General features: G+C 60.2%; 54 protein-coding genes (1 of these 54 only partly in view). 20 read left to right on the top strand and 34 right to left on the bottom strand.

The window, feature by feature from the left end:
- Window positions 1–93: 93 nt before the first annotated feature.
- The 3 genes from Q0936_RS05100 to Q0936_RS05090 all read left to right on the top strand — a co-directional run bounded on the left by Q0936_RS05100 (window position 94) and on the right by Q0936_RS05090 (window position 3,860).
- Window positions 94–1,797 (top strand): peptide ABC transporter substrate-binding protein, encoded by a 1,704-nt coding sequence (locus Q0936_RS05100; RefSeq protein ID WP_299296611.1) that lies wholly within the window; start codon window positions 94–96, stop codon window positions 1,795–1,797.
- A gap of 88 nt (window positions 1,798–1,885) precedes the next feature.
- Window positions 1,886–2,893: an ABC transporter permease gene (locus Q0936_RS05095; RefSeq protein WP_299140488.1), complete on the top strand. Its 1,008-nt coding sequence runs from the start codon at window positions 1,886–1,888 to the stop codon at window positions 2,891–2,893.
- On the top strand, window positions 2,886–3,860 hold the full coding sequence (locus tag Q0936_RS05090) for an ABC transporter permease (RefSeq protein WP_299296609.1): 975 nt from the start codon (window positions 2,886–2,888) through the stop codon (window positions 3,858–3,860). The genes Q0936_RS05095 and Q0936_RS05090 overlap by 8 nt, the downstream gene beginning before the upstream one ends.
- A gap of 125 nt (window positions 3,861–3,985) precedes the next feature.
- On the opposite strand, the gene Q0936_RS05085 is transcribed toward Q0936_RS05090, so the two are convergent.
- The 5 genes from Q0936_RS05085 to Q0936_RS05065 all read right to left on the bottom strand — a co-directional run bounded on the left by Q0936_RS05085 (window position 3,986) and on the right by Q0936_RS05065 (window position 10,080).
- Window positions 3,986–5,269 carry a DUF3422 family protein gene (locus Q0936_RS05085; RefSeq protein WP_299296607.1) on the bottom strand — a complete coding sequence of 428 codons (1,284 nt, stop codon included), beginning with the start codon at window positions 5,267–5,269 and terminating at the stop codon, window positions 3,986–3,988.
- Between the two features lie 110 nt (window positions 5,270–5,379).
- A complete protein-coding gene (locus tag Q0936_RS05080; protein ID WP_299296604.1) occupies window positions 5,380–6,174 on the bottom strand; it encodes a hypothetical protein in 795 nt (264 codons plus the stop codon).
- A 223-nt stretch (window positions 6,175–6,397) separates the two neighbouring features.
- Window positions 6,398–7,894 carry an NAD(P)(+) transhydrogenase (Re/Si-specific) subunit beta gene (locus tag Q0936_RS05075; RefSeq protein ID WP_299377934.1) on the bottom strand — a complete coding sequence of 499 codons (1,497 nt, stop codon included), beginning with the start codon at window positions 7,892–7,894 and terminating at the stop codon, window positions 6,398–6,400.
- Window positions 7,895–7,906: 12 nt separating this feature from the next.
- Entirely contained in the window at window positions 7,907–9,481 is a 1,575-nt protein-coding gene (locus Q0936_RS05070; RefSeq protein ID WP_299377932.1) for a Re/Si-specific NAD(P)(+) transhydrogenase subunit alpha, read from the bottom strand.
- Window positions 9,482–9,627: 146 nt separating this feature from the next.
- The gene (locus Q0936_RS05065) at window positions 9,628–10,080 is read right to left on the bottom strand and encodes an isoprenylcysteine carboxylmethyltransferase family protein (protein WP_299377930.1); all 453 of its coding nucleotides are present in this window, start codon (window positions 10,078–10,080) and stop codon (window positions 9,628–9,630) included.
- Window positions 10,081–10,237: 157 nt separating this feature from the next.
- Between Q0936_RS05065 and Q0936_RS05060 the strand changes: the two genes are divergently transcribed.
- The gene (locus tag Q0936_RS05060; protein ID WP_299293426.1) at window positions 10,238–10,999 is read left to right on the top strand and encodes an SDR family oxidoreductase; all 762 of its coding nucleotides are present in this window, start codon (window positions 10,238–10,240) and stop codon (window positions 10,997–10,999) included.
- Window positions 11,000–11,036: 37 nt separating this feature from the next.
- On the opposite strand, the gene Q0936_RS05055 is transcribed toward Q0936_RS05060, so the two are convergent.
- The 6 genes from Q0936_RS05055 to Q0936_RS05030 all read right to left on the bottom strand — a co-directional run bounded on the left by Q0936_RS05055 (window position 11,037) and on the right by Q0936_RS05030 (window position 16,977).
- On the bottom strand, window positions 11,037–11,549 hold the full coding sequence (locus Q0936_RS05055; protein ID WP_299293424.1) for a transposase: 513 nt from the start codon (window positions 11,547–11,549) through the stop codon (window positions 11,037–11,039).
- 35 nt (window positions 11,550–11,584) lie between these two features.
- On the bottom strand, window positions 11,585–12,364 hold the full coding sequence (locus tag Q0936_RS05050; protein ID WP_299293421.1) for a gamma-glutamyl-gamma-aminobutyrate hydrolase family protein: 780 nt from the start codon (window positions 12,362–12,364) through the stop codon (window positions 11,585–11,587).
- 106 nt (window positions 12,365–12,470) lie between these two features.
- Window positions 12,471–12,896 (bottom strand): heme-binding protein, encoded by a 426-nt coding sequence (locus Q0936_RS05045; protein WP_299140469.1) that lies wholly within the window; start codon window positions 12,894–12,896, stop codon window positions 12,471–12,473.
- Window positions 12,897–13,006: 110 nt separating this feature from the next.
- Entirely contained in the window at window positions 13,007–15,160 is a 2,154-nt protein-coding gene (locus Q0936_RS05040; protein ID WP_299293418.1) for a malate synthase G, read from the bottom strand.
- Window positions 15,161–15,304: 144 nt separating this feature from the next.
- Window positions 15,305–15,454, bottom strand: coding sequence for a DUF2256 domain-containing protein (locus Q0936_RS05035; RefSeq protein WP_299293415.1), 150 nt, complete (start codon window positions 15,452–15,454; stop codon window positions 15,305–15,307).
- The gene (locus tag Q0936_RS05030; protein WP_299293412.1) at window positions 15,454–16,977 is read right to left on the bottom strand and encodes an FAD-binding domain-containing protein; all 1,524 of its coding nucleotides are present in this window, start codon (window positions 16,975–16,977) and stop codon (window positions 15,454–15,456) included. The genes Q0936_RS05035 and Q0936_RS05030 overlap by 1 nt, the downstream gene beginning before the upstream one ends.
- A 173-nt stretch (window positions 16,978–17,150) precedes the next feature.
- Here Q0936_RS05030 and pepN point away from each other — a divergent pair, with 173 nt between their 5' ends.
- Genes pepN through Q0936_RS05005 form a run of 5 tightly spaced genes read left to right on the top strand, consistent with a single transcriptional unit; the run spans window position 17,151 to window position 22,372 of the window.
- On the top strand, window positions 17,151–19,697 hold the full coding sequence (gene pepN / locus Q0936_RS05025) for an aminopeptidase N (RefSeq protein WP_299293409.1): 2,547 nt from the start codon (window positions 17,151–17,153) through the stop codon (window positions 19,695–19,697).
- Between the two features lie 49 nt (window positions 19,698–19,746).
- Window positions 19,747–20,262, top strand: a complete 516-nt coding sequence (locus Q0936_RS05020; RefSeq protein ID WP_299293406.1) for a DUF1993 family protein — start codon at window positions 19,747–19,749, stop codon at window positions 20,260–20,262.
- A gap of 22 nt (window positions 20,263–20,284) precedes the next feature.
- Window positions 20,285–21,028 (top strand): SDR family oxidoreductase, encoded by a 744-nt coding sequence (locus Q0936_RS05015; RefSeq protein ID WP_299293404.1) that lies wholly within the window; start codon window positions 20,285–20,287, stop codon window positions 21,026–21,028.
- Window positions 21,029–21,033: 5 nt separating this feature from the next.
- The gene (locus Q0936_RS05010) at window positions 21,034–21,465 is read left to right on the top strand and encodes a hypothetical protein (RefSeq protein WP_299293401.1); all 432 of its coding nucleotides are present in this window, start codon (window positions 21,034–21,036) and stop codon (window positions 21,463–21,465) included.
- A 4-nt stretch (window positions 21,466–21,469) separates the two neighbouring features.
- Window positions 21,470–22,372, top strand: coding sequence for an alpha/beta hydrolase (locus tag Q0936_RS05005; protein ID WP_299293398.1), 903 nt, complete (start codon window positions 21,470–21,472; stop codon window positions 22,370–22,372).
- Window positions 22,373–22,379: 7 nt separating this feature from the next.
- Here the strand turns inward: Q0936_RS05005 and Q0936_RS05000 are convergent, their stop codons facing one another.
- The gene (locus Q0936_RS05000) at window positions 22,380–23,027 is read right to left on the bottom strand and encodes a transglycosylase SLT domain-containing protein (protein WP_366864467.1); all 648 of its coding nucleotides are present in this window, start codon (window positions 23,025–23,027) and stop codon (window positions 22,380–22,382) included.
- A 392-nt stretch (window positions 23,028–23,419) separates the two neighbouring features.
- On the opposite strand from Q0936_RS05000, the gene Q0936_RS04995 reads away from it, so the two are divergent.
- A complete protein-coding gene (locus Q0936_RS04995) occupies window positions 23,420–24,586 on the top strand; it encodes a hypothetical protein (protein ID WP_299293392.1) in 1,167 nt (388 codons plus the stop codon).
- Between the two features lie 11 nt (window positions 24,587–24,597).
- Here the strand turns inward: Q0936_RS04995 and Q0936_RS04990 are convergent, their stop codons facing one another.
- A complete protein-coding gene (locus tag Q0936_RS04990) occupies window positions 24,598–25,080 on the bottom strand; it encodes a hypothetical protein (protein ID WP_299293389.1) in 483 nt (160 codons plus the stop codon).
- Window positions 25,081–25,202: 122 nt separating this feature from the next.
- Between Q0936_RS04990 and gatB the strand changes: the two genes are divergently transcribed.
- Window positions 25,203–26,714: an Asp-tRNA(Asn)/Glu-tRNA(Gln) amidotransferase subunit GatB gene (gatB, locus tag Q0936_RS04985; RefSeq protein WP_299293386.1), complete on the top strand. Its 1,512-nt coding sequence runs from the start codon at window positions 25,203–25,205 to the stop codon at window positions 26,712–26,714.
- A gap of 55 nt (window positions 26,715–26,769) precedes the next feature.
- Here gatB and Q0936_RS04980 read toward each other — a convergent pair whose 3' ends face one another.
- Window positions 26,770–27,954 (bottom strand): class I SAM-dependent methyltransferase, encoded by a 1,185-nt coding sequence (locus Q0936_RS04980; protein ID WP_299293383.1) that lies wholly within the window; start codon window positions 27,952–27,954, stop codon window positions 26,770–26,772.
- Between the two features lie 79 nt (window positions 27,955–28,033).
- Here Q0936_RS04980 and Q0936_RS04975 point away from each other — a divergent pair, with 79 nt between their 5' ends.
- Entirely contained in the window at window positions 28,034–28,507 is a 474-nt protein-coding gene (locus Q0936_RS04975) for a thioesterase family protein (RefSeq protein WP_299293380.1), read from the top strand.
- A 69-nt stretch (window positions 28,508–28,576) separates the two neighbouring features.
- A complete protein-coding gene (locus Q0936_RS04970) occupies window positions 28,577–29,089 on the top strand; it encodes a DUF4177 domain-containing protein (protein WP_299293377.1) in 513 nt (170 codons plus the stop codon).
- Window positions 29,090–29,094: 5 nt separating this feature from the next.
- Here the strand turns inward: Q0936_RS04970 and Q0936_RS04965 are convergent, their stop codons facing one another.
- Window positions 29,095–29,352, bottom strand: coding sequence for a BolA family protein (locus Q0936_RS04965; RefSeq protein ID WP_299293429.1), 258 nt, complete (start codon window positions 29,350–29,352; stop codon window positions 29,095–29,097).
- Between the two features lie 73 nt (window positions 29,353–29,425).
- On the opposite strand from Q0936_RS04965, the gene Q0936_RS04960 reads away from it, so the two are divergent.
- The 6 genes from Q0936_RS04960 (at window position 29,426) to Q0936_RS04935 (ending at window position 36,156) form a co-directional block, all read left to right on the top strand.
- Window positions 29,426–30,052: a J domain-containing protein gene (locus tag Q0936_RS04960; RefSeq protein ID WP_299140451.1), complete on the top strand. Its 627-nt coding sequence runs from the start codon at window positions 29,426–29,428 to the stop codon at window positions 30,050–30,052.
- 269 nt (window positions 30,053–30,321) lie between these two features.
- Window positions 30,322–31,308: a cobaltochelatase subunit CobS gene (gene cobS, locus Q0936_RS04955; RefSeq protein WP_299140450.1), complete on the top strand. Its 987-nt coding sequence runs from the start codon at window positions 30,322–30,324 to the stop codon at window positions 31,306–31,308.
- Window positions 31,309–31,323: 15 nt separating this feature from the next.
- The gene (locus Q0936_RS04950; protein ID WP_299293373.1) at window positions 31,324–32,025 is read left to right on the top strand and encodes an aspartate/glutamate racemase family protein; all 702 of its coding nucleotides are present in this window, start codon (window positions 31,324–31,326) and stop codon (window positions 32,023–32,025) included.
- Window positions 32,022–33,899: a cobaltochelatase subunit CobT gene (cobT, locus tag Q0936_RS04945; protein WP_299293370.1), complete on the top strand. Its 1,878-nt coding sequence runs from the start codon at window positions 32,022–32,024 to the stop codon at window positions 33,897–33,899. Before Q0936_RS04950 ends, cobT begins: the two co-directional genes overlap by 4 nt.
- A gap of 48 nt (window positions 33,900–33,947) precedes the next feature.
- Window positions 33,948–35,738, top strand: a complete 1,791-nt coding sequence (locus Q0936_RS04940; protein WP_299293367.1) for an aminopeptidase P family protein — start codon at window positions 33,948–33,950, stop codon at window positions 35,736–35,738.
- A 73-nt stretch (window positions 35,739–35,811) separates the two neighbouring features.
- On the top strand, window positions 35,812–36,156 hold the full coding sequence (locus tag Q0936_RS04935) for a DUF427 domain-containing protein (RefSeq protein ID WP_299293364.1): 345 nt from the start codon (window positions 35,812–35,814) through the stop codon (window positions 36,154–36,156).
- A gap of 66 nt (window positions 36,157–36,222) precedes the next feature.
- Here the strand turns inward: Q0936_RS04935 and Q0936_RS04930 are convergent, their stop codons facing one another.
- The 16 genes from Q0936_RS04930 to ftsW form a co-directional block, all read right to left on the bottom strand.
- Window positions 36,223–37,911: a chloride channel protein gene (locus tag Q0936_RS04930; RefSeq protein ID WP_299293361.1), complete on the bottom strand. Its 1,689-nt coding sequence runs from the start codon at window positions 37,909–37,911 to the stop codon at window positions 36,223–36,225.
- Window positions 37,912–38,005: 94 nt separating this feature from the next.
- The gene (recN, locus tag Q0936_RS04925) at window positions 38,006–39,655 is read right to left on the bottom strand and encodes a DNA repair protein RecN (RefSeq protein ID WP_299293358.1); all 1,650 of its coding nucleotides are present in this window, start codon (window positions 39,653–39,655) and stop codon (window positions 38,006–38,008) included.
- Window positions 39,656–39,695: 40 nt separating this feature from the next.
- Window positions 39,696–40,565, bottom strand: coding sequence for an outer membrane protein assembly factor BamD (locus Q0936_RS04920; protein WP_299140435.1), 870 nt, complete (start codon window positions 40,563–40,565; stop codon window positions 39,696–39,698).
- A gap of 103 nt (window positions 40,566–40,668) precedes the next feature.
- Entirely contained in the window at window positions 40,669–41,592 is a 924-nt protein-coding gene (lpxC, locus tag Q0936_RS04915; protein ID WP_299293355.1) for a UDP-3-O-acyl-N-acetylglucosamine deacetylase, read from the bottom strand.
- 198 nt (window positions 41,593–41,790) lie between these two features.
- Window positions 41,791–43,407, bottom strand: coding sequence for a cell division protein FtsZ (gene ftsZ, locus Q0936_RS04910; RefSeq protein ID WP_299293352.1), 1,617 nt, complete (start codon window positions 43,405–43,407; stop codon window positions 41,791–41,793).
- A gap of 175 nt (window positions 43,408–43,582) precedes the next feature.
- Window positions 43,583–44,917, bottom strand: a complete 1,335-nt coding sequence (ftsA, locus tag Q0936_RS04905) for a cell division protein FtsA (RefSeq protein WP_299293349.1) — start codon at window positions 44,915–44,917, stop codon at window positions 43,583–43,585.
- A 5-nt stretch (window positions 44,918–44,922) separates the two neighbouring features.
- Window positions 44,923–45,801 (bottom strand): cell division protein FtsQ/DivIB, encoded by an 879-nt coding sequence (locus Q0936_RS04900; RefSeq protein WP_299293346.1) that lies wholly within the window; start codon window positions 45,799–45,801, stop codon window positions 44,923–44,925.
- Entirely contained in the window at window positions 45,789–46,712 is a 924-nt protein-coding gene (locus tag Q0936_RS04895; RefSeq protein ID WP_299293343.1) for a D-alanine--D-alanine ligase, read from the bottom strand. The genes Q0936_RS04900 and Q0936_RS04895 overlap by 13 nt, the downstream gene beginning before the upstream one ends.
- 88 nt (window positions 46,713–46,800) lie before the next feature.
- The gene (gene murB / locus Q0936_RS04890) at window positions 46,801–47,724 is read right to left on the bottom strand and encodes a UDP-N-acetylmuramate dehydrogenase (RefSeq protein WP_299293340.1); all 924 of its coding nucleotides are present in this window, start codon (window positions 47,722–47,724) and stop codon (window positions 46,801–46,803) included.
- Between the two features lie 31 nt (window positions 47,725–47,755).
- The gene (locus tag Q0936_RS04885) at window positions 47,756–48,025 is read right to left on the bottom strand and encodes a hypothetical protein (protein ID WP_299293336.1); all 270 of its coding nucleotides are present in this window, start codon (window positions 48,023–48,025) and stop codon (window positions 47,756–47,758) included.
- Window positions 48,022–48,270 (bottom strand): DUF2484 family protein, encoded by a 249-nt coding sequence (locus Q0936_RS04880; RefSeq protein ID WP_299140411.1) that lies wholly within the window; start codon window positions 48,268–48,270, stop codon window positions 48,022–48,024. The genes Q0936_RS04885 and Q0936_RS04880 overlap by 4 nt, the downstream gene beginning before the upstream one ends.
- Window positions 48,267–48,530, bottom strand: a complete 264-nt coding sequence (locus Q0936_RS04875; protein ID WP_299140409.1) for a DUF2484 family protein — start codon at window positions 48,528–48,530, stop codon at window positions 48,267–48,269. Before Q0936_RS04875 ends, Q0936_RS04880 begins: the two co-directional genes overlap by 4 nt.
- A complete protein-coding gene (locus Q0936_RS04870) occupies window positions 48,527–48,772 on the bottom strand; it encodes a hypothetical protein (RefSeq protein WP_299293333.1) in 246 nt (81 codons plus the stop codon). The genes Q0936_RS04875 and Q0936_RS04870 overlap by 4 nt, the downstream gene beginning before the upstream one ends.
- On the bottom strand, window positions 48,769–50,175 hold the full coding sequence (gene murC / locus Q0936_RS04865) for a UDP-N-acetylmuramate--L-alanine ligase (RefSeq protein WP_299140404.1): 1,407 nt from the start codon (window positions 50,173–50,175) through the stop codon (window positions 48,769–48,771). Before murC ends, Q0936_RS04870 begins: the two co-directional genes overlap by 4 nt.
- Before the next feature lie 3 nt (window positions 50,176–50,178).
- Entirely contained in the window at window positions 50,179–51,273 is a 1,095-nt protein-coding gene (locus tag Q0936_RS04860; protein WP_299294031.1) for a UDP-N-acetylglucosamine--N-acetylmuramyl-(pentapeptide) pyrophosphoryl-undecaprenol N-acetylglucosamine transferase, read from the bottom strand.
- Entirely contained in the window at window positions 51,270–52,436 is a 1,167-nt protein-coding gene (gene ftsW, locus Q0936_RS04855) for a putative lipid II flippase FtsW (protein ID WP_299140400.1), read from the bottom strand. The genes Q0936_RS04860 and ftsW overlap by 4 nt, the downstream gene beginning before the upstream one ends.
- 255 nt (window positions 52,437–52,691) lie before the next feature.
- On the opposite strand from ftsW, the gene Q0936_RS04850 reads away from it, so the two are divergent.
- Window positions 52,692–53,858, top strand: a complete 1,167-nt coding sequence (locus tag Q0936_RS04850; protein ID WP_299294029.1) for an NAD(P)/FAD-dependent oxidoreductase — start codon at window positions 52,692–52,694, stop codon at window positions 53,856–53,858.
- Between the two features lie 69 nt (window positions 53,859–53,927).
- On the opposite strand, the gene murD is transcribed toward Q0936_RS04850, so the two are convergent.
- The 3 genes in view from murD to mraY are tightly spaced (at most 25 nt apart) and all read right to left on the bottom strand, a layout consistent with a single transcriptional unit that may run on beyond the window.
- Window positions 53,928–55,322, bottom strand: coding sequence for a UDP-N-acetylmuramoyl-L-alanine--D-glutamate ligase (gene murD / locus Q0936_RS04845; RefSeq protein WP_299294028.1), 1,395 nt, complete (start codon window positions 55,320–55,322; stop codon window positions 53,928–53,930).
- Window positions 55,323–55,347: 25 nt separating this feature from the next.
- Window positions 55,348–56,004, bottom strand: coding sequence for an SDR family NAD(P)-dependent oxidoreductase (locus tag Q0936_RS04840; RefSeq protein ID WP_299294026.1), 657 nt, complete (start codon window positions 56,002–56,004; stop codon window positions 55,348–55,350).
- Window positions 56,004–56,798: the 3' portion of a phospho-N-acetylmuramoyl-pentapeptide-transferase gene (gene mraY / locus Q0936_RS04835; RefSeq protein ID WP_299140388.1), read on the bottom strand. 288 nt of this gene lie beyond the right edge of the window; 795 of the gene's 1,083 nt are visible here — the last part of the coding sequence; its start codon lies beyond the right edge, outside the window; the stop codon is at window positions 56,004–56,006. Before mraY ends, Q0936_RS04840 begins: the two co-directional genes overlap by 1 nt.

Below are 56,798 nucleotides of genomic sequence, written 5' to 3'. Positions count from 1 at the left end.
AGTGCCAAACCCTGCCAAGACTGAAATGTATCACGCCAAACGTGATGCGCGATTGATGCATGGGGCAACCCTGCGTCCAACAAGGAGTATGACATGACAATGAAAACCCTACTTATGGGTGCTGTGGCCACGGCCGCGCTTGCGCCGGCAGCCTTTGCCGAGCGTGGAGCCGACGGCGAAGTGAGCATCATCTATTGGCAGGCGCCCTCGATCCTGAACCCGTACCTTTCGGGCGGGACCAAGGACGTGGAATCGGCCAGCCTGGTGGTTGAGCCGCTGGCCCGTTACAACGAAGTTGGCGTCATGGTGCCGTTTCTGGCTGCTGAAATCCCCACCGTTGAAAACGGTGGTGTGAGCGCGGACCTGACGACCATCACATGGAAAATTGCCGACGGCATGGTGTGGTCTGATGGCACGCCAGTGACTTCGGCTGACGTCAAATTCACAGCCGAATACTGCATGCACCCCGAAGGTGGCTGCGCGCAGGCTGCGTTCTTTGATGGCGTTGAAAACGTCGAGGCCATTGACGATCTGACGGTCAAGGTCACGTTCAACCAGCCCAAACCAAACCCCTACGGGCCATTTGTCGGTGGTCAATCGCCGATCATTCAAGCGGCGCAGTTTGCGGATTGCCTCGGTGCCAAAGCACCTGAGTGTACCGAAGCAAACTTCAACCCCATCGGCACCGGCCCGTTCGTGGTTGACGATTTCCGTCCCAACGACGTGATCCAGTTCTCGGCCAACCAAAACTATCGCGACCCGGCCAAACCTGCCTTTGCCAAGGTGACATTCAAGGGTGGCGGCGACGCGACAGCCGCGGGTCGTGCGGTTCTGGAAACCGGCGAATTTGACTATGCTTGGAACCTCCAGCTTGCACCCGACGTGATTGCCCGCATGGAAGAAGGCGGCAAGGGCAAGGCCATCGCAGGCTTTGGTCCGCTGGTCGAGCGCCTTGAGATGAACATGACGAACCCGTCGCCCGATCTGCCGCCAGAAACGCGGTCTACAGTGGCGGAACCCCACCCCTTCCTGAGCGACATCAACGTGCGCAAAGCGCTGTCGATGGCCATCGACCGCCCGCTGCTGGTCGAAGTTGGCTATGGTAAGGCTGGTAAGGTCACCTGTGACCTCGTGCCTGCGCCCGCCATGTTCGCCTCGGGCGATCAGCACTGTGCAACACAAGACATCGACGGTGCCAAGGCGCTGCTGGATGAGGCGGGTTGGACCGACAGCGACGGTGACGGCATCCGCGACAAGGACGGCGTCAAGCTGAGCATCCTCTACCAGACCTCGACCAACGCCGTCCGTCAGGATTTCCAGGCGCTGATCAAGCAGTGGTGGAGCGAAATCGGTGTTGAAACCGAACTCCGCAACCTTGATGCTTCCGTGTTCTTTGGTGGTGACCCCGGTTCGCCCGACACGTTCCAGAAGTTCTATGCAGACGTGGAAATGTACGCCAACACCTTCAACGGCACAGACCCCCAGCAATATCTGGCGGCCTATCGTTGCGGCGGCGAGCCCAAGCCATCGAGCCAGTGGCAGGGTGAAAACATCAACCGTTTCTGTGATCCCGCATATGACGAGCTGATCGACGAGCTGGCACGCACCGGCGAAATCGAAAAGCGCGCCGAGATTGCGATCAAGATGAACAACATGCTGACCAAAGACACGTTCACCATCGTGCCACTTGTGCACCGTGGCCGCGTGTCGGCCCATGCAAATTCGCTGGGCGGCGTCATCCTGAACGTCTGGGACAGTGAATTGTGGAACGTGGCCGACTGGCACCGCGTGAAGTGATCCTGACCATGGGGTGGGCAGCATTGCCCACCCTACCCCGGTCTCAGACCAAGAAATAAAAAGACCTCCGCAAAAGGACTGGCCCTTTATGCTGACTTTCACAATCCGCCGGTTGATCCTGTCGATCCCGACGCTTTTGTTCATCAGCCTTGTGATTTTTCTCCTGCTCCAACTCGCCCCCGGCGACCCGATGGCGCAGGTCCCGCTGACTGTTCCCCCCGAAGTCAAAGAGAAGATGCGCGAGGCACTGGGCCTCGGCCAGCCGATCCATGTGCAATACTGGAAATGGATCGTGCAATTCTTTTGGATCGAACCACAGGTCCTCTTTGACCACTGGTTCGGCACGTCCTTTGCCGAAGGCAAACAGCGCGTGATCTCATGGCAGACGCGCAGCCCCGTCATGGACATCGTGGTGCAGCGCATCCCGCAGACGCTCTGGGTTGTGGGCCTGTCTTACGTGGTGGGTATCCTGATCGCCCTGCCCATCGGCATCTATTCGGCTTACCGGCAATACTCGGTGTTCGACCAGACCGGTACATTCATCACAATGATCGGGTTTTCTATCCCGCCCTTTTTCACCGGACCACTGCTGATCGTTGTGTTTTCGGTTCAGCTGGGGTGGTTTCCGTCGATCTATGACACCACACATGTCGTCACCGACTGGGCCAGTTTCAAAATCCAGTTCATGCAGATGATCATGCCCGTTATGGTGCTGGCGCTGCAAACGACCGCACAGCTCAGCCGCTATATGCGCTCTTCGATGCTCGACAACCTGGGACAGGACTATGTCCGCACAGCCCGCGCCAAGGGCCTCAAGGAGGGCGCTGTGGTCATGGTGCACGTGCTACGCAATTCGATGATCCCGGTGATCACCGTGATTGCACTGGGTGTGCCGTCGATCTTTGGTGGCGCGATTATCACTGAGAACGTGTTCAAGGTGAACGGCATCGGACAACTTCTGCTGACTGCGCTTTTCGCCAATGACATCCCAATGGTGATGACGCTGACCTTTATCTTCGCGATCCTGATCGTGCTCTTCAACCTCATTGCCGACGTACTCTACGGCGTGCTCGACCCGAGGATCCGCTATGACTGATCAATCCGCAGCAGACCCATATGCCGCCCTCCAGGACAAGGAGCCGCCAAAGGCGCCGCGCAGCCAGTGGAAGGACGTCTGGGACCAGTTCAAGCACCACAAGGGGGCCCTATTCGGTGGCGGGTTCCTGGTGTTCATCACATTGGCGGTGATCCTTGGCCCCTACATCTGGCAGGTCGATCCGCAAAAGCTGGACATCCGCAACAAGGACATGCGTCCGATCTACGTGGCGCTGTGGGACGGCAGCGCCAAGACCGGGTGGTTCCGCCCCTTGGGTACGGACAACCTTGGCCGTGACATTCTGGCAAACCTGATCGCTGGCGGCCGTGCCTCCATGGCGGTGGGATGGGCCGCGATGGTGCTTGCCCTGCTGATCGGCACCTCAGTGGGCGTGGTCTCTGGCTACTTCAAAAAAGCCGATTTCTGGCTCATGCGCTTTACCGACCTTGTGCTGTCGCTGCCGATCTTGCCCCTGCTTCTGGTGGCTGTGACCCTGTTCCGCGAGCCCTTGCGCGCCAATTTCGGACCCGAAGGTGGTATGTTCATCCTGATCGTATCCGTTGTCGGTCTGACCTCATGGATGCAAACTGCGCGGATCGTTCGCGGCGACATCCTCGCCCTCAAGGAACGCGAATTCATCCTCGCCGCCCGCTCCATCGGCACAACTTCCGGTGCAATCATCCGCAGGCACCTGCTGCCCAACGTGATCTCTCCGATCATGGTGTCCGCCACACTTGGGCTGGCCACCGCGATCATCACCGAAAGCGCGCTCAGTTTCCTCGGCGTCGGCTTCCCGTCGGATTTCCCAACATGGGGCAAACTGCTGGCCGACAGTGTTCAACGGATGGAACAGTACCCCGAACGCGTGATCCTGCCCGGTATTCTTATCTCACTGACAGTGCTTGGCGTGAACTACCTGGGCGACGGTCTGCGAGATGCTTTGGACCCCCGGATACGGGGCCGCTAAGAACGTCGCTCGCCGCTTCCAAATTTCACAATTGCAGACAAACGTCTGCAAAGACACGTGCGCGTTAAATGGGTCGGCGGGTGGGCGCCTTTCGGCGCAAGCCGAAACAGTCCACCCCGACGCCTCTACTTGTCGACTTCCTTGCGCAAACGCCGCACCAACCCCCACACGGCCAGAACAACGGGCAATGTCACTATCGCCGTCAACAGACCCTTCGACAGCCCTGTGCTCTCAGCCAGCGGATAAAGCAAGTAGGACACCAGCGACACGGCATAGTAACTGATCGCCACCACCGACAGACCTTCAACGGTGCGCTGAAGGCGCAATTGCAGATCCGACCGTTTGTCCATGCTTTCCAAAAGCGCCTGGTTTTGCGCGGACCGTTCCACATCCACACGCGTCCGCAAGAGATTGGCGGCCCGCACACCGCGCGCTGACATCGCATCCAACCGCTCCTGGGCGGACCGCACAGTGCGCATCGCAGGCTGATACCGCCGCACCATAAACTCGCCAAAGGTCTGACGCCCCTCATGGCGGTCCTCACGTAGGGCCGCGATGCGTTCGTTGACGATCGCCTCATAGGCCCATGTGGCACCAAACCGGAAGGACGACTGCGCTGAAAGCGTCTCCAGCTCTGCCGATATTGCCAGCAATGCCTGCAAGGTTTCTTCGGCTTTCGAGCCTTCGACCGACATCGCCTCAACCAGTTCGGTCAGCCGCGTATCCAGAACACCCAACTGTGCCCCCATGGCTCGGACCCGGGCAAAGCCGAGCATCGACATGGACTTGTACGTCTCGATCTCGCACAGACGCTGTACGATACGCCCAATCCGGCGCTGGCCCGTTCCCTCGCTTGCAAAGACCGCAAACCGCATGTGACCGTTCTGATCAATGCGGAAATCGCCCCCCATGATCGCCGCCCCTTCGAGGACACTGCTCACGGCCAGGCTTTCGGGCACAAACCAGTCCCGGAAATCCGCACGCATCTCTTCGGCGTTACGGCGCGGCTCAACCCGGATCAGAATAGACGTCACACGCTGCCCCGGCGCATCCTCCAGCCAATCCTGCGGGAATGGGTCAAAGGCACGCGCATCAAACGCGCGGTCCTCAACACCCTCCGAAAAGATCGTGTAAGTGACGAACTCGGTATGTTGTTCCCACTTGAGCCAATGGCGACCCAATTGCCCATAGTAATGCGTGGCCCCCGGCTGAGGATGTGGCGCACCATGGCGGTCCAAGAGCGCCATCAGGTGTGCAACGTCGCGCGCACGGTCCCGGTTGGCCGCCATTTCCGGCTGTTTGAACGCCACATACGCCGCCGAACACGGCGCCTGCATGGATGGAAACGGACGCGCATGCAGTTCGTTGGCCAACCGGTAACGTAGCGGGTGATCTTCGATGGGGGCCATGGCTGCTCCGAAAGTGTTTTGGGACAAATAGACCAGATAACCCACAAAGCAAAACGAATTTTACCATATTTTCAATATGTTAATAGAATGCAATGGTATGCAGCCACCACCTATTGCCGCAAAGCGTTCTTCTGTGCATCAGAAAGCGGCAGCGCGCCGCCATCCAACAGGCGGGTAACAAGACCTCCATGCCCTGCGCGCTGCGCACGTTTCAAGAGCGCTGTCACATAGCCTGCATCGCGATGACGCTTGCGCAACAGGGATCGGAACTTGGTCGGGTGCAACCCGCCTTTGATGGCGCGGCTGGCCACCGTCGACATCAATCCCATAGACTTGAGGTGTTGCGGCACCCGGTGGCCCATGAACGGTGCCACATAGCGATCTACGCGGTGACCGGTAAACCGTGCGGCATGTGCGGCGTCCGGTCCCCACCACGGGTCATAGATGATTTTGACGCTGGATGCGCTGCGCGCTGTCTCGGCCGCATCGACCCAAGGGCCGGACCACTGCCCAAGTTTGCGCCCCTCGGGGAACCGCGTTTCAAAAGGCACAATGGATTTGCGCAACGTCGTTTGCGGGGAAATCGCAACCACACGCGCACCGGGCCGCACCACGGAAAAGGCGCAGGCCGCATAGCCGCCCATGGACGCGCCATAAAACACGACATCTTCAAAGTCGGCAAAGAACGCATCATCCCGCAGTTTGCGATAGAGCGCGAACATATCCTTGTGTCGGAACCAGTCGTTCTGTTTGGTCATGTTGCCAAGGTGTGACCACCCCATCTCTGCCGCCAATGCGTGCCCCCAAGGCAACCTTGGAGGGGCGGAGTGGATGGAGCCGAAATGGTCAAATGTCACCAGCAGTTTTGCGCTGCGCGGCATGAACACGGCGCAGTGGCGCGGCATGTTGCGTATGAATCCCTGGCGCCCTGACTTCGCAGATGCCTCTAGTATGGAATTCAACAAACTCACCACAACACTCCAACGGGCGCAACGACCCCGACATAGCCCGTTTGCAAACCGCTGTCAGGTCACGACATGGTGCATCGTTTATCTCACACGCAGCTTTTCAAACGAAAAAGGCGGGCCTGTGAGCCCGCCTTTTCAACTGTTTTTCAGATCTACCGACTTAGTCGATCATCGGCAGCAGCTTGTCGATGGACGCCTTGGCGTCACCGTAGAACATGCGTGTGTTGTCCTTGAAGAACAGCGGGTTCTCGATCCCGGAATAGCCCGTACCCTGCCCGCGTTTGGACACGAACACCTGCTTGGCCTTCCAGCATTCCAACACCGGCATGCCAGCGATGGGGCTGTTTGGATCGTCCTGTGCAGCGGGGTTCACGATGTCGTTCGAACCGATGACAATGGCGACATCCGTGTCGGGGAAGTCGTCGTTGATCTCGTCCATTTCCAAAACGATGTCGTAAGGCACCTTGGCCTCGGCCAACAGCACGTTCATGTGCCCCGGCAGACGCCCGGCAACGGGGTGGATCGCAAAGCGCACCTCTTTACCAGCAGCGCGCAGTTTGCGCGTCAGCTCGGCCACGCCCTGCTGGGCCTGCGCCACGGCCATGCCGTAACCGGGGATGATGATGACGCTGTCGGCTTCGTTCAGGGCTGTGGCAACGCCATCCGCCTCAATCGCAATCTGCTCGCCTTCAACCGCCATCTGCTCACCCGCCGGGCCGCCAAAGCCGCCCAGAATGACCGACACAAACGACCGGTTCATCGCCTTACACATGATGTAGGACAGGATCGCACCGGACGAGCCGACCAGCGCACCAACCACGATCAACAGATCGTTGCCCAGCGAGAAGCCGATGGCCGCAGCCGCCCAGCCGGAATAGCTGTTCAACATGGAGACCACGACCGGCATGTCTGCGCCGCCAATGCCCATGATCAGGTGCCAGCCAATGAAGAGCGCCAGAAGTGTCAACAGGATCAGCGACAACAGGCTGCCGCTGCTGAAGTAGATGATGGCCAGAACCACCGATGCGCCAGCCGCAGCCGCGTTCAGGATGTGTCCACCGGGCAGTTTGGTGGCGGAGCTGTCGACCTTGCCGGACAGCTTGCCCCAAGCCACATAGGACCCTGTGAATGTCACCGCACCGATCCAGATGCCCAGAACCAGTTCGATCTGCAGAATGGTAATCTCGACCGCCGTCTTTTTGGCAATCAACTGACCAAAGGCAGACAGCGGTTCCAACACGGCCTTGTCGACCGACTGCACCCATTGACCGTCTACAATGGCACCACCCAAGGCGGCCCCGTTTTCGGCCAGATGACCATCAACGTAACCGATCATGATGTGTGCGTTATAACCGATGAACACCGCCGCCAGACCGACCAAGGCGTGCATACCGGCTACAAGCTCGGGCATTTGCGTCATCTCGACCTTGGTCGCCAGCTGATAGCCGACGGCCGCGCCGCCGGCGATGAGCAGAAGAGACAACAGCCACAGGCCCTGCCCCGGTCCAATCAGCGTCGCCACCACAGCGATGAACATGCCCACGATGCCGTACCAGACGGCGCGCTTGGCGCTTTCCTGTCCGGACAGACCGCCCAGCGACAAGATGAAGAGAACAGCCGCAACAACATAGGCGGCAGTGGTAAATCCGAGTTCCATTGCGCCTACTCCTTAGGATTTCTGGAACATGGCGAGCATGCGCCGTGTCACGAGGAAGCCGCCGAAAATGTTGATCGACGCCATAAAGACCCCAAAGATCGACAGGAAGGTGATGACACCAGACGTCGACCCGATTTGTATGAGTGCACCAAGGATCACGATCGACGAGATCGCATTGGTCACGGCCATCAGCGGTGTGTGCAGGCTGTGCGCCACGCCCCAAATGACTTGGAAACCGATGAACACACTCAGAACAAAGACGATGAAGTGCTGCATAAAGCTGGCCGGGGTATAGAGACCCGCCAACAGGATCAGTGCGCCACCAATAGCAAGCAGAGTGACCTGGTTCTTGGTTTGCGCCTTGAACGCTGCCGTCTCAGCGGCACGTTTCTCTTCGGGCGTCAGTTCTTTGGCCGCTTCCTTCTTGGGGGCTGCGGCAATGGCGGCCACCTTGGGTGGTGGCGGCGGGAAGGTGACTTCTTGCGCGTGGGCAATTGTGGCCCCACGGATCACGTCATCTTCCATGTTGTGATCGATCACGCCGTCTTTTTCCGGCGTCAGGTCCGTCATCAGGTGGCGGATATTCGTCGCATAGAGGCTGGAGGACTGCGTCGCCATACGGCTGGGGAAGTCGGTGTAGCCGATGATGGTCACGCCATTTTCGGTGACGATCTTTTCATCCGCGACGGTCAGTTTGCAGTTGCCGCCCTTTTCTGCGGCAAGGTCCACGATGACCGAGCCGGGCTTCATCGAGGCGACCATGTCTTCGGTCCACAGCTCGGGTGCTTCGCGGTTTGGGATCAGCGCCGTGGTGATGACGATATCGACCTCAGGGGCCAGTTCCCGGAACTTGGCAAGCTGTGCTTCACGGAACTCGGGCGAAGAGACCGAGGCGTATCCGCCCGACGACGAACCATCCTGCTGCTCTTCTTCGAAGTCGAGATAGACGAACTCGGCGCCCATCGACTCGACCTGTTCGGCCACTTCGGGGCGCACGTCAAAGGCGTAGGTGATGGCACCCAAAGAGGTCGAGGTTCCGATGGCTGCGAGACCAGCAACCCCCGCCCCTACGACCAGCACCTTGGCAGGTGGCACCTTGCCAGCCGCTGTGATCTGACCGGTAAAGAAGCGGCCAAAGTTGTTGCCAGCCTCGATAACGGCCCGGTAGCCCGCGATGTTCGCCATGGACGACAGCGCGTCCATTTTCTGCGCACGAGAGATCCGCGGGATCATTTCCATGGCGACGACAGTCGCGCCTTTTTTGGCGGCGCTCTGCATCTTTGCCTCGTCAGCAACGGGGCTGAAGAACGAGATTAGTGTCTGTCCTTCGCGCAACCGCTTCATCTCGGTGGCATCGGGCGCGCGCACCTTGGCGACCACATCCGCAGCCTTCCACAAGGCGGCGGCTGTTTTGACAACTTCGACACCCGCAGCGGCATAGTCTGCATCTGCAAACCCGGCCTCTGACCCAGCGCCCGTTTCAACCACACAGGTATGGCCCAGTTTTTGCAGCGCCGTGGCACTGTCCGGCGTCATGGCAACACGACGCTCTCCGGCAAAAGTTTCCTTCGGTGTTCCGATCTTCATGCGGAGCAGTCCCCCATGTTTGCTGCAATCTTTGGTGGCAAAGCCGATTGGGTATGTGGTTTACAAAGCCCGCGTGTCCAGTAGCGCCCTATGTTGGGAGATACAAGAAGGGCACCTGCGTCAGCCAGGTAATAAATGAAAAGAATCTAAACCCACCTGCGCACTTTTTGTTCGTAGCGCGTAAAATCGGCACGAAACACGCGGCGCATCCTGTCCTCTTCGGGCACGATAAAGTGCCGTTCGATCCACCAGACAAAGATTGGCACAAGCACCAGGGATGGCACGGCGTCAAAGCGTAGGATCAGACCGGTCAGCAAGAGCGTATCGCCGAGGTAGATAGGATTGCGTGTGCGACCAAAAACGCCGGATGTGATCAGTTTCGACGGTGTTTGATGTGGGATGACGGTGGTGCGTCGGCGGTAAAACTCGATGACAGCGGCGGCCATCAGAATGACACCGGCGCCGATCAACATCCCCGCCATCGTCCGTGTTACGGGGTGATCCACACTCATTCCAAACGGAAAAAAGCGGCCCTGGCACCATGCCAGCAGCAACGCCATGATCAGCCAGACGGGGGGTATGTCGAGTACGTTTTTCATGAGGTCAACAGTCTTAACGGTGGCCCGAGCGTTGGGTCGTGTCAATACGCGATGGTGTTTTGGAAACGACCTGCGACGTTCTGCGTGACTTTGAGTTGCGCGACGTCGACCAAGCACGCACAGTGCCTGAAATCCAATCAGCCTGAGGACACAGCCCATGCAAACGGACTTGAATGGTATTCACGCGTTGGTCACGGGTGGCGGTACGGGCATTGGCCTGGCGGTTGCGCAGATGCTAGCCGACCACGGCTGCAAGGTGACCATCACGGGCCGCCGGGCCGAGGTTTTGGATCAGGTGTCCGGCAATGGCCTCTTTGGCATGACCATGGATGTGCGCAACGAGGCATCGGTCAATGACACGATAGAAAACGCGATTTCTCAACGTGGACCCGTTCAGATTTGCGTTCCGAACGCTGGCATTGCCGAAGGCCGCGCATTGCACAAAACGGACACTGCGTTTTGGCGTGATATGATGGCGACCAACCTGGATGGCGCCTTTCTAACCATACGGGCCTGTTTGCCCGGCATGCGGGACACAGATTGGGGCCGGGTCATCGCGATTTCGTCCATAGCGGGTCTCAGGGGATTGCCCGGTGCGGCGGCCTATGCAGCTTCCAAACACGGTCTGATCGGCATGATCCGGTCGCTGAGTGAAGAGTACATCGGCCAACCCTACACCTTCAACGCGCTTTGCCCCGGCTATGTCGACACGCCAATTGTCACCCGCAACCAAGACGCCATTGCCACTCACACAGGCATGAGCAGCGACGCCGCGCGGCAGGTGATGGTTGACGCCAACCGGCACAAAAGACTGCTGGACGTCTCAGAGGTTGCGGCCGCAGCACTGTGGTTGGTGGGCCCAGGATCACAAAGCATCAACGGTCAAAGCATCCAGATCTCTGGCGGCCAGACTGTTTGAGCGGCACTCAGGTCTGACCGACCGCAAACCACAACAGTCAACTGACGGCGCGCAACTGTGCCGCGACTGACGGCTTGCGCATCGGCATCGTTGCCTGCGACGCTTGCCTGGCACCGGAGGTGTCGTACTGCCCCAAAGACATCGCACGATGGACTGACGAATGCGGCCAGTCTTCGGGCCGCTTGGCCAGACCCGCCTGGACCGGCGCTGCCCAGATCATTCGTCGGTGCGCGGCAAGATCGGCAGGATCGCGAATTTCGTGTTCCCAAAACCTGCGTTGCCAAACGCCCTTTTCAACGCTGCGTGAAAACAGCGTTTTCAACATGCGCCATCGGATCGCAAAATCCGTATCCCCGGCGGGCAAGTCCCAAAGCGTATGGATGACGTCGCCCAGTACAACAATTTCGGCGATGTCAAAGGGGTGCTTGTTGCGGGTTTGCCGCATCGCCTGACGCAAGGCGTGAATTTCACGCACAAAGACGTCACTGCCACGCTGTGCTGCGCGCGCAGTAAAGAAAAAGGTCGGGTTGGATAGATGGGTTACGGGCATGCAGGCATCCTGCCCCGCCCTTGGTTAACGCAAGCTTAAGCGGTGCGCAGCATCGGCCGTGTCCGTTGCCCGTCGGCCCAATCACGGCACGCGGCCCCGAAGGCTTCGAACAGCGGGCGTGAGACTGGGTCACATTTGGCGTTCCACTCTGGGTGCCATTGAACGGACAGGCTAAATCCAGGTGCGCCGTCGATATAGATCGCCTCGGGTGTGCCATCCGGCGCGTGCCCATCAACCACAACCCGTGGTCCCGGCGCTTTGATCCCCTGCCCATGCAGCGTGTTTGTCGGCACAGATTGACGCCCCATCAGCTGATGAAACACGCCATTTTCGGAAAATGTCACGTCGTGGCGAAGGGCAAATTTCTCTTCGAGTGTGCCGTCAGGTGGCATGCGGTGATTGTCGCGCCCCGGCAAATCGCGGATTTCGGGGTATAGGGAGCCGCCCATGGCGACATTGACCTCTTGAAACCCACGACAGATCCCCAAGAAAGGCTGGCCCCTTTCGACCAAAGCGCGGATCAGCGGCAAGGTCACCGCATCACGGTTGCGATCGAAAGCGCCGTGCGCCTCGGTTGCTTCTTCACCGTATTCTTCGGGATGCACGTTGGCACGCCCACCAGTGAACACAAAACCCGCGCAGTTCTCCAGCAAATCGGACAGCCGCACCTTGTCAGGTTCTGCAGGCACCAAGAGCGGCAGACCTTCGGCAACATCCGCAACCGCCGAGATATTGATGAGCCCGGCGGCCTGCACCGGGTATTCATCATTGATGACGTGATGGTTGGAGATAATACCGATAATGGGGCGCGCCATTTGTACCTCTTTGCGATGCGTCGCGCCGTTATAGCCCTGACGCCCCGCCAAGAACAGTGCGGCCCGCGCGCACGTCACTGTGCGCAAAGCCGCAAAGTGTCAGTGCCTAAATTTCAGCCGTCAAAGCAGCCGCTTCGATGCCTGCAACGGCGGCGGCGGCATCGTTGTCGGACGTATCACCCGTGACACCAACTGCACCCACGATATTCCCTTTCTTGTCGCGGATCAGCACGCCGCCGGGAACTGGCACCACTTGACCGCCAAAGAGGCCGTTGACCGCTTCCATAAAGTAAGCCTGCGCTTCGGCGCGTGCCATCTGGGCGGTGCCCGCCATGCCCAGCATGACAGAGCCGTAAGCCTTGCCATGCGCAATCGAGAACCGGCCGGGGGCGGCGCCGTCTTCGCGCTCAAAAGCCTGCACGTGACCACCGGCATCCAGAACAACGACGGACAATGGCTTGAGGTCCAGCTCGCGCCCTTTCTCAAGTGTCTTGCGGATGATGGTCCGTGCCTTGCGCAGGGAAATAGTCATTTCTTGGTCTCCTGCCCTCATCTTTGGGGCGTTTTCTGAACGTGTGGGTATTGGCGTTGCGCGGGCGGCAAGCAGACTTGCCGCGCCGAAACTTGAGTACATGCGTTGGATTACGCCGCTTTGAATTCCAACCGGCGCGCGTGCAGCACCGGCTCAGTATAGCCGGACGGCTGTTCGCGGCCTTTCAGCACCAGATCGCAAGCCGCCTGAAAGGCCACGCCGTCAAACCCAGGCGCCATTGGGCGGTAATGCGGGTCGTTTGCGTTTTGACGGTCCACCACCCCTGCCATCTTCTTGAGGGCCGCCGTCACCTGCGCCTCGCTCACCACGTCATGGTGCAGCCAGTTGGCCAAGGCTTGCGCGCTGATGCGGCATGTGGCGCGGTCTTCCATCAGGCCAACATCATTGATGTCCGGCACTTTGGAACAGCCAACGCCCGCATCCACCCAGCGCACGACGTAGCCCAGAATGCCCTGCGCATTGTTTTCCAGTTCACGCGTGATTTCCGCATCGGAAAAGTTGCGGCCAGTTGCGACTGGGATCGTCAACAGATCTTCCAATGTACCGCGCGCGCCACCCGCTTTCAGTGCGTCCTGACGGGCCAGCACATCGACCTGGTGATAGTGTGTGGCGTGGAGAGTGGCCGCTGTGGGTGACGGCACCCATGCGCATGTGGCACCCGACTGTGGGTGCCCGACCTTGGCGTCGAGCATCTCCTGCATCCGGTCCGGCATGGCCCACATGCCCTTGCCGATCTGCGCACGCCCCTTGAGGCCGCAAGCCAGACCGATATCCACGTTCCGATCCTCGTAGGCGGCGATCCAGGCTGCCCCCTTCATCTCACCTTTGGGGATCATCGGGCCCGCTTCCATACTGGTGTGGATTTCGTCACCGGTGCGGTCGAGGAAGCCGGTGTTGATGAACGCCACACGCGATTTGGCCGCGCGGATACACTCCTTTAGGTTGGCAGATGTCCTGCGTTCCTCATCCATGATCCCCAGTTTGACAGTGTACGCGGGCAGGCCGAGCACTTTCTCCACGCGCGTAAATATCTCGTCGGCGAACGCAACTTCGGCGGGGCCGTGCATCTTGGGCTTGACCACATAGACGGACCCGGTCACCGAATTTCGCAGCCCTTCGGTTTTCTGCAAATCGTGCATCGCGATCAGCGTCGTGATCATCGCGTCCAGCAGGCCCTCGCCAATTTCGGCACCATCGCGGTCGAGGATCGCGGGGTTGGTCATCAGGTGGCCGACATTGCGCACCAGCATCAGGCTGCGCGTTTTGACGTTGAAAGGCGCGCCATCAGGGCCCGTATAGGTGAAATCACCAAACATCCGGCGGGTGATTGTCTTGCCGCCCTTCTCAAAGCTCTCTTCGAGGTCGCCTTTCATCAGGCCCAGCCAGTTGCCATAGGCCAGCACTTTGTCCTCTGCATCGACGGCGGCAACGCTGTCCTCGCAATCCATGATGGTCGACAGCGCGGCTTCGAGGTTGACCGCAGCGATCCCGGCGGGATCCGTGCTGCCGATTTCGTTGTTGCGATTGACCAGCACTTCGATCCCGAGCCCGTTGTGGCGAAACAGGAACATGCCCCACTCTTCGGGTTCCGAGTGGCCTGCGTATTGCGCCGGGTTGGCCAGCGACACAGCCCGGTCGCCGATGCGCATGTCGAGGGCGTCACCCGCAACACCGAGGTGATCAACATCGGCCCATTTGGCACCGTCCAGCGGCACGGCATTGTCCAGAAAATCCTTGGCCCAGGCAATCACGCGCGCGCCGCGTTCGGGGTCGTATCCCTTGCCCGTCGGCAAATCGCCCAACGCGTCCGTGCCATAAAGCGCATCATAGAGGTTTCCCCACCGGGCGTTCGCCGCATTCAGCGCGAACCGTGCATTCATGATGGGCACAACCAATTGCGCGCCGGGTGTTACGGCGATCTCTGGGTCAACATTCTCTGTCTCAATTTCAAAATCAGGCCCTTCCGGCACGAGATACCCGATTTCTTCTAGAAAGGCGCGGTATGCGTCTGCGTCATGTGGGCCGCTGCGGTGCGCCATATGCCAGGCGTCCAGTTTGGTCTGGATATCTGTGCGTGCCGCCAGAAATGCGCGGTTCTTGGGGCCGAGGTCATGCACCAATGCGGAAAAACCGGCCCAGAAGTCTGCAGTTGCCACACCTGTACCGGGCAACGCTTGCCCTTCGATAAACTGCGCCAGCGTGTCCGCCACCCGCAGTTCTGCCCGTTCCACATATGTCGACATGTGATGCCCTCCTGGCCTGGATTCCCTTGATGGCGGAAGGACTAGAGAAAAAGTTTCCTATCGTAAACATCATTGGTCAAAAACTTTTACCAAAAGCCGATCATTCTGTCACCCTTGCGTGAAGAGCACGCAAAAACTGGGAAATTACCCTGTCTTGGATGCGCGGCGGCACTTGTCTGAGCAGTATTTGACCTCATCCCAGACCTTTGCCCACTTCTTGCGCCAGGTGAACGGGCGCAGACACACCGGGCATGTCTTTTCCGGCAAGTCAGCTTTCTTGCGCATGCGACCCATTAGAAATCAAAACCCATTTGGCGCGTGTCTTTGGCGGGCGACGTCTTGCGCCCGCGTCGTCCGGCGCGGTCATCGACAAAATGGCCTTGGGGGTCTTTGCGGCTGGCATGTTTGTCCACGACGCGCGCAGCCTCGGTCTTAAAGGCAGTTCCACGTCGCACGGCCCAAACCCGGTCGCGTGCCTCACGTGCGGCAGCGGCGACATCCACGACCGGCGCTGGATATCCCCGATCCAAAAGGCCCGCAGCGCCGTCCCACAGCCAAGGTTCCTGAAGGTGCGCATCCGGCACCCCAGCCAATTCCGGGCACCAACGGCGCGTGAACACGCCTGTTGGATCCTGATCCTTGCCCTGTTTCACCGGGTTGTAGATCCGGATGGTATTCATGCCGGTCGTGCCCGACTGCATCTGCGCCTGCGGCCAGTGAATACCCGGTTCGAAATCGGTAAACTGACGCGCAAGATGCAGGCCCGTGACTCGCCAATCCAACCAAAGGTGATAGGACGCGACCGCAGTCACCATCGAACGCATGCGGAAATTCAACCATCCCGTCGCATTCAAATATCGCATACAAGCATCGACAAATGGCAAGCCCGTTTCTCCAGCCTGCCACGCCGCGAGCCTTGCCGCATCCGGTACAGCAGGCCGCAAGCCTTCATAGGCTCGGTGCAGGCAATTGTGTTCGAGCGCCGGTTCATCCTCCAGCTTTTGCATGAAATGATCACGCCACGCCAATCTGGCCTGAAAGCTCTTGAGCGACCCACCCCAGCCGGTGCGTGTGCCTTTGACTTCGCGTTGACGTGCAGCCGTTGCCTGCGATGCCTCACGACCGGACAGACAACCGAACGCCAGATAGGGCGACAGACGCGAACAGGCATGTTCACCCGTCACCGGCGACGACATATCCTTGCGATACGTCTGGCCACGCTCTGTCAGGAAAGAGCCCAACAGTGATAACGCTTGCGGACGGCCACCAGTTTGCCTGTGCGGGCAATGGTCGGCTTGCGTCAGGTCGGGAACAGGGTCGGACGCAAGGTCCGGCCCCGTCAGACGTTCCGGCACAACAATCTGAGGCTGTCGCAGATACGCATTGCGCTGCGCCGCCCACCCGTCGCGACCATTCAGACGCCGGACGACCCCGGACTGCGCCACTTCGTGCCACGTCACACCGTTTGCGCCACACCAACCGGCAACTGCGCGGTCTCGCGCGTAGGTCCATCCGCTGCCCGTCTCTTCGTGGCTGAATAGCGTGTGAAAGCCGGTCTCGGCCTGTAGATCACTCAAGACATCTGGCACATGCCCCACACGGATCACCAATGACATACCCAGCGTGGCAAGGTCATCGCCCAGCGCCCGCACGCTTTCACGCACAAAGTCAAACTGCCTGCCCGAGACGTCGGGTTCCGCCCAATATTCCGGCTCAAAGACGTACAGCGGGATCACATCGCCCTGAAAAGCCGCACGGGCCAAAGCCCCGTGATCTGTCGTGCGCAAGTCGCGCTTGAACCAAACTATCGCCGTCATATCCGCATACCTAGACCGGATCGGCTTTTGGCAAACGCTTCATGTCATACGCCCGCGGCTTTGACAGCTTGAGGCAGACGCTTCACCATCCGTTCACTGATCTGCCAACCCTGCTTGCAGGCACCGCAGCGCCGCTCTACCCTTCCCCGATATTCAGCAGGCACAGGTATCCCATGCGCGACGCATCCCCCCAAACGATCTATCTCAGGGAATACACCCCGTTCGGCTACACCGTCGAAGAGGTCCACCTCACCTTCGACCTTGCGCCGTCTGCGACGCGGGTAACGTCGCGCATCAAATTTGCACCCAACCCAAAGGCAACGGACCGGACATTTTTCCTGCACGGCGAAAACCTCTCGCTCGTGTCGGCAAAGATTGATGGTGAGGCGGTGAAACCTGTCGTGACCGAGGCTGGTTTGACGCTGGACGTGCCAGACATGCCATTCACCTGGGAAGCAGAGGTGCAGATTGATCCTGCCGCCAATACTGCGCTGGAAGGGTTGTACCTGTCCAACGGGATGTATTGCACCCAGTGCGAAGCCGAAGGGTTCCGCAAAATCACCTATTACCCCGACCGGCCCGACGTCATGAGCACCTTTACCGTGCGCATCAACGGACCACACGGCACGCTGTTGTCCAATGGCAATCCAGTCGCGGCAGGCGACGGTTGGGCCGAATGGCACGATCCGTGGCCCAAGCCCGCCTATCTCTTTGCACTGGTGGCTGGCGAACTCGTGGCGCATCGCGACGACTTTGTCACGATGGACGGGCGCAAGGTTGACCTGGCTCTTTATGTGCGCCCCGGAGACGAGGGCAAATGCGCGTTTGGCATGCAAGCGTTGAAGGCATCGATGACCTGGGACGAACAGGTTTATGGCCGCGCCTACGATCTGGACGTGTTCAACATCGTCGCCGTGGACGATTTCAACATGGGCGCGATGGAGAACAAGGGGCTGAACATCTTTAACGCCTCTGCCGTTCTTGCATCGCCCGAAACATCGACCGACGGCAATTTCGAACGGATCGAGGCGATCATCGCCCACGAGTATTTCCACAACTGGACCGGAAACCGGATCACCTGCCGCGATTGGTTCCAACTGTGCCTCAAGGAGGGGCTGACAGTTTTCCGCGACAGCCAGTTCACCGCCGATATGCGATCAGAACCGGTCAAACGCATTTCCGACGTGATCGACCTTCGTGGGCGGCAGTTCACCGAAGACCAGGGACCGCTCGCACACCCGGTGCGGCCAGAGAGCTTTCAGGAGATCAACAACTTTTACACGGCGACCGTGTACGAAAAAGGCGCCGAGGTGATCCGCATGCTGAAGACCCTCGTCGGTGACGACGGGTATAAAACAGCGCTCGATCTCTACTTTGACCGTCACGACGGGGATGCCGCTACGATCGAGGACTGGCTACAGGTGTTCGAGGACGCGACAGGGCGCGACCTGACCCAGTTCAAGCGGTGGTACAGTCAGGCCGGCACGCCGCGGGTCTCTGTCACCGACAGCTACAAAGACGACGGCACCTACAGCCTCACCTTTACCCAATCCACGCCCCCCTCGGCCGCGACGCCAGCACCACAGGCGCAGGTGATCCCAATTGCCGTGGGCTTGTTGGGGCCGGATGGCAAAGAGGTTTTGGCCACGCAGGTGCTGGAACTGACCAAAGACACGCAGAGCTTTAGCTTTCCAGGTTTGACGGCGCGCCCGGTGCCATCAATCCTGCGTGGGTTTTCCGCGCCAGTGGTTTTGGACCACACGCCTGATCATGCGTTTTTGCTGGCGCATGACACCGACCCGTTCAACCGGTGGGAGGCGGGTCGAAACCTCGGCAGGGCATCTCTGTTGAATGCGGTGACGAAACAGGCCGCGCCGGACACGGCTTGGCTGGAAGGTGTCGCCAAGGTCCTGACCGACGACAGCTTGGATCCTGCCTACCGTGCCTACTGCCTTGCACTACCAAGCCAGGCGCAACTGGCGGCTGACCTGCACGAAATGGGCACAACGCCTGACCCCGATCAGATTTGGGCGATCGGTCAAGACCACAGGCAAGCCCTGGCCGAAACGCTGGCGGATGCCCTGCCCGGTCTTTACGCGCGCCATCAGGTTGATGCGCCCTATGCCCCCGACGCGGAGCAGTCGGGCATGCGCTCCATGGGCAATGTTGTGTTGTCACTGTTGACACGGCTCGACAACGGGGACGCGGCGCAGGCTCAATTCGATTCAGCGACCAACATGACCCAACAGCTCGCCGCCTTGGCGAACTTGATCCGCGCCGGGCGCGGCGATGCGGCACTGGCCCAATTCGAAGCGCAGTGGAAGTCGGACCGGCTGGTGATGGACAAGTGGTTTGGCCTGCAGGTGATGGAAGCCAAACCCGACGATGCGGCCGATACGGCCAAGGCGCTGACCGGTCACGCCGATTTCAACTGGAAGAACCCCAACCGCTTTCGCGCCACTCTGGGCGCCTTGGCCGGGCATCACGCCGGGTTCCACGCTCGCGACGGATCCGGCTATACCATGCTGGCGGACTGGCTGATCCGGTTGGACCCGGTCAACCCGCAAACAACCGCGCGGATGTGTGCCGCGTTCCAGACCTGGCGGCGCTACGATGCTATTCGCCAATCCATGATTGGCAAAGAGCTGGAGCGCATCGCCTCGACCCCGAACCTGAGCCGTGACACCACGGAAATGATCACGCGCATCCGTGAAGCGTGACCGCAAAGGCATGAACATCACCCGGCTTTGAGTTTGCAAGATGTCCAACATGACGCTCTACGATGCCACGATACCGCCGTTGAAACGGTTGACCGACTCGGTGCCGCGCCTGTTGGCATGTCTGGACGATCCGGCACAGTTGAATGCGCGCCTCGCACCGGACAGTTTCAACGCGGCCGAACATTTTTGCGTTGCACTTGGGTATGTGGTGCGCACCGTGATGCCGCTTATGGGAGACGATGTGCCAGACCTGCCGTTTGATACTGATCCCGGTGCAGTTCTGGCCCTGGCGCATGACATGCGTTTCTTGCTGGACGAAATCCCGGCCAGCGCCTTTGACCGCGCCGAAGAACGCCAGATCACGCATACAGCAGGCGAGACGACCCTGACGCAAACCGCGCGGGATTTTGCATTGCTCTATGCTTTGCCCAATGCGCAATTCCATCTGGCCCTTGGTTATGCCAGCTTGCGCCATGCGGGCGCTCGCGTTGGCAAGGGGGATCTGGATGGCTTCCATGTTTACGACCCACGCACGTCTCTTGTCTCTGACAGCCCGATGAATTGACCAATAGAAAGGCCCAAAGCCCATGTCTGAACGTCCCGTTTGCATGATCACTGGCGCATCCGCAGGTATCGGCGCAGCCTGTGCGCGGCTCGCCGCCGCAACCTATGACTTTGTTCTCACCTATCGCAGCAACGCCGAAGGTGCCGCAGCCGCACGGGCCGCTATCGAAAAAGCGGGCGGGCGCGCGGTGCTGGTCCAGGGCGACGTTGCCAACCCGGAAGACATCACAGCCATCTACAAGACTGTAGATGACCAATTCGGACGTCTGGATGTGCTGATCAACAACGCGGGCATCGTGGACCAGACGGCCAAGCTGACTGATATGGATCACGCACGTCTTACAAGGATGATGAATGTGAACGTCATCGGCGCCATGCTGGTTGCCAAAGAAGCCGTGTTGCGGATGCAGTCCCAGGGCAATGGGGGTGCGATCATCAACATTTCTTCCGCCGCTGCACGTCTGGGGTCTGGGAACCAGTATATCGACTATGCCGCGTCCAAAGCCGCCATCGACACCTTTACCAAGGGGCTGTCTGATGAGGTCGCCGGGGACAATATCCGTGTCATGTCGATACGCCCCGGCCTGATTGACACGGAATTGCACGCCAAAGGCGGCGAGCCCGGACGCGCGCAACGCCTTGCCCACATGGTGCCGATGAAGCGCGAAGGCTCTGCCGAAGAAGTCGCTCGCGCAATCCTTTGGCTCGCCTCGCCAGACGCCAGCTATATCACCGGCTCAACCCTCGACGTGACTGGCGGGCGCTAGGCGCGATGACGCCCTACCGATACGAATCCACCGGGCGCAATCGCGGCACTGTGTTTGCGCTTGGGTTGGTTTGGGCGGGGATTGTGACGGCGGTGATCGCCTTTGACGCCGCGCTTTGGCTGATGGGGCTCTTTGCACTGTGCACCCTGCCCGCCATCTACGATGTTGCGGCGGCCCGCCGCTCGGGTGTCGCACTTGCGTCCAGCGGTCTCAGCTGGTTCGCGGGACGCAGAACAGGCGACATCACATGGGAGCGCATCAGCCACATGCGGCTGGACACAAGGTTGGACTTTTCTGTGCGCGCGAGCGCAGTCCTGACGTCGGGCAAGCGTATCCGTCTGCCTCTGGAATGTACGCCACCGGCTGACACATTCGAGCAGGTCCTGACCGATCGCGGGATCACGGTCCAACGCCATCACTTTTCGCTGCTGGGTTAGGTCCATGCGCGCGGCTTTACTGCTGGTTTTGTCGTTCGTGCTGAGTGGCTGCGTTGCACCAATTGATCCATCATCAGATGAAACACCGATTGTCTTTGACGCGCAGGCTGTCGCATCCGCGCGCAGCGTCGTGATCGCGACACCGGGCGCACTGACATCCATCTCCGTGTTGCGCGATCTGGACAGGTTCGCATCGCCGGACCGTGCGGTGGTCTACTACCGTTTGCCGGGCCTCGACGGGCGCGCGCGTTCTGGCCGGGTCGACATTGAGCGTGCGGCCACAACGCTCACTGATTTCGTAGCTCACCATGAGTTTGAACAGGTCTATTTCGTGGGTTTTTCGACCGGGAATGCCATCAACCTCGAAGCGGCCAAAATACTCGCCGTGTCCCAGTCGGATGTCCGCAGCACAATTGCGGGCATATCGACAGCCCTGCCCGCGCCGCAACCAACGCTGGCAGGTGTGCGCGGGTTTGCAGGCAACGTCGCAGCCGCCGCGCGTGTCGGCAGCTTGAACCGGCGCGACATCTGGTTGGAATACTACAAAACTCTGTTGTTTGGCCCGCCGGATGGGCAACCCGCCACGGTGCGTAAAAGCGCCGAAACCCTGACAGCCGCCAACGCACCGCGGATCGTGGTCCCCGACGCGGCACTGGCGCGCAGCCACGCCAGCGCGCTGATCGGATGGACGAACTCAGAGCCAGAGCGCCTGAAGGACATCGACATCGTACTGTTTCATGGCGCGCGCGATCCGGTGTTTCCGCTGCGTGCGGTGGTGCGTTTTGCCGAAGGTCTGCCGCGCCCTGCGACGGTCGTGTCCTATGACAACAACGGGCACCTTTTGCTGATCACCCAGCCCCGGATCTTTGACCATATGTTCGCGTTTTTCGAACAGGTCGCACCGTGAAACCGACCTATTGCGTGACCTGTTTCAAACCCTCGGGCCGCAATGACGGCCGTGTGGCGTCCAACGTCTTGCAATAGGGCCGCTGACGGAGCCAACGCGACATATCTGCCCGTTTCGGCGCTGACCGCATCGGCCCCCAATCCGCTGCGACACCGCGCCCGCCCCGGCCATAGATGACCCCGTCGCGTGGGACGGTCACAGCCATGATGCGCACGGCACAGCTCAGATTGGCCGCGCCGTTCTTGAGCGCCTCGCCGGTCCCGACATTGCACTTGTAACCACGCGCAGTGGCCGGAAGGATCTGCAAGAGCCCATACCATTTGCCACCGCCGCCGACCGCCTCTGGCCGGTACGTGCTTTCGTATTTTGCCAGTGCTGACATGAAGCCAACCCAAAACGCGCGGCGTTCTGCGTCAGTCGCGTTGGGATAGTTCGGGCACCAGTCCGCGATGTCAGCAGGCACAAGATCAACCAGCGCAGCACCGTGGGTCTTGAGAGCAGACACAGCCGCCCGGTTCCAGACCATGTGACCCGGTTGATGGGTCCACCGTGATTGCGGGACGTTACCATCCCGTGCAGGCGGGCGCAGGCCGCCATAGTCAACGGATGGATCTTGGGCGTGTGCAACATGCGCCGTCAGGCAAAACAGAATCAAACAGCCCGTCCACATGCGAAATAAGTGCGTCATGGCGCTGATTATGCTCTCGGTGATTTGCCACTGTCCAGCAAGACACAACGGCAGCGCCCTTTGGCCAACGACTTGGCGACAATCTTCCCGCAGGGCGCGTATTGTTGTTACCCATACGCGAAATCGCAAAAATTCAACGCTGCTTTTGCCCGATCATGTCCCGCCCTTGCCCTGATTGTGACCCATTTCCGCGTCACATTGGGTCTTGTAAATGGTGACGGATTTTAATGATGGCTTTTGCAGAACGCATCTTGGCGCCGCTGGCGCATTTTCGCGAAACACTTAGGGGCGCCCGGCTGGAATTGGCTCATGATGGCGTTCTGCAAACCGCCCCCCCACAACGTAAAACGCCCAGGCAAATGGCCACGGCACTGGAAAATGCACTTAGCATCCCTTGCCCTGATCCAACTGCCGAAGAACGCGCACGCGACGAACATCAGGCCCGCGGTCAAAAGCTGGCCCGCCTAGAGGACTGGGATGTCCTCATCCGCGAGATCGCTGACGCAGATGCGGCACGCACCAAAACCCCGGGCGGGATGCCGATTGCCGAATTGCTGGCCTTTGGCGCGCGGGGCGATGTTGTTGGTGCAGCAGAACATGCGCTGGTCTCAGGGCACCCTGAAAAAGGCGCTCCGCTTCTGGCCGGGATTGAGGCGCTGGAGCAGGTTTTGGCAGAGCATCCAGAAAACCCGATGCTGGCTGCAATCGTTGCCATGGCGCACATTGACATCGGTTGGGCATGGCGCGGCACGGGGTGGGACATCGAAGTGCCACCGCGCAACCGCGAAGCCTTTGCCGCGCATTTCGACCGGGCCGCCGACATCCTGTCCGAACACAGCGACGCAACAGAACATTCGCCACTGCTCGCGGCGGCTGTCTGTGCGCTGTCAGCCGGACGCGGCGGCCCGGTGCGGCAGATCGTTCGCAATTTCGAAGCATGGATTGAACTGGACCCCCGCAATGCACGTGCCTACCGCACATTTGGCGCACAGATGTTGCCGCGTTGGCACGGAGACTACGACCGGCTTGAGCTTGAGGCGCGGCGCGCTGCTGGGCGCACCCACGACGTTTGGGGCTCTGGCGCTTATGCCTGGGTGATGTTCGATGCGATTTCGAGCGATCCTGTGGCGTGCGCCCGTCTGGACCTCGACTTCTTTCTCGATGGCTTGTCGGACATCCTGCGCAATGCGCAAGACCAGCATACCGTCAACATGGTTGCCGCCTATTGCGCGAACACGATGGGTGCGACCCAGACCGGCGACGACGAAACCGACTACATCCGCGCACAAATCGCAGATGCGGCGGCATGGGTGGTGCGCGAACATCTGACCGAACTGCATCCGATGCTTTGGGCTCATGCCGCACGCGGGTTCGACAACGCATTGCGCATCCGTTGCCCCGACCGTTTTGCCGCATCCGGTTACGCAGACGCATTGCGGTATCTCGCCGATCTCTTCCGCCGTGAACTAGCCGCGGGTAAACGCGTTGTGTTTACAGAAAATGGCGCGGAGACATTCGTCGCGTAGGAGCACCCAAACTAAGCCACCCGGCGCGCGGCCCCCGCAAGTAGGGCACGAGAATAGACCTTGTGCGCGCCAACGAGGCTCTGAAAAACCGGCCCCAGCGTGAGCGCCCCGCCCGGTGTCTGGACAGGTACAACAACAGAACCAAACCGCAACGAATCCGCCTCCGCCTGCAACCATGAGAGCGTCCGCCCGTCTTTCGCCTGCAACAATATCTCAGTCTGAGTCCGGCCTGCGACCTCCCAAACGGCAAATGACTGCGCTGTCCCATCAGCCAATGCTGCAACATCTGCATCTGTGGAAGGCGAGCGCGCCAAGAGACGCAATACCCACCGTTCGGCGCGAAACAACGGCTGCGTGTAGAACGCAGAGATGTAACGCGCCAAATCCACGGGCGTGTCCAACGCCACCTCAAAGCAATCGGTATAATGGCCGTCGCGCGCAGCGTAGTCGGCGATCAATGTACCTGTCGGCACCGAGGTCTCTGTCACTTGCATGCAACGACCCTGGCACATCACGCAAAGGACGGAACCTGTGCCAATCGTCGCGGCCCTCTTGCAGCGCCCCAAGGGCTGATCTATTCCCAAACCCATCACAGACTTATTCCGGGGCACAACCGATGCTGGACCTGACCTACGACACCCCAAAAATCAAAACGATCGCCGGGGCGAAACACGACTGGGAACTGGTGATCGGGATGGAAGTCCACGCCCAGGTCAGCTCGAACGCCAAGCTGTTCTCTGGCGCATCCACGCAATTCGGCAACGAACCCAACGCCAACGTCGCCTTTGTCGACGCGGCCATGCCCGGCATGTTGCCCGTGATCAACGGATATTGCGTCGAACAGGCTGTGCGCACGGGTCTGGGCCTGAAGGCGGAAATCAATCTGCGCTCGGCCTTTGACCGCAAGAACTATTTCTATCCCGACCTGCCGCAAGGCTACCAGATTTCGCAACTCTATCATCCCATCGTGGGCGAAGGCGAAGTGCTGGTCGAAATGGGGGATGGCACCGCGCGGCTCGTGCGCATCGAACGCATCCACATGGAACAGGACGCGGGCAAATCCATTCACGACATGGACCCCAACATGTCCTTTGTCGATTTGAACCGTACAGGCGTTTGCCTGATGGAGATCGTCAGCCGCCCGGACATCCGTGGCCCCGAAGAAGCGGCCGCATATATCGCGAAGCTGCGCCAAATCCTGCGCTATCTCGGCACCTGTGACGGCAACATGCAAAACGGCAACCTGCGAGCGGACGTCAACGTGTCCATCTGCCGTCCTGGTCAGTATGAGAAGTATCAGGAAACACAGGATTTCTCGCATCTCGGCACACGGTGCGAAATCAAGAACATGAACTCCATGCGGTTCATCCAACAGGCCATCGATGTCGAAGCGCGCCGCCAAATCGCAATTGTCGAGGCTGGCGGGACTGTGGATCAGGAAACCCGTCTGTATGATCCAGACAAGGTTGAAACCCGTTCCATGCGGTCCAAGGAAGAGGCACATGACTACCGCTATTTCCCGGATCCCGACCTGCTCCCCCTGGAGATTGAACAAGCCTGGGTCGACGACATCGCAAACACCCTGCCGGAATTGCCCGACGCCAAAAAGGCACGGTTCATCGCGGAATTTGGGCTGACCGACTATGACGCATCAGTGCTCACAGCCGAAGTCGACACCGCAACCTTCTTTGAAAAGGTTGCGCAGGGGCGTGATGGCAAACAGGCGGCGAACTGGGTCATCAACGAATTGTTTGGCCGCCTGAAAAAGGACGATCGCGACATTGCCGACAGCCCAGTGTCACCGGACCAATTGGGCGGCATCGTGGACCTGATCGCAAAGGGCGACATTTCCGGGAAAATCGCAAAGGACCTGTTCGAAATCATCTACACCGAAGGCGGAGATCCGGCTGAGATTGTCGAGGCCAAAGGCATGAAACAGGTGACTGATACGGGCGCCATCGAGGCGGCGGTAGACGAGATCATCGCGGCCAACCCGGCGCAGGTTGAAAAGGCCAAGCAGAACCCGAAACTTGCGGGTTGGTTTGTCGGTCAGGTGATGAAGGCGACGGGCGGCAAGGCCAACCCCAAGGCCGTGAACGAAATCGTTGCGAAAAAGCTGAACAGCTAGTGCGGGACGGCGGGCGGGGCGACTTTGCCAACAGGCAAAGAGCGTCCGTCCCGCGTCACAGCAATATCTTTGAATAGTGCATCATACCGGCACCACACAGTGCCGCCTCCACTTGCGCCCAAACATCGTCAAACGCCTCCACACCCGCACCAATTTCTGCAAGGCACACGCGCCCGTCTACCCGGCGCAACACTGTCGCCGCGTCCGGTGTCACATCAAATGAAAATGCGGACCCGGCGGTGTCTATCGCTATGTTGCCCATCTTGGCTACATGTGCCGCCAACATCTCGGCGTCAACACCTCTGAGATGCGGTACAGCATCTGGCGCGCCCATTGGCGGTGCCAAACCACCACCGGCATGTCGCGCATAGACCACATGTGTTTTGAACGTGCCTCGCAAATCCTCGGCCAACTGCATCCGCTCCAACATGGGCATCGCACCGCAATCGCCCACCAAAGGCGTCGGATCATAAAGCATCGGCTCCGGCGTACCCGCCAGTTCCAGACCTGCGCGCTCAAGAGCATTAGACAATTCCGTAATGCTGAAAGGCCGGTCCTGACTGTGCAAGAGCAGGTCGTAAAACCCCGCATCCCCCTGCTCGTGATCAACCACGCGCACATTGCGCTTGAAAGGATGCGCATCGGGCAATGCCTTGTACACCGCCTTGGCCCGCTTGAGACGTTGGCGCGGCTCAAGGCCTTCAAACAAGCGCCCGAATGCATTCTGCAACGCATAGACGCCAGACCGACCATGCGGGGCATAGACCATAATGCCCATGCCACCGTTTGGCGCCAACGCTGCCGCCAAGGCGTCGAACCCGGCTTGCGGGTCGGGCAAATGGTGCAGAACACCGCAACAATCAATGTAGTCGAACGGACCATAACTGGCTGCATCCAGCAGAGACCCGGTTACAAAGGTGATCCCGTCCAGCTTGCGCACCTTCGCCCGTTTCTCGGCAATCTGGCGCGATGCCTGAGACAGATCCAGATAGGTGATGTCATAGGGCCGACCCGCATCCGTCAGCAATTGCGCCAATTGGATCAGCGCATCACCTGTGCCACCGCCCGCAACCAACACCCGCAATGGCTGTGACCAATCGCGCGCGCCCCCCCAAAGCCAATGGTCCATCTCCACGGGCAGCGACGGCGATCCTGTCACCAGCCGTTTGCGTTCATCCGTGGGTTTGCGCTCGGGGTAAGGATAGGCCTCGTATTGGGCCCGCACATCCGCGCTGCACATCGCTTCTCCCTCCCTCTGGCGCTTTCTTCTGGCTCTGCTCTGCCCTAGCTTGGCCAAGACTACAATCCAGGAGCCGCCAATGACCGTCCCTTTTCGCTCTTCCGTCATGACCGTGAAACCGGAATGGATCGACTACAACGGACACCTCAACATGGCGTATTACAACGTCCTTTTCGACGAGGCGGCGGATCAAGTCTATCCGCTCCTCGGCTTTGGCCCTGATTATCACGCCAAGACCGGGAACACGACTTACACGGCAGAATTCCACCTGACCTATGTGCGCGAACTGCACGTCAACGACCCCGTGACAGTGACATTCCAGTTGGTCGATCACGATGCAAAACGGTTCCACTCCTATCAGGAAATCTGGCACCAGGATGGTTGGCTGGCGGCGTGCGGCGAGGCGATGACCCTGCACGTAGATCAATCAGGCCCCCGGGTGGCTCCAATGCCCGAATCCATTCAGGACAATCTGCGGGCGATGGCGCAGGACCATGCCAGCCTACCGCGCCCAGACCGCATGGGCGCCAGCATCGGCATCCGCAGACGCTAGGTCCTCATCGGCCTTTTCACCTCGGCGCAGGGGCGCTATACGCCAGCCAATCCAAGCAAAAGGTGTCGCATGTCAGGTTGGGAATACAAAGTTGTGCCTGCACCCACCAAAGGGGTCAAAGCCCCCGGTGTCAAAGGCCCCGAGGCGCGCTTTGCAAACGCTCTGGAAACACTGATGAACGACATGGGCGCGGACGGTTGGGAATATCAACGCGCCGAAACCCTGCCCTCGACCGAGCGCACCGGTCTGACCGGCAGCACAACCGAATGGCGCAATATTCTTGTGTTCCGACGGGTCATCAGCACAGCCATGGACGACTTTGAGCCCGAGCTGTTGCCAGCACCCGAAGACATTGCGGACGAAGCTGAACCGCCCCAAGACACAAGCCCCGATAAAGGTACAGACAACGCCCCCGAAACCACGGAGGCCGTGGATGAAACAGACGCTGCTTTCACCCCGGGAAAGGGCGCGACGGACATGTTGCCGGACAACGGCGTGGAAGAGACCAGCGAAGTGGCAGGCATGACCGCATCGCTCAAAAATCTGGCGTCCGCCCGCGGCAGCAAAACAGACACGAGCTGACGGCTCTATACGTCCAGATCAAGGGCCAGCGCGTGTATGCGGCCAATCAGATCCGCCCCAAGCGCGGCATGCACCATTCGGTGCCTAGCAACACGATTTTTTCCTTCAAAATCAGATGTTCGCAGCATGACGTTGAAGTGGCTCTCTCCCCCTGCTGGCGCCCCGGAATGACCCGCATGGCTGGCGCTGTCATCCACAACTTTGATCTCGCGCGGTGCGAAAGCCTCATGTAGCTTATCTTCGATTTCTTGCCGTACTGACATTTTTTTCACGAGACCCCTTCAATCCTGGCCTCACAAGTCTAAACTTGAGCGCCTGAGTCGGAAAGGACCCCGAATGCCCAAATCTGATCCCTTTGGTTTTGACATGTCCGTCTCGTCGGCAAAAAAGAAGAATCCGCGCGGTCGCCGGGGCATGTCGGGAGCGTCTGAAACGTCGACCCGCATCTGCGACCATGACGGTTGCCAAGAGGCTGGAAAGTTCCGCGCGCCCAAGGCGCCCGACGTGCTCGACGATTTCTTCTGGTTCTGCCAGCAGCACGTGCGCGAATACAATCTCAAGTGGAATTTCTTTGACGGTACAACCGAAGCGGAGATCAACGCGCAACAATCCAAGGACAAAGTCTGGGAGCGTGCGACCAAACCCATGACTGATCCCGAGGCGCGCGCCTGGGCGCGGCTTGGCATTGAGGACCCGCACCAGGTGCTTGGCAAAAACGCGACACAGAACCCGGGCCGCGGTGGCAATGCAGCGGCGCGGCGTCTGCCGCCCACCGAAAAGCGCGCAATCGAAATCCTCGAGGCGAAGGCCGACGACAGCAAGGCCGACGTGCGCAAGGCGTACAAAAAGCTCATCAAAGTGTTGCACCCTGACATGAACGGTGGCGACCGCAGCCAGGAAGAGCAACTGCAAGAGGTTGTCTGGGCCTGGGATCAGATCAAGGACAGCCGCAACTTTAAGTAAGGTAACCGGGGTCTGGCGGAACTACGTTTGCACCCGACCCATCGAACAGATCTGCCGGGTCTGGCCAGACTTCCGCCACAGGTGGACTAGGATTTTTTTGATCTGGCATCATTGGTAGAGGGCGCAATAAATCCGGGGACTTAACGGTCGGTCATCTGTATTTTTGACGATGACTGTGGCCCCTTCCCCTTGCCCTTTGCCGCGTTATGTTGCACCACGATCAGCGCGCCCATTTCGGCGCGTTTACTGCTTTTGAAGGGACAGGCGACATGGCCGACGGCGCGATGGATATCAACGCAAAACCGAGCGAAGAGATTTCGGTCCGCGAAGTCTTTGGCATTGATACCGACATGGTCGTCAAAGGGTTTGCCGACGGCAGCGACCGCGTGCCGGACATCGACAGCACCTACAAGTTCGACCCGGACACGACGTTGGCGATCCTCGCGGGGTTCAGCCACAACCGCCGGGTGATGATCCAAGGGTATCACGGCACGGGCAAATCAACCCACATCGAACAGGTCGCCGCCCGCCTGAACTGGCCCGCCGTCCGCGTGAACCTCGACAGCCATATCTCCCGGATCGACCTGATCGGCAAAGATGCGATCAAGCTGAAAGACGGCAAGCAAGTTACTGATTTCCAAGAAGGTGTTCTGCCTTGGGCCTTGCGCAACCCGACAGCGATTGTGTTCGACGAATACGACGCGGGCCGGGCCGACGTGATGTTCGTAATCCAGCGTGTGCTGGAAGTGGACGGCAAGCTGACGTTGCTCGACCAAAACCAGGTGATAGAACCCCACCCCTATTTCCGCATCTTTGCGACCGCGAACACCGTCGGTCTGGGCGACACCACAGGCCTCTATCACGGCACCCAGCAGATCAACCAAGGCCAGATGGACCGCTGGAGCCTCGTGGCGACGCTGAACTATCTGTCAATCGACGCAGAGACAGCCATCGTGCTGTCCAAGAACCCGCACTACAACACCGCCGAGGGCCGCAAGACCGTCAAGCAGATGGTGACTGTGGCCGACCTGACGCGTACCGCGTTTATGAACGGCGACCTCAGCACTGTTATGTCGCCCCGGACGGTCATCGCGTGGGCACAGAACGCCGAGATTTTCCGCAATGTCGGCTATGCGTTCCGCCTGTCCTTCCTGAACAAATGCGACGAGCTGGAGCGCCAGACGGTGGCTGAGTTCTATCAGCGCCTGTTCGACGAGGAACTGCCCGAAAGTGCGGCAAGTGTGAGCTTGGGATAAGCCGAAGGAGGCACGATGCACATCGGCCTGATTGGCGGCATTGGTCCCGCAGCGACTGTTTCATATTACCAGCGCCTGACTGACAACATGCGGGCGCTGGGTGCGCCTTTGGAACTAACCATCGTCAACACCGAGGCGTCTGTCCTTTTGGCCAATAACCTGGCCGGGGACAAGGATGCCCAGGCTCAGGTTTACGCGCGGCTCATCGAACGGTTGAATGCGGCAGGGGTAGACTGTGCTGCCATCACTTCGCTTGGTGGACACTTCTGTTTTGATGAGACGGTTGCCTTGTCCACGTTGCCATTGATCAGCGCGGTCAGCCCGCTCGACGCCTATTTCGCTGCGCAGGGGTTTGGCACCGTGGGATTGTTGGGTACGGGCGTTGTGATGCGTACGCAACTGTACGGGCAACTTGAGCAGACCAAGGCCATCGTCCCGCAAGACTTGGATGACATTGGAACGGCCTATACTGATATGGCGCTCGCAGGCAAATGCTCGGACGCGCAACGTGCTTTGTTCATAGAAGAGGGCCGCAAGTTGACCGCGGTAGGCGCACAGGCAGTTGTATTGGCGGGGACGGATTTGAATCTTGCCTTTGATGGGCGCGACGTGGGCTATGAAGTCATCGACGCGCTTGATATTCATGTGGACGTCTTGGTTGCGCTGGCAACTGGGCGTGCCACCCTGTCCGATCATTCTGTAGGCGGTTCTGCATGAGCACCCAAAACGACAATCCTGCCGATCCGTTCAAAAAGGCCCTCGCTGAGGCCACCAAGGTCATGGCAAATGACCCTGAGTTGAACGTCTCCTACTCGGTCGATCCAGCAGGAGTGTCGGGTGATTCCATGCGCCTGCCGCAGGTCAGCCGCCGTATGACACGTGACGAGGTGATGCTCGCGCGCGGAACGGCTGATGCGTTGGCGCTGCATCGCCGCTACCACAACGGCCAGACCCATGCCCGCTATTCCCCACAAGGCGAGATGGCTCGAGACCTCTATGAGGCGATGGAAACCGCCCGCTGCGAGGCGATGGGCGCGCGCGACATGCCCGGCACGGCCGGAAACATCGACGCCAAGATTGCCAATGAGGCGATGCGCAAAGGGTATGAACAGTGCAAACAGGCCATCGATGTACCGCTGGCCGCGGCTGCGGGATACCTTGTGCGGCATCTCGCAACCGGGCGCGACCTGCCCGACGGTGCGCAGAACGCAATGAACCTGTGGCGCGGCTTTATCGAGGAACAAGCGGGCGGCACGCTCGACGGTCTGGGCGATATGCTTGACGATCAAGCAGCCTTTGCCAAATTCGCGCGGCAAGTGATCACCGACCTGGGCTATGGCGATCAACTGGGCGATGACCCGGATCAGATCGACGAGGATCAGGAAGACGAGGCCGAAGAAGGTCAGGAAGAGGACCAGGAACCCGACAGCACAGGCCAGGACGATCAGGACCAAGAGAACGAAGACGCAAGCGCCGAATCCTCACAGGACGAACAGCAGGACGCGAGCCAGGCTCAGGTCAGCATGGATGACATGGCGGATCAGGAACTGGGCGAAGAGGCTGAAATGCCGGAGGGCGAAGCGCCCCTAGAGCCGCCTGCCCCACAACCGGTGTCCGAGGCCGACCCCGATTATCAGGTCTACCTGAGTGACCATGACGAAGAGATTGCCGCCGAAGATTTGGCAGAGGCGGTCGAATTGGAACGGTTGCGCGCCTATCTGGATCAACAGTTGGAACCGCTCAAAGGCGCAGTCAGCCGTCTGGCGAACAAGCTGCAACGCCGTTTGCAGGCCCAACAGAACCGGTCTTGGGAATTTGACCTAGAGGAAGGCACGCTTGACGCCGGGCGGCTGGCCCGCATCGTGGCCAATCCAACGACGCCCCTGTCCTTCAAGGTCGAAAAAGACACTGAATTCCGTGACACATGCGTGACCCTGCTGTTGGACAACTCCGGTTCCATGCGTGGGCGGCCCATTTCTATCGCGGCCATATGCGCGGATGTCCTGGCGCGCACGCTAGAACGATGCAACGTCAAGGTTGAGATCCTCGGCTTTACCACCCGCGCGTGGAAAGGTGGCCTCGCCCGCGAGGCATGGTTGAACGACGGGCGCCCGACTCAGCCCGGCCGCTTGAACGACCTGCGCCATATCATCTACAAATCCGCCGATGCCCCATGGCGGCGCGCGCGTCCCAATCTGGGTCTGATGATGAAAGAAGGGCTGCTCAAGGAAAACATCGATGGCGAGGCGCTGGAATGGGCGCACCGGCGCATGGTGTCCCGCCCCGAGGCACGCAAGATCCTGATGGTCATATCGGACGGCGCACCGGTCGACGACAGCACGCTGTCCGTAAATCCGGCCAACTATCTCGAGAAACACTTGCGCGATGTCATTGCGATGGTGGAACGCAAAAAGATGGTCGAATTGTTGGCGATCGGCATTGGGCATGACGTCACGCGCTATTATGATCGCGCGGTCACGATCACGGATGTCGAGCAGTTGGCCGGTGCGATGACAGAGCAACTGGCCGCGCTCTTTGACAGCGACCCGCGCGCACGCGCACGCGTGATGGGCATGAGAAAAGCGGGCTGATCTCTGCCTTAGATCCGCGCACAAACAACAAACGAAGGGGGAACTGGCATGTTTCAGAGTTTCGAGGTCACCGCACGCCCGGAACAAGGTCCCCCACGTCTGGCGGCCTTGCGTGCTGAACTGGAGGCTGCGGGATTTGACGGCTTTCTGGTCCCCCGCGCGGATGCCCACCAGGGCGAATATGTATCGGCCCGTGACGAGCGTCTGGCGTGGCTGACGGGATTTACCGGCTCGGCTGGGTTCTGCGCTGTTCTACGTGACACGGCTGGCGTATTCATCGACGGGCGCTACCGGACGCAGGTCAAGGCACAGGTAGCGGACGTCTACACCCCAGTCCCATGGCCCGAGGTCTCCCTTCCCACCTGGCTCAAGGAGCAAATGCCCAGCGGAGGGACCGTTGCCTTTGACCCTTGGCTACATACAGTTGGGCAGATCGAACATGTGCGCAATGCACTGCAAGACACCGGCATTGTCCTGGAGAAATCCGAAAATCTCGTGGACCGTGTGTGGTCGGACCAACCGGCAGCCGCAGCAGAACCTGTGCGCGCGCATCCGTTGGAATTTGCGGGTGAAGCACATGCACACAAGCGCACCCGTCTTGGCACGGCTCTGGCCGAGCAAGGTGCGGCTTGCGCCGTGATCACTCTGCCTGATTCCATCTGCTGGCTGCTGAACATCCGAGGGGCGGACATTCCCCGCAACCCAATCGCGCAGGGGTTCGCCATTCTGCACACGACTGGGCATGTCGACCTCTATATGTCCCCCGCCAAGCTGGCCGATATCGGCGATCATCTGACGCCGGGCGTGACGCTCCATGCCCCTACGGAATTCCTGCCCGCACTGAACGCGCTCACCGGGCCTGTTCTGTTGGACAAGTCATCGGTGCCGGTACGCGTCGCAGACGCCGTTTCCGCGGATATCCAATGGGGTGACGATCCCTGCGCCCTGCCTAAGGCGTGCAAGAATGCCGCCGAAATCAAGGGGTCCGCAGAGGCGCATTTGCGCGACGGCGCAGCCGTTGTTGAACTGTTGGCCTGGCTGGATGTGCGGCCCGTTGGAACCCTGACCGAAACACAGGTTGTCACCCAGTTAGAGGGATACCGCCGCCGCGACAACGCGCTTCAGGACATCAGTTTTGAGACCATAGCCGGTACAGGCCCCAACGGCGCAATCATGCACTACCGCGTGACAACTGAAACCGACAGTGATCTGCAAGACGGGCACCTTCTGGTCTTGGACAGCGGCGGGCAATACCTCGACGGAACAACGGACATCACCCGGACGATCGCAATCGGAACGCCGCACGAAGACGCGTGCAAGGCGTTCACCCGTGTTCTGATGGGTATGATCTCCATGTCCCGCCTGATCTGGCCCAAAGGGCTGGCCGGACGCGACATCGAGGCCATAGGCCGCGCGCCGTTGTGGTATGCGCATCAGGATTTTGATCACGGCCTTGGTCACGGCGTGGGTGCGTATCTCTCGGTCCATGAAGGTCCACAACGGCTCAGCCGAGCCAGCACAGTTCCGCTGCAAGCAGGTATGATCCTGTCCAACGAGCCGGGCTACTACCGCGAAGGCGCATTCGGCATACGCATCGAGAACCTGATTGTCGCACAGGACGCAACGCCCCCATCCGACGGGGACGCGCATCGCGAGATGCTGAGCTGGCGCACTTTGACCTTTGCCCCAATAGACCGTCGTTTGATTGTCGCCGACATACTCGATCAACCCTCTCGCGACTGGCTGGATGCATATCACGCCCAAACTTACGAGTTGCTCAAGGACCGCGTGTCGCCACAAACCGCATCTTGGTTGCAACAGGCCTGCGCACCGCTCTAGCTCTGGTGGTGGTGTTACCGATCTGTTACATCCATCCCTCATCACATTTCCAAACGTCCCAAGGAGAGTTCCCATGGCTGATCACATCACGATCCGCAAAGCCCCCGGCACCTGGACGGTGCGCGCAGGCGGGGCCGTCCTTGGTGAAAGCGCCAATGCGCTGGAATTGTCCGAAGGCGACTATCCCGCAGTGATCTATTTCCCGCGCGAAGACATTGCGATGGCGTTTCTGGACCGCACAGACCGCAGCACACATTGCCCACACAAGGGTGATGCAAGCTATTTCTCGGTGGTCACAAAATCACAAACACTGGAAAATTCCGTCTGGAGCTACGAAGCCCCAAAGGAAGCTGTGGCACGGATCAAGGACCACCTTGCGTTCTACGTCGGTGACGCGATCGCGGTTGAACAAATCTGACCCCGCCCATGGGTCGGCGGGTGGGCGCCTTTTGCGCGTCAGCGCAAAACAGAGCCACCCGACGCCCTAACTGTGCTCTTCCGCGGCTGTGGCCGCCAAAGCCCGGTTGTAAGCCTTCAGCGCATCCACATGAAACAGCGCGCCCTGCAATTCAGGGGCTGCATTCTCGCCCGTGAGCGTGACGACGGGGATAAACGGCACCATCGTCCGATCAAAGATGGGCAGTGCCGCTTCAAGGGTCGCATTGGCGTCCACGTAAATGCCCTCTGAAATCATCTCCCAACTGCGCGCGGTATCCGCCGCTCGTGGATCGTCAGGGCTGCGCATCACCGAACTGACCCGGAACATTGCCAACAAATAGGCTTGCGGCCCTGCGGCCAAGTGCACGCCTTTCCGCTCCAACTGGCTGAGAAAGAAACTGCGGTCCACCAACCGTGACGACAGCGCCGTGGACATGGAAACCGCCACCATAACCGCCAAACCGGTTTGCCAGTCCCCGGTCAGCTCGAACACAATCAACGTTGTCGAAATTGGCGCGCCAAGAACCGCGGCTGCCACAGCCCCCATACCAGCCAGCGCATAAAGCGTAACGGACCCGGACACATCGGGGAAAATCCCAGTTGCGATCAATCCAAACCCAAGGCCAGTCAGCGCACCAATCATCAACGACGGCGAAAAAACACCGCCCCCCATGCGCCCCGCCATGGTGATCGCAACGGCCGCTGTCTTGAGAACGACAAACACCATCACGTCGTTCAATGCCAATTGCCCGGTCAGCGCCATCGACGTCGTCTCATAGCCGACACCGATGATATGCGGATAAAAGATCGCAAGCGCGCCCAGCAAAGCCCCGGCAATTGCTGGCCGCAGCCACCGTGGCAATCCGGTGCGCGCCTGGATCGCCGTTCCCACATCGTCTGTCCAGAAAATGGCCCGCATCAGAACAACAGCGACAAGGCCGCTAATCAGGCCCAACAGCAAAAAGGCTGGCAATTCCTGATAAAATACCAACTCATTGGCCTCTGGCAGCATGAATTCTGTCACGCCGCCAAATTCCAAACGATTGATGACTGTCCCCGCTACACTTGCAATCACGATCGGTGCAAAAGCGTGCACCGCAAAATGGCGCAACACCACTTCCAGCGCAAAAAGCGCACCCGCAATGGGCGCGTTGAAACTGGCTGATACCGCAGCCGCCACCGCACAGCCCAAGAGATCGCGTCCCGTGATACCGTCGGCCTTGATCCAGCGGCACACCTTGGTCGAAATCACCGCCGCGATATGAACCACCGGCCCCTCCCGCCCGGTCGAGCCGCCGGATGACAGCGTGATAAAGCTGGCAAAGGCAGAGGCCACGCCTGCGCGCGTCCCCACCCGCCCATCGCGCATCGCCGCACCTTCGATGACATCGGCCACCGAACGGGCGACGCCATCCTTGGTGAACGTGTGCAGAATGAGGCCCGTCAGCAGCCCCCCGATGATCGGGATGATCAGGATCAGATACCAAGGCAAGGACGACGCAAAACTGTGCAGATATTGCACGTCGTCCGTCCCATAAAGCCACGCTTGCAGCGCCTCGATCCCCTTGCGAAAAAACAGCGCCGCAAACCCGGCAGCTACACCAATGGCCAGCGCAATGAACCAAAACTGGATCTGGCTTGGACCGCGATGCCGCAGTACCTGCCAGCCGTCACGACATGCAGTGACCGCGAGGTCAATCTGACGAGTGATAAGGGCGCGCTCTGGGGCTGGCATCGGACCGGGTCACGGTTGAGGAACTGTTCGACCCTTAACCCACAGAACTTGCGAAAAAAAGGCCGCGCATCGTCACAGCCCGAACTTAGCGACCTTATCCGCCCAACAGCGCACGTGCGGCCCCGCGTGCCTCATCCGTGATCGTGTCGCCTGCCAACATGCGCGCGATCTCGTCAACGCGGTCTGGCGCTTGCAAAGGCACGACATTCGACGTGGTCATCCCCTTGCTGACCTGTTTTTCGACGCGCCAATGGTGCGCGCCGAGGGCTGCGACCTGCGGCGAGTGTGTGACAACCAGCACCTGCCCACCTTCGGCCAGCGCGGCAAGGCGTCGGCCCACCGCATCTGCCGTCGCTCCGCCAACGCCGCGGTCAATTTCGTCAAAGATCATGGTCAGCCCCGCCTGTTCGCGGGTCAGACACACCTTCAACGCCAGCAAGAACCGGCTTAACTCGCCACCAGAGGCAATCTTGTTCAGCTGACCGGCTGGCGCACCAGGGTTCGTCGCCACGGTAAAGGCAACCGCGTCGCGCCCCTCTGGTCCTGCCTGTTCATCCGTAATCTGTGTCGCAAACACAGCGCGCTCCATCTTAAGCGGTGCCAGCTCGGCCATCACGGCCTTGTCCAATGCTTTGGCCGCCCGCGTCCGACCCGCCGTCAGTTTGGCCGCTGCCGCGTCATACGTCGCCTCAGCACTGCGCAAGTCAGCGGTCAACCGCGACAGGTCGGCGTCACCTGCGTCCAGCGCGTTCAACTTCTGCCGTAGCGTATCCGCAAATGTCGCCAGTTCATCCGGGGCCACATCATGTTTGCGCGCCAGACCCCGGATCGCAAACAGCCGCTCCTCGGCGTCTTCCAGCTCTGCCGGGTTGAAGTTGAGCACATCCAAAGCACGCACAACACCGTCCGATGCTTCGTCCAGTTCGACCAGTGCGCGCCCCAACGCGGCCAGCGGCGCATCCAGCGCGCCATCCACTTTGTCAGCAGCCCCGTCCAGCCACCGCATCGCGTCACCCAGTGCGCCTTCGGCACCATCATGGCCCAGCAGTTGATGCGCCTTTTGCACATCCTCACGCACCCGCTCTGCGCCTTGCATCAAACGACGACGTGCATCCAATTCCGCCTCTTCGCCGGGCTGCGGGTCCAGCGCATCCAACTCGCCAACGGCATGGCGCAGGAAATCCTCTTCGTCACGGATGGCTGCCATCGCCGCCTGCGCCGCTTCCAGAGCTTTGCGCGCTTGGCCCACCTGGCGCCATGTCGCGCGGGTCTTGCTCAGGCCAGATGCCAGCCCTGCAAACTCGTCCAGAATGGCACGGTGTCCTCTGGGGTTAAGCAATCCGCGATCGTCATGCTGCCCGTGCAGTTCAATCAACGTGTCGCTGAGCGCGCGCAGCACCTCACCCGAACACCGACGGTCATTCACCCAAGCCGTTTTGCGCCCATCAGACGTGTTCACACGGCGTAGGATAAGCTCATCCCCGCCCGGCAATCCCGCCTCATCGAGCACAGCATGGGCCGGGTGCGCATCCGGCAAATCAAACCACGCCGTCACTTCGCCCTGTGCCGCACCTTGGCGCACCAACTCGGCCCGACCGCGCCAGCCCAAAACAAAACCCAAAGAATCCAAAAGGATAGACTTGCCCGCGCCCGTCTCACCGGTCAACACGTTCAATCCCGGCTGAAACGCAAGTTCCAACCGGTCAATGATCAGCATGTCCGAAATATCAAGACCGCGCAGCATCAGTCCGTTTCCAAAACCCAGGCCAAATGGCCGGAAAAGATCAGAGCCACCGCCCCTGGATCATCTGGCGATACACCTGGTTCAACCAATTGTTGCCCAGAACACGCGGCTCGAGCCCCTGCCCCGTCAACAGTTTAAAGCTGTCCTCGTACCAATCCGTCGACTGGAAATTGTAGCCTAGGATTGCGCCCGCCGTCTGCGCTTCGTTCGTCAGACCCAGCGACAGGTACGCCTCGACCAAACGGTGCAGCGCCTCCGGGGTGTGGGACGTCGTCTGGAAATCCTCGACCACCACACGGAAACGATTGATCGCCGCGGTAAAGTTATCCCGCCGCAAATAATAGCGCCCGATTTCCATTTCCTTGGCCGCAAGGTGATCAAAGGCCAGATCGAATTTCAGGATCGCGGATTTTGCGTATTCGCTGTCGGGATAACGCTCAATAACCTCACGCAGCGATTGCAGCGCTTGAAAGGTCAGACCCTGATCCCGGCCCACTTCGTCAATCTGGTCATAATAGCTGAGCGCCAAGAGGTACTGCGCGTAGGCCGCGTCATCATCATCGGGGTAAAAGTCGATGAACCGCTGGGCGGCTGATCGGCTGTTTGGATAGTCTTTGTCCCGGTGATGGGAAAACGCCTGCATGATCAATGCGCGACGCGCCCAGTCAGAATATGGGTAAAGGCGCTCGATCTCAGAGAAGTAAAAGGCCGCGTCGGTCAGATCACCGGCTTCCAGCTCGAACTCACCCCGTTCAAATATCTGTTCCGCAGTGAATTCTTCGAGCGGAATCTCTTGAGAGTTGAACAGGCCACCGCGTGTCGGACGATCGTTTACCGACCCGCATGCCGCAAGAGCCGCCGCAATAGCCGTGACTGCCGCCAACCGCGTTATGGATGTGCCACGCACCATGGTTTGCTACCCCCAACAAGCGCCCAATATCGCCCTCTTTCGGGCGTTTGGACAGTGTCTATCACAAACAGAACGCAGGGTTAAATGACGATTTGCCCTACTCTCAGGCAACAGCAGGGATCTCGTCCCACACGAGGCCCGCGCCGGGCAGGCGCGCGGTCATCTCTGCATCGCAGGTGACCATCCGGAACGCATCCGGTGTCTCGAAAAGCTTGCGCAGCAGCTGGTTGGTCAGGGTGTGACCCGCGCGGGTGCCGACATAGTGGCCGATCAACGGCGCACCGGCCAAAGCCAAGTCGCCCAACGCATCCAGCATCTTGTGGCGCACGGGCTCGTCCGAGTGGCGCAAACCGCCGGGGCTTGTCACACGGTCGCCGTCAAACACAACCGCGTTCACGCCCGGCGTGCCGCCCAAAGCCAGACCACTGGCCTGCATTTTCTCGACATCACCCTGACGGCAAAACGTACGGCTGTCGCTCAACTCGCGGGCGAAACTGCCATTCGACATGTTCAGGGACTTGGACTGCGTCCCGATAGCTGCGTCTTCGAAATCAATGTGAAAGTCGATGCGCATCACTTCGGAGGGTTGAAGCGTCGCGGTTGCTTCCCCTTGAGTGACAGTGACAGGTTTCAGCACCTCGATCGCCCGCACACGGGCAGGCAAGCGGCGCAGCCCACGCTGCATGATCGCACGTACAAACGGGACGGCAGAGCCATCCAGGATCGGAACCTCGGGGCCGTCAATTTCAATGAGGGCGTTGTGGATACCACAGCCCGCAAGTGCTGCCATGATATGTTCGACCGTACCCACGGATACGCCGGCATCATTGACAAGCGTCGTACACAGTGGCGATTGGCGCACAACGTCATAGCGTGCAGGGATCAACGCATCCACGGTTTCGATGTCAGTCCGCAAGAACCAGATGCCATGCTCGGCCATGGCCGGGCGAATGGTCAAATGCGCAGGCTTGCCAGAATGCAATCCGCACCCGGTAAATGATACTGGCCCTTTGACTGTCGCTTGCACTGGTCCCACCCGTAACGTTTTTGTAACGCACCCAACAGCTATTGGGTGGCGGGCCGGTTCTCAACTCAATCTTTGTAACCGACTGAAACATGGCTGAAACACATGGGCGGCAAAGCGCGCATACCGCTCTAACCCCATGCTTTCAAATGAAAAAAGGGCCACCCTATGGCAGCCCTTGTATTGGTTTGTGAGCGAAAATCAGTTCGCTTGACGGCGCAGGAAGGCCGGAATTTCAATCCGCTCCTGATCGGGGTCAGGAGCCTCGGTCGGTTGGGGCGCGGGTGCTGGTGCCGCAGCGCGCGCCTGTACCGGAGGCTGTTGACGCGCCGGACGCTCGGCCGGGGCGGCACCTTCCGCCGAACCTGTCATCCGGTTGATCAGGGAATTGATGCCAAAGCGCGGCTTATCTTCACCTGCCGGAGCGGCGGCTGGCTGTTGTTGCGCAGCGGGTGCAACCTTCTGCGTTGCCGCACGCAACCGGGCCAACGCCTCGGGCGACGGCGTGCCAGGTGCGGGTGCACGTGGTGCGACAAAGCTCTCGGCGGCAGGCGCTTCGGGCTCAGGCGTTGGTTCAAACGCTGCAACCTGCGGCTGGTACGCGGGCGGAGGCAGATCATCTGCCGCGGCAACCGGTGCCTCGTCTACAAAGATGTCTTCGGCCATATCCTGTGCTGCAGCCTGCGCAACATCCAGTTCCTGGAACAGCGATGGCTCTTCGGCAGCGGCGACAACAGGCGCAGGCGCCGGTTCAGGCATCGGCTGTGGTGCAGGCGCTGGCTCGGCCGCGATTGTCGGCGTCAATGGTGCAGCCATGGAACGGCGTGGAACGGGAATTTCCGTTTGCACGTCGCTGGCGTCGATGCCGGTGGCAACCACGCTGACGCGCATCATGCCTTCCATCGCCGTATCCAATGTCGAACCCACGATGATGTTGGCATCCGGATCCACTTCTTCGCGGATACGGTTGGCCGCTTCGTCCAGTTCGAACAGGGTCAGGTCGTGCGCGCCGGTGATGTTGATCAGAACACCCTTGGCACCGCGCAGCGAAATCTCGTCGAGCAGCGGGTTGGCAATCGCCTTTTCGGCGGCCTGGATCGCGCGATCTTCGCCATCCGCCTCGCCCGTACCCATCATGGCTTTGCCCATCTCATCCATCACGGCACGAACGTCCGCAAAGTCGAGGTTGATCAGGCCGGGACGGACCATCAGGTCGGTCACGCCTTTGACACCCTGGTACAAAACGTCATCGGCCATCGAGAACGCCTCGGTGAAGGTCGTTTTTTCATTGGCCAGACGAAACAGGTTCTGGTTCGGGATGATGATTAGCGTGTCGACCATCTTTTGCAGGGCATCAACGCCGTCCTCGGCCTGACGCATCCGCTTGGCACCTTCAAACTGGAAGGGCTTGGTCACAACACCAACGGTCAGAACACCCAATTCGCGAGCGGCCTGCGCGATGATTGGCGCAGCACCTGTACCCGTGCCACCGCCCATACCCGCAGTGATAAAGCACATGTGCGCACCGGCCAGGTGATCCACGATCTGTTCGATTGATTCTTCGGCGGCTGCGGCACCAACGGATGCACGCGCGCCTGCCCCAAGACCTTCGGTGACTTTGATGCCCAACTGGACCCGGTTTGTCGCGGCGGACTGCTGCAGCGCCTGCGCATCGGTGTTGGCGACAACAAATTCGACGCCATCCAGTTGTTTTTCAATCATGTTATTGACGGCGTTACCACCCGCGCCACCGACACCAAAGACGGTGATGCGGGGTTTCAGCTCGTCATGTCCGGGCATGGAGAGGTTCAGGGTCATGGGTCAGGTCCGCCTGTCTGGTTTGCCGCATTCGCGGGTGTTTTTGTGCCTAAATCCCCACAATCCTAGCGATTCACGGCCCCAGCGTCACCCATAAAACACAAATTTACCGCAAAATATGGGCGAAATCTTGCTGTTGTTCACTCTATGTCCGCGTTTGGACCAGATATAGCGATCACCAGTTGTCGCGGAACCATTTCACGGCCCGGCGCAGGCTGCGTGCGGGATAGCGGTCGTGTAGGATATCGAAATCCCACCACTCGTCCTGGGGATGCGCCGCAAAGAGAGCCAAACCGACGGCAGAGGCAAATCCCGGACCGGTTGCCGCCTGTGGCAATCCATGCACGCGCAGCGGACGCCCCAGACGCACCTGTTGGCCCAGAATTTTGGAGGCGAGGCCATCAAGGCCGGGAATCTGACTGCCGCCACCGGTCAAAACGATCTGCTGGCTGGGCAAATGGTCAAACCCGGCCGCATCCAGACGGGCCCGTACTTCTTCGAGGATCTCTTCGACACGGGGGCGCATGATGCCAATCAATTCGGCACGGGACGCAGTGCGGCGGTCATGTTCGTAGTCGCCTGTGTCGCCACCAATTTCGATCATCTCGCGGTCGTCCATGCCCGTAGCATGCACCCCGCCGTAAAACGTCTTGATCCGTTCCGCATTGGCCGTAGGCACCTGAAGCCCCATCGAAATGTCCGACGTCACGTGATCGCCACCCATGCGCACAGCGTCGGCATAGATCATGTGTTTTTTGATAAAGATCGACACACCGGTCGAGCCACCGCCAAGGTCGATACAGGCGGCACCAAGCTCCTGCTCGTCCTCGACGAGCGCGGCAATACCGGACGCATAGGCCGATGATGCAATGCCCGCCAATTCGAGATCACAGCGTTTCACACAATGCGCCAAATGCTGCACCGCGTCGGCGTCCACCGTCAGCATGTGCATATCGACGGCCAGAGCATTGCCCAGTTGCCCACGTGGGTCCGACAGCCCGGAACGATGATCCAGGGCAAAGTTCACCGGCTGCGCGTGCAGCACCTCGCGGTTTTCACCGTAATCCGGGACATCACACCGCGACAGGACACGGGCCACGTCCTGTTCCGTGACCACCTGCCCTTCCAGATCCACCTGCGCGTCCAGCCCATAGCTGCGCGGCTCTGCCCCTGAAAAACATGCAATGACGTGATCCACCCGGATACCCGCCATCTTTTGCGCGGCCTGCAAGGCAGTACGAATGGCGCGTTCGGTTTCCTGCATCGCGCAGATTTCACCAAAGCGCACGCCGCGCGACCGCGTGGTTGCGGCCCCGATCACCCGGAACCCGGATTGACCGGCCAATGAACCAATCTCGCCCTCATCGCCCAGCTTGGTCGTCCCGTCGAACCGCAACACAAGGCAGGCAATCTTGGAACTGCCAACGTCCAGAATGGCGACGACGCCCCGCTGCATCGCAATCTTGCGCATGTTCCGCATGCTGCGCTGGTTGTCATAAAGGTCGGTCATCAATGTCACTCGGTCCCGGAATTCAACTGTCTGATACGCCACCATTCTTCTGTGGCGGTACTGTTCATGCGCACGGTTGGACGATGCGGCAGCCGCAGGTCGATGCTCGCAATATCGCGGTGCAACACCTCGTCCACACCATTCAGTGCGATCACCCGTTCCAACGCCTGCACGGCGTCGGCCTCTGGCAACATGATGCGCTGGTTGCGATCCAACACCACGTCCCAACGACGGTCGCCAAGGCGCACAAGCCCGCGCAACCGATCCCCCAGCGGCGCACCCGCAGAGACAAGCGCCAGAGCCTGATCAACCTGTTCAGCCGCCCCCTCGCCCGCGATCACGGGCAAATCCGGGCGCGCGATGCGACGCGCGATCGGCTTGACCAGCGCCCCGCTGGCATCAATCAACGTCAGGCCTTCGGGGCGTCTCCAGATTGCGACTGGCACACGTGGGGTCACATCGACCTGCAAAACCCCGCCGGGGCGGATGCGGACACTCGCCTCGCGCACCGGGGCCATATCCATGATCTGCGCGCGCATTGCGGCGGGGTCGAGATCGAAAGACGACACAGGAAAATCGAGCGGGATAGCGGCACGTATATCCTGCGCCAACCCTTCGTCCACGCCATCAATGGCCATCAGGTTAACCATGAATTCGGGGCGCTGTTCGATACTCGCCCGCGCCTCGGCAACCGTGTCCTGAATGGCCTGCTGCGTGTTGGGATCAGACAACCACCACGTGGCCACACCAAGCGACAGGGCAAAGGGAACGCCTGCCCGTACCGTCAGGCGGAACAGCGGCGTCAGCATCAAACGCTGCATCCGCCAGGACCAGCGGGAGGGCGCCGGATCGGCCTTGTTGGCGCGCCGGTTCAGCGGTTGCATGACGCATCCTCCACCATCCACGCGCACATCTCACCAAAGGAAATGCCTGCAAATTGCGCCTGTTCGGGCGTCAAAGATGTCGGTGTCATGCCCGGTTGCGTGTTGGTCTCAAGCAGGATCAGGCCGTCAGCGCCTTTGCTTTCGTCCCACCGGAAGTCCGTGCGGCTGATACCCCGGCACCCCAACGCGTTGTGCGCACGGACGGCATAGTCGAGGCACAGCTCGGAAATCTCGTTTGGCACATCCGCCGGGATCACGTGCCGCGATCCACCGGGTTTGTACTTGGCATCGTAGTCGTACCAGCCGTCGGTCAGGATGTCCGTCACACCCAATGCGCGGGCGCCCATCACTGTGGTCGTCAACTCGCGTCCGGGCGCAAAGGCTTCGACCATCACAGTTTCAGGCATCTCGGAGCCAAGAACGGGCGGCGCATTGCTGCCCTCGGGCACGAGATACACGCCGACGCTGGACCCTTCGTTGTTGGGCTTGACCACATAGGGTGGCTCCAACACGTGGCTGCGCGACACCTCGGACGCGGCCACGATGACACTGTCGACAACCGGCAATCCGGCGGCGCGGTACACGTCCTTGCTGCGCTGCTTGTCCATCGCGAGCGCAGAGGCCAGAACACCGGAATGCGAATAGGGAATACCCAGCCACTCCAGAATCCCCTGAACACAGCCATCCTCGCCCCAACGCCCGTGCAGGCAGTTGAGTACAGCGTCCGGTTTTTCACGTGTAAGAACAGAGGCAAGATCGGGGCCAGCATCGACCTCGATCACCTGATATCCTGTGTCCCGAAGCGCGGTCGCGCAGGCGTTGCCTGACGACAAGGACACCTCGCGTTCCGCCGAGGGGCCACCCAATAACACCGCCACTTTCGGGGACGTCCTGCTCGACTGACCCGCCATGTGCCTCTAAATCCCGGAGTCCTTTTGCGGACCCTCATGATTGTTGCCAGTTTTTCGTTGTTTTCTGGCCTGCCTTGCGCGTCGTGACCTACTTCGGTTCGCCGACCCGCATAATTTCCCATTCTAGCGTGATACCGCTTGAATCGTAAACCTTTTTTCGCACCTCCTCACCCAATCCTTCGAGGTCCGCCGCCGTGGCGTCGCCCGTGTTGATCAGGAAGTTCGAGTGCTTTTCGCTCATCTGCGCGCCACCACGCCGCGCGCCGCGCAAGCCAGCGTCGTCAATGACCTTCCACGCCTTCAGGTCATGCACGTCATCGGCCTGCCCGGTCGAGGAAAAGCCCGCCGGGTTGCGGAATGTGGACCCCGCGCTGCGATCTTTGGTCGGCTGGGTGGCATCCCGCTTGGCGATTTGGTCAACCATGCGCGCCTCAAGTGCGGCCGGATCACCGGCAAGCGCACGCAGGGTCACATCCGTCAACACAGCGCCCTCCGGCAAATCGCTCTGCCTGTAGCGAAAATTCATGTCGCCTGCGTCCAGCGTTTCAACACGACCATCCCGCAGCACCACGCGCGCACTGTGAAAAACGTCAACGGTATAGCTGCCATAACAGCCTGCATTCATGCGCACCGCACCGCCGATCGAACCGGGAATGGTGCGCAGGAACGTCAAGTCCAACCCCGCCTCTGCCGCACGGCGCGCCACATGCGCATCCAGCGCTGCAGCTCCTGCCGTGACCAGATCGCCCTCGATCTTGATGCTGTTGAAGCCGCGCCCCAGACGGATGACCACAGCGCGTAGGCCACCATCCCGCACAATCAGATTGCTGCCCACGCCCATGGGAAACACGTCGACCTGCGGGCCAAGGGCTGTCAGAAATGCACTCAGATCCTCAACATCTGCAGGCTGGAACAACCAGTCCGCAGGTCCGCCAACCCGCAACCAGGTCAGCGTCGACAAATCTTTTTGCGGCGTCAGCCTGCCGCGCACCGTGGGCAATTCGTATGTCACGTGCGGGGCATCTCCTGATGAGGCCACCAGGTCAAGAGACCTTGGCATGGCGGTTCGCCAACCAGGCGATAATCGCGCCACCGATCAATCCGGACACCATCGGCGGGGCCATCAACAAGGACACAACCACCGCAGCATATCCATCCCCCGGCAACGCGTCATGCGGCGCATTCAGCACAAAGAGGAAAGCCGCGATCAGCGCCAGGATCAGGGCAACGAGCAAGCGCACCATGTACCGGCGCGCCATCACGTAACCCACAGCACAGCCGATTATGACGCAAGCAATGGCAATGGCCGTCATCGTGCCACCCTCTGCTTGATCCAGCGGCTCAGGTAGATGACCGGCCAACGCAGCACGCTCATCCCGGCCGCGAGCACCAGCAACCCTATCCACGGCCCATGTTGCCATGTCACAAATCCCAGGATCGGAATGCCGATGGCAATCAACCCATAGGCATTGGTCCAGTGATTGTCCTTGCTGGGAAACATCGCCATCACGTTGGCAATCAGGGCCCAGGCGCAGGCGAGGATAAGGGATAGACTCATGACCGAAGCTCCGGCGGCAATTGAGGGTTTTGGCCGCGCAGCTTGGCCCAGAAATATCGCAAAGGGTTGCGGAACATAGACACAAACGCCGCAGCCGCCAGCGCCCCGGCCCACCATGCGACCGAAATTCCGATCCAGAGGATCAGAACGGGCGCAAGGATCAACAACGCAATGCCCGGAATATACTGATGCCGCATCGGCAACATGGCCACCGCAGTGGAGGCAAGAACCCAACCGACACATGCCAGCAACAGGATCATTTCTGGCCCTCCTCTGTGGCCTTGTTCCGCGCTTTTCCAAAGGACCAGCCAACCAGAACCATCATCGCGCAAGGTGCCGCGTAAAACAGCGGGCCCGTGGCCGACCCGAACGCAAGGTTGATTGCGCTCAGGAGCAAAAGGAAAACCACCACGCCCCCCAATAGCGCGGATCGCGACCCCTGTCGCAGCCACATGCCCAGCGGGATCGCCAGAAAAACAAAGAGAAGAACGACGACGTTCATGCCGCGCCCTTTTGCAGACGACCCGGCAATCCGTTTGCCCACGCACTGATTGTACCCGCGCCAAGGCAGACCACCATGTCACCAGGACGTGCCTGTTCTCGGACCAACCGTTCCAGATCGTCCTCGCCCATCACCGCGCGGGCGTGTCGATGTCCGTGACGGATCAGCCCGGCAACCAGATCATCGCGCGATGCCCCTTCGATCGGGTCCTCTCCGGCGGCAAAGATGTCGGTGATGCCCACCACATCCGCATCGTTGAAACACGAACAGAAGTCTTCGAAGTGGTGGTGCAGCCGGGTGAAGCGGTGCGGCTGATGCACCGCGATCACGCGCCCATCGCTGGCCTGTCGTGCCGCCTTCAGGACGGCGGCAATCTCTGTCGGGTGGTGGCCGTAATCGTCAATGATTGTCACACCGTCAATTTCGCCCACACGGGTGAAACGCCGGTTAACACCGCCAAATTCAGACAGCGCTTTGCGGATTTCCTCACCCTTCATGCCCAGATGCCGCGCCACGGCGACAGCGGACAAGGCGTTGGATACATTGTGGTCGCCGGGCATCGGCAAGGCGCACCCTTCGATCAGCTTTTCCTCGGCTTGCAAGGCGATGTCGAAATGGGCCACGCCCTTGTCATAGGTCAGGTTCATCGCGCGCACATCGGCCTGCGCATTGAACCCATAGGTGACCACGCGGCGGTCGGTGATCTTGCCGACCAATGCCTGCACATCGGGATCGTCGGTACAGCACACCGCCAGACCGTAAAACGGAATGTTCGACACAAATTCGTAGAACCCTTGGTGCAGCGCCTCTTCGGTGCCCCAGTGTTCCATGTGCTCGGGGTCGATATTGGTGACAATGGCAATGGTGGCGGGCAACCGGTTAAAGGTGCCGTCGCTCTCATCCGCCTCGACCACCATCCACTCGCCATCGCCCTTGCGCGCATTCGACCCGTAGGCGTGGATGATCCCGCCATTCACGACCGTAGGATCAAACTTGCCCTCGTCCAGAAGGGCCGCAACCATGGTTGTGGTGGTCGTCTTGCCATGTGTCCCGGCGATGGCGATGTTCGAACGCAGACGCATCAACTCGGCCAACATCTCGGCGCGCCGCACGATGGGCAGGCCCCGCGCCCGCGCCGCATCCAGCTCTGGATTGCCCGGCTTGATCGCAGACGAAATCACGACAACCTCGGCATCCTCGATGTTCTGCGCCTGTTGACCGACAAAGATATGTGCCCCCAGCTCGGCCAGCCGGTCGGTGATCTTGGACGCCTTCAGATCGGAGCCTTGCACGACATACCCGTGGTTCAACAGCACCTCGGCAATGCCCGACATGCCAATCCCGCCGATGCCCACGAAATGAATGGGGCCCACGTCTCCGGGCAGTTTTGTGGCTGCGTTCATCGTTCAGGTCCCTTTCTGACTGAGGGTTTCGACCATGTGGACCATGCTTTCGGTGGCCTCGGGTTTGCCTACGCTGAGTGCGGCGTTGGCCATTTGCGTGGCACCGCCCGGATTGTCCAGAACCATGGCGATCTGTGACGTCACGCTTTCAATGGAAAGCTGGCTTTCCGGGATCAGAATGGCCGCACCCGCATCCACCAATCCACGCGCGTTCGCGGTCTGGTGATCACCTGTCGCCGCAGCGTATGGGATCAAAATCGAAGGGCGTCCAATCACCGAAATATCGGCCACCGACGACGCGCCTGACCGGCTGATGATCAACTGAGCCTCGGACATTCGACGCGGGACATCCTGAAAAAACGGCTGCACATCTGCCGCAATCCCTTGTGCCGCATAAAAGGCACGCACCCGCTCTTCGTCTTCGCCGCGCGCCTGATGACTGACCCGCAGATTGGACAACCGCTCCATCGGCAGGCTCGCGATGGCGGGCGGGATCACGTCAGACAGAATGCGCGCGCCCTGACTGCCGCCGATCACCAGCACTTCCATCGGGTAGTCGCCCGGCGCAATGTATCCGGCCCCTGCCCGTTCCAGCACGGCGCCCCGCACCGGGTTGCCCACATGCACACCCTCGACACCCTCAGGCAGGTCAGTGGGCCACGTGCCGCATGCAACCGCGTCCACCCGGCTTGCCAACAGCTTGTTCACCCGGCCCAGTACGCCGTTTTGCTCATGGATCATGCGTGGCAAGCGCAACAGGGTCGCCGCCGCCATGGCCGGGATGGTCGGATACCCACCGAACCCCACAACCACCGCCGGTTTGTCGCGCATCAGCTTGAGCAATGCGCCCATCACACCCGTTGCGATGCGAAACGGCACAGCGGCCTTGGCCAGCGCCCCACCACGCGCAAAGGTCGCGCTGGAAATCTGCTCAATCTCAGTGGTGTGAGGGAACCCGCCCGTGTAGCGTGCGCCGCGTGCATCCGTGCTCAGCTTGACGCGCCAGCCACGCGCCAGCATTGCCTCGGCCAGCGCTTGTGCCGGGAACATATGCCCACCGGTGCCACCGGCTGCGATCAACAAAAGCGGTTGGGTCATCGACGTCCCCGCCCCAAAAGGTCAGATATCTCGCCCTGTGGGCGCGACCGCGTAAAGGCGAGCAACATGCCAACCGCAATGCCCGACGCAATCACCGAACTGCCACCGTAGCTGACAAATGGCAGGGTCATGCCCTTGGCCGGCAGCAGACGCACCGCAACCCCCATGTTGATCATCGCCTGCACACCGAACATGCAGGCTAGGCCCGTGCCTGCCAGCCGAATAAACGGGTCCCTTTCGCGCACCAGCCGCAACAGCGACCGCACCACGATCCCCGAATAGAGCGCGATGATGCACAGCACCAGAATCAGCCCATATTCCTCAGCCGCAACAGCAATGATGAAATCGGTATGCGCGTCAGGCAGCGACCATTTCACCTGCCCCTCGCCCACGCCAACACCAAACAGACCACCTTCTTGAATGGCATTGGTGGCGTACCCCAGCTGTGTCCGCGGATCGACATCCGGGCTGAGAAAGCCGTCAATCCGGCGCGCAAAGTGTTCGGAGTTGGAATAGGCGATGGTACCACCAAAGATGACCAGCCCCGCCATGCCCACCAACAGGATCATCGGCGCACCCGCCACAAAATACATCACACCCCAGCCAAACAAGACAAGGCACGCCTGACCGAAATCAGGTTGAAGCGCCAACATCAGTACAATCGACACGCACAGCGCAAAGGACCAGGCCTTGCCAGGAGGGCCGTTCAACTCTTGGCTGGCCGCCAACATCCAGGCTGCCGCCACGACAAAACCCGGCTTCAGGAACTCCGACGGCTGCACCGAGGCAAAACCAAGGCTGTACCAACGCACCGCCCCCTTACCAAAATCCGTGCCAAAGAACGGCAACATCGCCAGCGCAACAAATGCAGCCAGAAAGCCAAGAACAGCCAGACGCCGCACCACGACGGGCGACATCATCGACGTCAGGATCATCACGATCAACGCAACTGTGCCGAAAAACGCTTGCCGCGCCACATAGTGAAAGGGTGGAAACCCGTTCTTTTCCGCCAGCGGCACAGAGGCCGCCAACCCCAGCAGCAACCCAATCGCAAACAGGATCAGCACGCAACTCAGCGACCATTTATCAATGGTGCGCCACCATTTTGGAAGAATCGGTTCGCCGTCCCGCACTGGAACTGCGCCATAGACCATCTCTGTCATGATCAGCCGCCTTGCTGCCTAACACTGCCTCGGGTCCCCGGTTGCTCCGAGGTACTCATTTTTAAGCATAGCGCGAAAAATGTGCGCGGGCTAGCCCTAGTCGGATCGCGGCGCCGCAAGCATTGTGCGATTTTCAGCCCAGCGTGCCAACGTGCAAACCCATTCAAGCAAAGGGCTCCTGTCGATCCCTCGCTTTGTAGACGGTCCCGTTGTCACGCGCTTGACCCTTCGCCCACAATCCGGCACGGCAGCGCCATGGATTACGACACTCTTGTCATTGGTGCCGGTGCCGCCGGTATGATGTGCGCCGCCCACGCGGGCGGGCGTGTTTTGCTTGTGGATCACGCCAAAGCGCCGGGGGAAAAGATCAGGATTTCAGGCGGCGGGCGCTGCAACTTTACCAACATGTATTGCGACGCCCACGCATTTCTGTCCGAAAACCCCCACTTCGCCAAATCCGCTCTGGCGCGCTACACCCAATGGGATTTTGTCGCCCTCATCGATCAACACGGCATCCCATGGCACGAAAAGACATTGGGGCAGTTGTTCTGCGACAACTCGGCCAAGGACATCATCGCCATGCTGCGCGGCATGCTGCAATCCGCAGGGGTCGATCTGTATTTGCAAACCTCGGTCACTGATTTTGCAAAGTGTAACGATGGCTTCACATTCACCCTGAACGGCGCCCAACCCGGCACCGCCCGTAACGTGGTGATCGCCACGGGTGGAAAATCCATCCCCAAGATGGGGGCCACCGGCTTCGCCTATGACATCGCCCGGCAATTCGGTCACCGCATCACGGCGCCAGAACCGGCCTTGGTGCCATTCACGTTCCCCGATCGCCGCTTTGCCGATATCTCTGGCGTGGCCTGCCCGGCCCGTGTCACCGCCAACGGACCCAGCTTTGAAGAGGCCTTGCTCTTTACACACCGCGGCCTGTCCGGGCCTGCCATCCTGCAAGCGTCGAGCTACTGGGATGCGGGCCAGCCGATCACGCTGTGCCTTGCCCCGGACACTGATTTCAGCGCACTACTGCGCGACAAACGCCAAAGCGACGGCAAGAAAGCCCTGACCACCGAACTGGCCCGTCACCTGCCGTCCCGGCTGGTCGATTACCTGAGCACACATATGGACCTCTCTGGCCGTCTCGGCGATCTGTCAGACGCGCGTATCGACAGGGTCACGCAGGCACTGACGCATTGGCACCTGACACCCGGCGGCACCGAAGGATACCGCACCGCAGAGGTCACACGCGGCGGCGTCGCCACGGATCACATCAGCTCCAAAACGATGCAGTCCCAGCTGGCGCCCGGCCTCTATTTCATCGGCGAAGCCCTGGATGTCACCGGCTGGCTGGGCGGGTACAATTTCCAATGGGCCTGGTCATCAGCCATGGCGGCAGCCCACGACTTGACCTCCTGAGCCGTAACGCGACCACGTCTGGCCCTGCGTACAAAACATGTCGTGCGCGCGTCAGCGCGCTCCTTTGGATCACAGCCGCTTGGTCACCTGCGCAACGAAGTCCTCCCCGCGCCGCTCAAAGCTGTCGTATTGATCAAAGCTCGCCGCCGCCGGAGCCAACAGCACAACATCGCCGGGTTCTGCCGCCGCCATTGCCGCCTCAACCGCAGCCGCCATCGAGGTACACACCTGTGTTTCGACCTCTAGCTGCATCGCAAATTGCGCCGCCTCGCGCCCGATGACATAGGCCGCCTTGACGGACCCAGATGCGGCATTCACCACCTCCAGCCCGCCGTCCTTTTGCAAACCGCCACAGATCCAGTGAATGTTCTCAAAAGCCGCCAAAGCCTTGGCCGCACTATCAACATTGGTGGCTTTGCTGTCGTTTACATAACGCACGCCGCCCGCCTCGGCGATCACCTGACTGCGATGCGGCAGACCTGCAAAACTGTGGAACGCCTGTTCGATCACCTTGGGTGCGATACCCACCGCCCGCGCCGCGGCATAGGCTGCGCAGGCGTTCTGATGATTGTGACTGCCCGGCAACCCGGCAACACCGCGCAGGTCAATCGACGCAACCTGCCGCCCCTTTCGGGTCTCGGCCAGAAATCCCTTGCGCGCGTGGACGTTCCAGCCCGGCCCGGTCAACTTGGCATCAACCGAAATGCGGATCACCCGGTCATCTGCCGGTGCCTCGCACATCTGTCCCGCCAGAAATCGCCCCTCGTCTTCGTCCACGCCGATGACGGCGCGGTCCGGGCCACCTTCGGCAAACAGCCTGCGTTTGGCAGCATAATAGCCGCCCATGCCCGCGTGACGGTCCAGATGGTCCGGCGTCAGGTTAGTGAAGACCGCAACATCCGGCGTCAAACTGCGCGCAAGATCAGTCTGATAGCTCGACAACTCCAACACGATGACCTCGCCGTCGTGCGGCGGATCAATGTCCAACACCCCGCGCCCAATGTTGCCCGCCAGCTGGCTGGGGCGTCCCGCCACCTCCATAATGTGGTGGATCAATGCCGATGTCGTGGATTTGCCGTTGGACCCTGTCACGGCAATCACGCGTGGCGCCGTATCGAAATTGTGCCACGCCGACGTGGCAAAGGATTGAAAGAACAGCCCGATGTCATTGTCGACCGGTACGCCAGCCGCAAGGGCGGCGACCACAACCGGATTGGGCGCAGGATAAAGATGCGGAATACCGGGGCTGACAATCAGACGGGCCACGTCATCAAAGGCACCCGCACGCTTGAGATCCAGACAGGCGAACCCTTCGGACGTCGCCTTGTCCCGCGCATCGGGGTTGTCGTCCCAGCACACAGGCGTTGCGCCACCGGCCTCCAGCGCGCGCGCAGCCACAAGCCCCGAACGCCCCAACCCAAGTACGGCGACCCGCGCGCCCGCCAATCCCTGAACAGGGATCATCGCTCCAGCCTTTCACACGCCGCCATCACCATGCCTTTTCCTGCCTGTCACGAAAGAACTTGCCCGTCACGTCACCCGGCGCATCAAGCGCCAGCCAAATCGCCGTATCCGCACCCTCTTCCGGTGTGCGCGGCGCGGCGTTGCCCCCCATCCGCGTGTGCACCCAGCCGGGGCACATGGCATTCACACTGACACCGGGCGGCAAATCGCGCGGCAGGGCATAGCTCAGCGCATTGAGCGCCGCCTTGGCGACGCCGTAGCCCCCCGGCCCCTCCATGCCTTCGTCATATGCCCCCCAACCGGACGTCAGGTTGATGATCCGCCCGGCACCCGCGCGCGTCATGTAAGGCAGAACACCGCAGATCAGGTCAAAGGGCGCATGAAACATCACCTGCATGGACCGGCGCAGTCCGTCCGGATTGTAGATCATGCTGTCTTCGATCAGGATACCGGCGTTGTTGATCAGGATATCTATGTCCCCGGCCGCCGCGATGGCGGGGTAAAAGGTCTCAGGTGCCTCCAGATCCAGATGCACCCACGCGCAGCCCAGCGTTTCCGCCACCGCCGCACCGGCCTGCGCATCGCGCACCCCAATCACCACGTCTACACCGCGCGCAATCAGCCCTTGGGCGATGGCATAGCCAATCCCACGATTGCCCCCGGTGACAAGCGCGCGGGCCATCAGCGCACCTTGAGCGTGGCCAGACCAATCATCGCGAGGATCAGCGAGATGATCCAGAACCGGATGACAATCTGCGGTTCTGCCCAGCCCTTCTTTTCATAGTGGTGGTGGATCGGTGCCATCAGGAACACACGTTTGCCGGTCCGCTTGAAATATAGCACTTGAATGATGACCGACAGCGCCTCGACGACAAACAAGCCGCCGACAATCGCCAGCACCAGCTCGTGTTTGGTCGCGACCGCAATCGCCCCCAATGCGCCACCCAACGCCAGTGACCCCGTGTCACCCATGAACACCGCAGCCGGCGGTGCGTTATACCACAGAAACCCAAGCCCACCGCCGAACAGCGCAGAGGTAAAGATTAGCAATTCACCCGTGCCCGGCACGTAATGCACATCCAGATATTCGGTGAAATCCACACGTCCAACTGCATAGGCGATAATGCCCAATGTCCCGCCGGCAATCATAACCGGCATGATCGCCAGACCGTCTAGGCCGTCCGTCAGGTTCACCGCATTGGCCGATCCGACAATCACGATGATCGAAAACGGGATGAACAGCACCCCAAGGTTCAACAGAACATCCTTGAGCACCGGCACAGCCAGCTGGTTTTGAAGCATTTCCGGGTGGTTGATCGTCGAGAAATACGCCGCGATCGCCGCAATCAGGAACCCAAGCAACAAGCGAACCTTGCCCGGAACACCTGCGGTCGTCTGTTTCGACACCTTGGCATAGTCGTCCGCAAAGCCAATGGCCGCAAAGGCCAACGTGACCCCAAGGACAATCCACACAAA

Origin of the sequence: uncultured Tateyamaria sp. (assembly GCF_947488715.1) — a bacterium.
GTDB lineage: Bacteria > Pseudomonadota > Alphaproteobacteria > Rhodobacterales > Rhodobacteraceae > Tateyamaria.
The sequence above is the reverse complement of the archived record's forward strand: the minus strand, read 5'-3'. Positions and strand labels throughout refer to the sequence as shown.

What these genes read in the sequence shown, in the direction of transcription:
- Q0936_RS05100 (WP_299296611.1), top strand. Translation starts at nt 94, where the DNA reads ATGACAATGAAAACCCTACTTATGGGTGCTGTGGCCACGGCCGCGCTT.
- Q0936_RS05095 (WP_299140488.1), top strand. Translation starts at nt 1,886, where the DNA reads ATGCTGACTTTCACAATCCGCCGGTTGATCCTGTCGATCCCGACGCTT.
- Q0936_RS05090 (WP_299296609.1), top strand. Translation starts at nt 2,886, where the DNA reads ATGACTGATCAATCCGCAGCAGACCCATATGCCGCCCTCCAGGACAAG.
- Q0936_RS05085 (WP_299296607.1), bottom strand. Translation starts at nt 5,269, where the DNA reads ATGGCCCCCATCGAAGATCACCCGCTACGTTACCGGTTGGCCAACGAA.
- Q0936_RS05080 (WP_299296604.1), bottom strand. Translation starts at nt 6,174, where the DNA reads ATGCCGCGCCACTGCGCCGTGTTCATGCCGCGCAGCGCAAAACTGCTG.
- Q0936_RS05075 (WP_299377934.1), bottom strand. Translation starts at nt 7,894, where the DNA reads ATGGAACTCGGATTTACCACTGCCGCCTATGTTGTTGCGGCTGTTCTC.
- Q0936_RS05070 (WP_299377932.1), bottom strand. Translation starts at nt 9,481, where the DNA reads ATGAAGATCGGAACACCGAAGGAAACTTTTGCCGGAGAGCGTCGTGTT.
- Q0936_RS05065 (WP_299377930.1), bottom strand. Translation starts at nt 10,080, where the DNA reads ATGAAAAACGTACTCGACATACCCCCCGTCTGGCTGATCATGGCGTTG.
- Q0936_RS05060 (WP_299293426.1), top strand. Translation starts at nt 10,238, where the DNA reads ATGCAAACGGACTTGAATGGTATTCACGCGTTGGTCACGGGTGGCGGT.
- Q0936_RS05055 (WP_299293424.1), bottom strand. Translation starts at nt 11,549, where the DNA reads ATGCCCGTAACCCATCTATCCAACCCGACCTTTTTCTTTACTGCGCGC.
- Q0936_RS05050 (WP_299293421.1), bottom strand. Translation starts at nt 12,364, where the DNA reads ATGGCGCGCCCCATTATCGGTATTATCTCCAACCATCACGTCATCAAT.
- Q0936_RS05045 (WP_299140469.1), bottom strand. Translation starts at nt 12,896, where the DNA reads ATGACTATTTCCCTGCGCAAGGCACGGACCATCATCCGCAAGACACTT.
- Q0936_RS05040 (WP_299293418.1), bottom strand. Translation starts at nt 15,160, where the DNA reads ATGTCGACATATGTGGAACGGGCAGAACTGCGGGTGGCGGACACGCTG.
- Q0936_RS05035 (WP_299293415.1), bottom strand. Translation starts at nt 15,454, where the DNA reads ATGGGTCGCATGCGCAAGAAAGCTGACTTGCCGGAAAAGACATGCCCG.
- Q0936_RS05030 (WP_299293412.1), bottom strand. Translation starts at nt 16,977, where the DNA reads ATGACGGCGATAGTTTGGTTCAAGCGCGACTTGCGCACGACAGATCAC.
- pepN (WP_299293409.1), top strand. Translation starts at nt 17,151, where the DNA reads ATGCGCGACGCATCCCCCCAAACGATCTATCTCAGGGAATACACCCCG.
- Q0936_RS05020 (WP_299293406.1), top strand. Translation starts at nt 19,747, where the DNA reads ATGACGCTCTACGATGCCACGATACCGCCGTTGAAACGGTTGACCGAC.
- Q0936_RS05015 (WP_299293404.1), top strand. Translation starts at nt 20,285, where the DNA reads ATGTCTGAACGTCCCGTTTGCATGATCACTGGCGCATCCGCAGGTATC.
- Q0936_RS05010 (WP_299293401.1), top strand. Translation starts at nt 21,034, where the DNA reads ATGACGCCCTACCGATACGAATCCACCGGGCGCAATCGCGGCACTGTG.
- Q0936_RS05005 (WP_299293398.1), top strand. Translation starts at nt 21,470, where the DNA reads ATGCGCGCGGCTTTACTGCTGGTTTTGTCGTTCGTGCTGAGTGGCTGC.
- Q0936_RS04995 (WP_299293392.1), top strand. Translation starts at nt 23,420, where the DNA reads ATGGCCACGGCACTGGAAAATGCACTTAGCATCCCTTGCCCTGATCCA.
- Q0936_RS04990 (WP_299293389.1), bottom strand. Translation starts at nt 25,080, where the DNA reads ATGCAAGTGACAGAGACCTCGGTGCCGACAGGTACATTGATCGCCGAC.
- gatB (WP_299293386.1), top strand. Translation starts at nt 25,203, where the DNA reads ATGCTGGACCTGACCTACGACACCCCAAAAATCAAAACGATCGCCGGG.
- Q0936_RS04980 (WP_299293383.1), bottom strand. Translation starts at nt 27,954, where the DNA reads ATGTGCAGCGCGGATGTGCGGGCCCAATACGAGGCCTATCCTTACCCC.
- Q0936_RS04975 (WP_299293380.1), top strand. Translation starts at nt 28,034, where the DNA reads ATGACCGTCCCTTTTCGCTCTTCCGTCATGACCGTGAAACCGGAATGG.
- Q0936_RS04970 (WP_299293377.1), top strand. Translation starts at nt 28,577, where the DNA reads ATGTCAGGTTGGGAATACAAAGTTGTGCCTGCACCCACCAAAGGGGTC.
- Q0936_RS04965 (WP_299293429.1), bottom strand. Translation starts at nt 29,352, where the DNA reads ATGTCAGTACGGCAAGAAATCGAAGATAAGCTACATGAGGCTTTCGCA.
- Q0936_RS04960 (WP_299140451.1), top strand. Translation starts at nt 29,426, where the DNA reads ATGCCCAAATCTGATCCCTTTGGTTTTGACATGTCCGTCTCGTCGGCA.
- cobS (WP_299140450.1), top strand. Translation starts at nt 30,322, where the DNA reads ATGGCCGACGGCGCGATGGATATCAACGCAAAACCGAGCGAAGAGATT.
- Q0936_RS04950 (WP_299293373.1), top strand. Translation starts at nt 31,324, where the DNA reads ATGCACATCGGCCTGATTGGCGGCATTGGTCCCGCAGCGACTGTTTCA.
- cobT (WP_299293370.1), top strand. Translation starts at nt 32,022, where the DNA reads ATGAGCACCCAAAACGACAATCCTGCCGATCCGTTCAAAAAGGCCCTC.
- Q0936_RS04940 (WP_299293367.1), top strand. Translation starts at nt 33,948, where the DNA reads ATGTTTCAGAGTTTCGAGGTCACCGCACGCCCGGAACAAGGTCCCCCA.
- Q0936_RS04935 (WP_299293364.1), top strand. Translation starts at nt 35,812, where the DNA reads ATGGCTGATCACATCACGATCCGCAAAGCCCCCGGCACCTGGACGGTG.
- Q0936_RS04930 (WP_299293361.1), bottom strand. Translation starts at nt 37,911, where the DNA reads ATGCCAGCCCCAGAGCGCGCCCTTATCACTCGTCAGATTGACCTCGCG.
- recN (WP_299293358.1), bottom strand. Translation starts at nt 39,655, where the DNA reads ATGCTGCGCGGTCTTGATATTTCGGACATGCTGATCATTGACCGGTTG.
- Q0936_RS04920 (WP_299140435.1), bottom strand. Translation starts at nt 40,565, where the DNA reads ATGGTGCGTGGCACATCCATAACGCGGTTGGCGGCAGTCACGGCTATT.
- ftsZ (WP_299293352.1), bottom strand. Translation starts at nt 43,407, where the DNA reads ATGACCCTGAACCTCTCCATGCCCGGACATGACGAGCTGAAACCCCGC.
- ftsA (WP_299293349.1), bottom strand. Translation starts at nt 44,917, where the DNA reads ATGACCGACCTTTATGACAACCAGCGCAGCATGCGGAACATGCGCAAG.
- Q0936_RS04900 (WP_299293346.1), bottom strand. Translation starts at nt 45,801, where the DNA reads ATGCAACCGCTGAACCGGCGCGCCAACAAGGCCGATCCGGCGCCCTCC.
- Q0936_RS04895 (WP_299293343.1), bottom strand. Translation starts at nt 46,712, where the DNA reads ATGGCGGGTCAGTCGAGCAGGACGTCCCCGAAAGTGGCGGTGTTATTG.
- Q0936_RS04885 (WP_299293336.1), bottom strand. Translation starts at nt 48,025, where the DNA reads ATGACGGCCATTGCCATTGCTTGCGTCATAATCGGCTGTGCTGTGGGT.
- Q0936_RS04880 (WP_299140411.1), bottom strand. Translation starts at nt 48,270, where the DNA reads ATGAGTCTATCCCTTATCCTCGCCTGCGCCTGGGCCCTGATTGCCAAC.
- Q0936_RS04875 (WP_299140409.1), bottom strand. Translation starts at nt 48,530, where the DNA reads ATGATCCTGTTGCTGGCATGTGTCGGTTGGGTTCTTGCCTCCACTGCG.
- Q0936_RS04870 (WP_299293333.1), bottom strand. Translation starts at nt 48,772, where the DNA reads ATGAACGTCGTCGTTCTTCTCTTTGTTTTTCTGGCGATCCCGCTGGGC.
- murC (WP_299140404.1), bottom strand. Translation starts at nt 50,175, where the DNA reads ATGAACGCAGCCACAAAACTGCCCGGAGACGTGGGCCCCATTCATTTC.
- Q0936_RS04860 (WP_299294031.1), bottom strand. Translation starts at nt 51,273, where the DNA reads ATGACCCAACCGCTTTTGTTGATCGCAGCCGGTGGCACCGGTGGGCAT.
- ftsW (WP_299140400.1), bottom strand. Translation starts at nt 52,436, where the DNA reads ATGACAGAGATGGTCTATGGCGCAGTTCCAGTGCGGGACGGCGAACCG.
- Q0936_RS04850 (WP_299294029.1), top strand. Translation starts at nt 52,692, where the DNA reads ATGGATTACGACACTCTTGTCATTGGTGCCGGTGCCGCCGGTATGATG.
- murD (WP_299294028.1), bottom strand. Translation starts at nt 55,322, where the DNA reads ATGATCCCTGTTCAGGGATTGGCGGGCGCGCGGGTCGCCGTACTTGGG.
- Q0936_RS04840 (WP_299294026.1), bottom strand. Translation starts at nt 56,004, where the DNA reads ATGGCCCGCGCGCTTGTCACCGGGGGCAATCGTGGGATTGGCTATGCC.